This is a genomic window from Enterococcus sp. DIV1206 (assembly GCF_051712485.1).
In the GTDB taxonomy this organism is placed as follows: Bacteria; Bacillota; Bacilli; order Lactobacillales; family Enterococcaceae; genus Enterococcus; species Enterococcus faecalis.
Map to the genome: position 1 here is coordinate 1 of NZ_JBIOOZ010000001.1, position 57671 is coordinate 57671.

Genomic DNA, 57671 nt, shown 5'->3' on the forward strand with positions numbered 1-57671 from the left:
ATGCCCGACGTGGAAAGTTTTTGGCATAGCCTTGAAGAAGCCTATCAAGCGATTTTGTCGGCGCCAAGTTTTGATGCTTGGATTAAAACCACACGCCCTTTGAAATTAGACAACAATCAATTGTGGCTAGAAGTCCCTTCTGCAGTTCATCGTGATTACTGGGAAAAAAATCTTTCGGCAAAAATTGTCGAAACTGGATTTAAATTGACCGGTGCAGAAGTGATGCCCCATTTTGTTGTTGCCGATGAAAAAGACGCAGCACTGGCACAAGAACTCGAAGAACCTGCCGAAGAAGAAATTGTTTTTAGTGAACAAAGTAAAAAAGCGATGCTTAATCCTAAGTACACTTTCGACACCTTCGTTATTGGTAAAGGAAACCAAATGGCTCACGCTGCAGCGCTTGTTGTTGCGGAGGATCCGGGTTCGATTTACAATCCCCTTTTCTTCTATGGTGGTGTAGGGTTAGGGAAAACCCATTTGATGCATGCCATTGGTCATCAAATGTTAGTGAATCAACCAGATGCCAAAGTCAAATATGTTAGTAGCGAAACGTTTACGAATGAATTTATCAACTCAATTCAAACAAAGACATCCGAACAATTTCGGAAAGAATATCGCAATGTTGACTTATTATTAGTCGATGATATTCAATTTTTGGCGGAAAAAGAAGCAACATTGGAAGAATTTTTCCATACCTTTAACGATCTTTACAATGAAAATAAACAAATTGTTTTAACAAGTGATCGCCCGCCGAATGATATTCCAAAATTACCTGAACGATTAGTTTCTCGCTTTGCTTGGGGTTTGTCTGTCGATATCACTCCGCCTGATTTAGAAACACGGATTGCAATTTTGCGCAAAAAAGCAGATGCCGAGCGTTTAGAAATTCCGGATGATACACTAAGTTATATCGCTGGTCAAATTGATTCCAACATCCGTGAATTAGAGGGTGCTTTGGTCCGCGTTCAAGCCTTTGCAACTATTAATGGAGAAGATATTACCACTAGTTTAGCGGCGGACGCCTTGAAATCTCTAAAATCAGTTGGTAGTAAAAATCAATTGTCCATCTTACAAATTCAAGAAGAAGTATCCAAATATTATCATGTGCCTCTTAAAGATTTAAAAGGGAAAAAACGGGTGAAAACAATTGTAGTTCCTCGTCAAATCTCAATGTATCTTGCTAGAGAAATGACCGACAATTCCTTGCCAAAAATTGGTGCCGAATTTGGCGGCAAAGATCATACAACGGTAATTCATGCGCACGAAAAGATTCAGCAATTATTGGAAAAAGATCCAGCGATTCAAAAAGAAGTCAGTGAAATTAAAAATTTATTGAACTCTTAGGATGTGGAAAACTAAACAAAAAAGAATAAAGTTATCCACAACTTATACACAAGTGGATAACTTAGTAAAATCAATGCTCTTTTGACTTTTCCACAGAATCAACATGCCCTATTACTTTTATTATTTATTTATATATAATATACAAAACAGTGGCGTACAAAATTAGAACGTATTGAAAATACTTAAAAAGGAGTTTACATTATGAAATTAACGGTCAAACGAAGTGTCTTTTTACAAGAATTACAAACTGTTCAACGAGCAATTTCTTCTAAAACAACGATTCCAATCTTAACGGGTGTTAAAATTGTGTTATCAGAAGATGGCTTATCACTTACTGGGAGTAACGCGGATATTTCAATTGAAAGTTTTTTAAGTAAAGATGATGAAAAAGCTCAAATGACGATTGAACGCACAGGTAGCATCGTTTTACAATCTCGTTTCTTTGGCGAAATTATTCGTAAATTACCAGAAGATATGTTCACAATGGAAGTTCTAGATAACAATCAAGTTGCAATTACTTCAGGAAAAGCTGATTTTACGGTCAATGGATTAGATGCTGACAATTATCCGCACTTACCAGTAATTGATACTCAAAACCAAATGAAATTACCTGTTCATTTATTGACAAAAATTATTAGTGAAACAGGTTTTGCTGTCTCGATGCACGAAAGTCGTCCAATTTTAACTGGGGTTCACTTTATTTTAGAAAATCAAAAATTACTTGCCGTTGCGACAGATTCACATCGTTTAAGTCAACGTGTGATCCCGACAGAACAAGCAGTAGAAGACTTTAACATTGTAATTCCAGGAAAAAGTTTAACTGAACTTTCTCGTTCATTAACCAATGAAGAAGAAATGGTTGAAATCAGCATTATGGAAAATCAAGTGCTATTTAAAACAGAAACAATGTACTTCTATTCTCGTTTGTTAGAAGGAAATTATCCTGATACCAACCGTTTAATTCCAACTAGCCATAACACGCAAATTGAATTTTATGTACCAGAACTGCTTTCAGCAATCGAACGTGCCTCTTTACTTTCTCATGAAGGACGTAACAATATTGTTCGCCTTTCAATTTCACCAGATTCTGTTGTTTTATATGGAAATTCACCTGAAATTGGAAAAGTCGAAGAAGCGTTAAACTATGAAAATGTTTCTGGTGAAGCGTTGGATATTTCTTTCAACCCAGATTATATGAAAGATGCATTGCGAGCGTTTGGCGATATGAATATTACCGTGAAATTCCTTTCTCCAATTCGTCCGTTTACATTGGAGCCAACCGAAACAGAACTAGATTTCATTCAACTAATTACACCGGTTCGTACAAATTAATCATGTTTAAAAAAGACCTTCGGAAAATCACTATGATCGCCGAAGGTTCTTTTTTGTCGTCTGTTTAAAGCCGATAAACGCTGCTAGATAAGCTTTTTAAAACTAGAATAGCTTTTACGCTAATATGATTGTGAATATTTGAACTATCGTTTGACGAATAAATTCTGCCTTTTTTTTTCGTGGATAAAGAAAAAAGCCCTTTAATTTTTCGTTTAAGGGCTGTTCATTTTTTTATGAATATTTCCTAGTGAAAGAAGTTTACGTTGCTTAAAACGACGCTCAGACCTCTACAAGCTACTTTTCTTCATTGCGCGCCCTCTTCGTTTGTCTTTGAGTTACCCCTAATTGTTTTTTAGTTAAACGCTACTCGTCATTTCTGCCAAATCAGGCCCCTTTTTTCTCAAGAAAATATCAATTTCCGTTTTAAAATGCTTTTTAAGAGTTTTTTTATCCTAATAATATTTTCGGTCATTTAGAATTAAAATTGCTTAGAATGAAAATTAGACAGATAAATTTGTTTTCTCTTATGAAAAAGGGTATAATATATATGAGAACGTATTAGAAAAAAGAGGGATGCACATTGAAAAAAACGTTTGTTTTAGCAACTGAGTATATAACGCTTGGTCAGTTTCTTAAAGAAATCAACGTCATTGGTAGTGGCGGCCAAGCCAAATGGTATTTGGCAGACAATAGCGTGTTTGTTGATGGCGAGTTGGAAAATCGTCGCGGACGGAAACTTTATGCGGGCATGATGATTGAGATACCTGAAGAAGGTACTTTTTTTATGGTGAAAAACGGAAACGAGTCCGACGATGCGGCTGAATGAGCTGACACTTCAGCATTATCGTAATTATGAAACAGTCAGTTTAGATTTTCCAAAAACGTTAAATCTTTTTTTAGGCGAAAACGCCCAAGGAAAAACCAACTTGTTAGAAAGCATTTATGTTCTAGCAATGACACGAAGTCATCGAACCAGCAATGAAAAAGAATTAATTGGCTGGGAACAAGCAGCAGCTAAAATTAGCGGTGTGGTTGAAAAAAAGACAGGCACCGTGCCGTTGGAAATTTTAATTTCCAACAAAGGACGTAAAACCAAGGTTAATCACATTGAGCAAAAAAGGCTCAGTGCGTACATTGGGCAACTGAATGTTATTTTATTTGCCCCAGAAGATTTATCTTTGGTGAAAGGCTCACCTCAAGTCCGCCGGAAATTTATTGACATGGAACTCGGACAAGTGAGTCCTATTTATCTTTATGATCTTGTCCAATATCAGTCTGTTTTAAAGCAACGGAACCAATACCTAAAACAACTAGCTGAAAAGAAACAAACAGATACTGTTTATCTGGATATTTTGACAGAACAGCTAGCTGAATTTGGCGGGAAAGTTCTATACGCTCGGTTAGGTTTTCTTAAAAAATTAGAACACTGGGCAAACTTACTCCATCAAAAAATTAGTCATGGACGCGAAACGCTCACCATTGACTACGCATCAAGCATCCCAATTGACAACACGGATCTTTCCTTAGAAGCACTTCAAAATCAATTGCTCCAACAATTAATGAACAATCGTAAGCGTGAATTGTTTAAAGCGAATACTTTTTTAGGCCCTCATCGTGACGATTTGCTGTTTATTGTCAATGGTCAAAATGTTCAAACGTATGGCTCACAAGGCCAACAGCGAACGACAGCTTTAAGTATTAAATTGGCAGAGATTGATTTGATGCATTCAGAAACAGGAGAATATCCTGTGTTATTACTAGATGATGTCATGAGTGAATTAGATAATGAACGTCAAATTCACTTGTTAGAAACGATTGAAGGCAAAGTTCAAACGTTCTTAACGACAACTAGTTTAGATCACATAAAAGACAAGCTAACAGTTGAACCAGATATTTTTTATGTTCAACAAGGCAAGATAGAAAGGAATTCAGCGACATGACAGAAGAAGAAAAAAACATGAGAGAACGTGCGCAAGAATATGACGCTAGTCAGATTCAAGTTTTGGAGGGCTTAGAAGCTGTCCGGAAACGTCCTGGTATGTACATAGGTTCTACTAGTGGCGAAGGGTTACACCACTTAGTATGGGAAATCGTTGACAACTCTATCGACGAAGCCTTAGCAGGATTTGCTAAATCAATTCAAGTAATTATCGAACCAGACGATAGTATTACTGTTATCGATGATGGTCGTGGAATTCCAGTCGGGATTCAAGCCAAAACTGGTCGCCCAGCTGTGGAAACAGTGTTTACAGTGCTACATGCCGGCGGGAAATTTGGCGGTGGCGGCTATAAAGTATCAGGTGGCTTGCACGGTGTTGGTTCCTCTGTTGTTAATGCTTTATCGACCAGTTTAGATGTTCGTGTTTATAAAGATGGCAAAGTGTATTACCAAGAATATCGTCGTGGTGCGGTTGTTGATGACCTAAAAGTTATCGAAGAAACGGATCGTCACGGAACCACTGTTCACTTTATTCCAGATCCTGAAATTTTTACAGAAACAACCGTTTATGATTTTGATAAATTAGCAACACGGGTTCGTGAATTAGCCTTTTTAAATCGAGGCTTACACATTTCAATTGAAGACCGTCGTGAAGGACAAGAAGATAAAAAAGAGTATCACTATGAAGGCGGGATTAAGAGTTATGTTGAGCATTTAAATGCCAATAAAGACGTTATTTTCCCAGAGCCAATCTTCATTGAAGGAGAGCAACAAGATATTACAGTGGAAGTGTCAATGCAGTATACAGATGGCTACCACTCAAATATTTTAAGTTTTGCCAACAATATTCATACTTATGAAGGCGGAACGCATGAATCTGGTTTTAAAACTTCTTTAACACGTGTGATTAATGACTATGCACGTAAACAAAAATTGATGAAAGAAAACGATGAAAAATTAACTGGGGAAGATGTTCGTGAAGGTTTAACCGCAGTGGTTTCCATCAAACATCCCGATCCTCAATTTGAAGGACAAACGAAAACGAAATTAGGGAACTCAGAAGTACGGACCGTTACGGATCGTTTATTCTCAGAATACTTTACAAAATTCTTGATGGAAAATCCAACAGTCGGTAAACAAATTGTCGAAAAAGGTATGTTGGCCTCAAAAGCTCGTTTAGCCGCTAAAAGAGCCCGTGAAGTCACCCGTCGTAAAGGCGCGTTAGAAATTAGCAACTTGCCAGGGAAGCTGGCTGATTGCTCAAGTAAAGATCCGGAAAAATGCGAATTATTTATCGTCGAAGGAGACTCGGCCGGCGGTTCAGCAAAACAAGGACGTAGCCGTGAATTCCAAGCCATTTTACCAATTCGTGGGAAAATCTTGAATGTTGAGAAAGCCAGCATGGATAAAATTTTAGCCAATGAAGAAATTCGGTCATTATTTACAGCTATGGGAACAGGCTTCGGCGAAGATTTCGATGTTTCTAAAGCACGTTATCACAAACTAGTGATTATGACCGATGCCGATGTCGATGGTGCGCATATTCGAACGTTGTTATTAACCTTGTTCTATCGCTTCATGCGGCCAATTGTTGAAGCTGGTTATGTGTATATTGCCCAACCACCACTATATGGTGTGAAACAAGGGAAAAACATCACCTACGTTCAACCGGGCAAACATGCTGAAGAGGAACTAGCAAAAGTGTTAGAAGAATTACCTGCTTCACCAAAACCAAGTGTTCAACGTTACAAAGGGTTGGGTGAAATGGATGATCACCAACTTTGGGAAACAACAATGGACCCAGAAAAACGATTAATGGCGCGAGTGAGTGTCGATGATGCCATTGAAGCTGACCAAATTTTTGAAATGCTAATGGGCGATCGTGTGGAACCACGTCGTGCGTTTATCGAAGAAAATGCCCATTACGTGAAAAACTTGGATATTTAATGTGTCGCAACGTTGTAAGAGACGCTAGAACATATATTTAGAGGGGAAAAAATTCATGAGTGAAGAAATTAAAGAAAACATTCAAGACGTCAATCTGACCAGCGAAATGAAAGAATCTTTCATTGACTACGCAATGAGTGTTATCGTAGCCCGCGCGTTACCTGACGTTCGTGACGGTTTAAAACCTGTTCATCGCCGAATCTTATATGGAATGAACGAATTAGGGGTAACCCCTGATAAACCACACAAAAAATCAGCCCGGATTGTTGGGGATGTTATGGGTAAATATCACCCCCATGGGGACAGTGCGATTTACGAATCAATGGTGCGGATGGCACAACCTTTTAGTTATCGGGCTATGTTAGTTGACGGCCACGGAAACTTCGGTTCCGTCGATGGTGACGGCGCTGCCGCTATGCGTTATACCGAAGCACGTATGAGTAAAATTGCTTTAGAAATGCTACGAGATATTAACAAAAATACAGTCGATTTCCAAGGAAACTATGATGATTCAGAACAAGAACCAGTAGTTTTACCTGCTCGTTTTCCAAACTTACTAGTTAACGGAACAACGGGGATTGCGGTGGGGATGGCAACAAATATTCCACCACACAATTTAAGTGAAGTGATTGATGCAACAAGTTTATTGATGGACAATCCTGATGTAACGACGAATGAATTGATGGAAGTGTTACCTGGACCAGATTTTCCAACAGGCGGTTTAGTGATGGGGAAATCAGGGATTCGCCGAGCATATGAAACAGGGAAAGGTTCGATTACTGTTCGTGCAAAAGTTGAATTGACTGAAATGCCGAATGGAAAAGAACGTATTTTAGTAACTGAATTGCCTTATATGGTGAATAAAGCCAAATTAATCGAACGAATTTCTGAATTACACAGAGATAAACGAATTGAAGGAATTACTGATTTGCGGGATGAATCTTCTCGTGAAGGCATGCGGATTGTCATCGATGTTCGTCGAGATGTGAGTGCCTCTGTTGTGTTAAACAACTTGTACAAAATGACTGCCTTACAAACATCTTTTGGTTTTAACATGTTAGCCATCGAAAAAGGCGTACCGAAAATTTTAAGCTTGAAACGTATTTTAGAAAACTACGTCGAGCACCAAAAAGAAGTCATTACTCGCCGGACGATTTTTGACAAAAACAAAGCAGAAGCACGGGCGCATATTTTAGAAGGTCTACGAATTGCCTTAGATCATATCGATGAAATCATTGCCATTATCCGTGGGTCACAATCAGATGACGAAGCAAAAGCAACGTTAATTGAACGCTTTGAATTTTCAGATCGTCAAGCGCAAGCGATTTTAGATATGCGTTTACGCCGTTTAACAGGCTTAGAACGCGACAAAATTGAAAATGAATATCAAGAGCTATTGAAATTCATTGCGGACTTAGAGGACATTTTAGCCCGCCCAGAGCGCGTCATTGAAATCATTAAAACAGAGTTAAATGACGTTCGCACAAAATTTGGTGATGCACGACGCACAGAATTATTAGTAGGTGAAGTCCTAAGTCTTGAAGATGAAGATTTAATCGAAGAAGAAGAAGTCGTGATTACGTTAACCAATAACGGCTACATTAAGCGGATGGCAAACTCCGAATTCCGGGCGCAACGCCGCGGCGGACGTGGTGTCCAAGGGATGGGCGTTCACGATGATGATTTCGTGAAAAACCTAGTTTCTTGTTCAACACACGACACGTTATTATTCTTTACGAACACTGGGAAAGTTTACCGAGCAAAAGGTTACGAAATCCCTGAATACGGTAGAACAGCAAAAGGAATTCCAGTGATTAACTTACTGGGAATTGATTCTGCAGAAAAAATTCAAGCGATTATTTCTGTTGAGGGCAAAGCGGAAGCAGGTAAATACTTGTTCTTCACAACCTTAAAAGGAACCGTCAAACGGACAGCCGTAACAGCCTTTTCTAATATCCGTAGTAATGGATTAATCGCCATTAGCTTAAAAGAAGATGATGAGTTAGTTAACGTGGTAACGACTAATGGCAATCAGAAGATGATTATCGGAACACATGCAGGATACTCTGTCACATTTGATGAAAATACTGTACGTGATATGGGCCGGACAGCATCAGGCGTTCGGGGAATCCGTCTCCGCGAAAATGATTATGTGGTCGGTGCAGCGATTCTGGATGAAAACAAAGAAGTCCTAGTCATTACTGAAAATGGTTATGGTAAGCGTACAAAAGCTTCTGAATATCCAGTTAAAGGACGTGGCGGTAAAGGGATTAAGACAGCAAATATCACTGAGAAAAATGGTCCATTAGCTGGTTTAACCACGGTCAATGGGGATGAAGATATCTTATTGATTACGAACAAAGGCGTCATTATCCGCTTTAACGTTGATTCTGTTTCTCAAACAGGACGCGCAACATTAGGGGTTCGTTTAATGAGAATGGAAGATGGTGCCAAAGTGGTAACGATGGCTGTTGTAGAACCAGAAGAAGTGGAAGAAGAAATCGTTGAAGTTGTAGAAACAACAGAAAACGAAACAACATCAGAAACAGAAGAATAACATAAAAAAGTTTCGCCAACTGGCGAAACTTTTTTATTGGGGCTTTTCAAAACTATTTCTTGCTTTTGTCCATCAATTAGCATATAATTAGAGATTGTGAACTACCTTTTTAGGTATGTTCTCCTTGCTCTTAGCCAACTAAGAGCCTTGAAGTCCATAGGGAGGTGAAAATCAATGAGTCAAGATACGAAGTACGAAATCATGTACATTATTCGTCCGAACATTGATGAAGAAGCAAAAACTGCTTTAGTAGAACGTTTCGACACAATCTTAAAAGATAACGGAGCAGAAGTTATCGAATCTAAAGATTGGGAAAAACGCCGCTTAGCATATGAAATGAACGGATTCCGTGAAGGCATCTATCATATCGTTAACGTTACTTCTCCATCAACAGCTGGCGCAATCAACGAGTTTGATCGTTTAGCAAAAATCAATGACGATATTATCCGTCATATGATCGTGAAGGTAGAAGCATAATTTGTTTCACATGAAACATTTATTGACGAAAGGAGATGTTTTGAATGATTAATAACGTTGTATTAGTCGGAAGATTGACAAAAGATCCTGACTTACGTTACACCGCTAGTGGTTCAGCTGTTGCGACCTTTACACTTGCTGTAAACCGTAACTTTACGAATCAAAATGGTGACCGTGAAGCAGACTTTATCAACTGTGTGATTTGGCGTAAACCCGCAGAAACAATGGCTAATTATGCCCGTAAAGGTACATTATTAGGTGTTGTCGGAAGAATTCAAACTCGTAACTACGAGAACCAACAAGGTCAACGTGTCTACGTAACTGAAGTGGTTTGTGAAAACTTCCAATTGTTAGAATCTCGTTCTGCTTCAGAACAAAGAGGAACTGGCGGCGGTAGCTTTAATAACAACGAAAATGGTTATCAATCACAAAATCGTAGCTTTGGTAATAACAATGCCGGTTCTGGATTTAATAACAACAACAATAGTTTCAATCCATCATCTTCTCAGTCGCAAAACAATAACGGTATGCCTGATTTCGATAAAGATTCTGATCCATTTGGTGGCTCAGGTTCATCTATCGACATTTCAGATGATGATTTACCATTCTAAACGAATTTGATAGGAGGGAACAAGAATGGCACAACAAAGAAGAGGCGGACGTAAACGTCGGAAAGTCGACTATATCGCAGCAAACCACATCGAATACATCGACTATAAAGATACTGAATTGTTAAAACGATTCATTTCAGAACGTGGCAAAATTTTACCACGTCGTGTTACAGGTACTGGCGCTAAAAACCAACGTAAATTAACGATTGCTATTAAACGCGCACGTATCATGGGATTATTACCATTCGTTAGTGACGAACAATAATTTTATGACAATTTCCAGAACCAAAGAGCTTGCTCTTTGGTTCTTTTTTATCTTGACTAGTGTTTCACGTGAAACATAACAAGGTTCGCAGAATGAAGTGTTTTGTGATAAAATAAAGGATGAAATAACTAGTGAATCACCAGAGCAATATGCTCGTTGGAACAAGTCGCCTCAAAGGTCTGCAGAAAGATTGGAGGCAAAAAAATGCAAAAGAAGAGAATTCAAAAAAACGGTTTCTTAATTGTTGTGGGTCTTCTCTTAGTAGAATTTCTCCTCTATTTCTTACTAACAAATAAATGGCTGCTATTGGCGGTAATTATCGCATTAGATATCTTTCTCTTAGTGGTTATTCGGCTGTTGATTAGAGATGTAGAAATTACAAACGTAGAAAAGATTCAAGAAGCAAGTTCCATTGCTGAACAATCGTTGGATTATGTTGTAAATGAAGTACCTGTGGGAATTATTACGTATAACGGGGAAACACGCGCGGTAGAATGGCTTAATCCTTATGCTGCTTCTATTTTTAATAAAGACAATCAGCTAACGTTAACCGCTAGCCAAGTTACGTCCTATTTAGAATTAGCAGAACGAAACCAAGATATTTTTACGATTGACGAAAATACCTATCGCTTTAGCGTCAATAAAGAACAACATACAATTACTTTTGAAGATATCACTAAAGAAAGTAATTTGTATCAAGAAAAAGTCGAAATGCAAACGGCTATTGGCATTGTGTCTGTCGATAATTATGATGATGTCACCGATACAATGGATGAGAAAGAAATTTCTTATTTGAATAGTTTCATTACGACGATGGTTTCTGATTGGATGGACCAATACAAAGTTTTTTATAAGCGAATCAATGCAGAACGTTATTTTTTCATTGCCCAATGGGAAGATATTCAAAAAATGATGGACGAAAAATTTTCTATTTTGGATACGATCCGTAAGGAATCAGCTAACCATGAAGTAGCCATTACGTTAAGTATGGGGATTGCTTATGGGGGGCCAACATTAGATCAAACCGGGACCACGGCTCAAACGAACCTAGATACAGCTTTAGTTCGTGGTGGTGATCAAGTGGTTGTAAAAGAAGCCAAAGATGAAGCGAAGCCGTTATTTTTTGGTGGAAAAACGGCAGTAACGACGAAACGTTCCCAAGTACGTTCTCGCGCAATGAGCATGGCAATTAAGGGAATTATTGCGGAATCTGCTGACATCTATATTATGGGCCATCGTTATCCAGATATGGATGCGTTAGGTTCAGCATTTGGTGTTGCTCGTTTAGCTTCGTTTAATAATCGAAAAGCGTGGATTGTTTTAGACGACAATGAAATCATTCCCGATGTCAAAAGAGTGTTAGAGGCGATTAAAGAGTACCCAGAATTAGAAGAGCGCATTATTAGTCCTAAAGAGGCCATGAAGCGCAAGAAAGAAAGTAGCTTATTAGTTATGGTAGATTACCATAAACCGTCTCTATCGATCTCACAAGAGCTCTATGAGCGTTTTGATAAAGTAGTAATCATTGATCACCATCGACGAGGAGACGAATTTCCAGCAAAACCCTTGCTTTCTTATATTGAATCTTCTGCCTCTTCTGCTTCAGAATTAGTCACAGAATTGATCGAATACCAAAGTAATAGCGCAAATAAACTGCAGGCCTTTGAAGCAACCATGATGTTGGCGGGAATTGTGGTTGATACGAAAAGTTTCAATACACGAACGACGGCGCGAACATTTGATGTGGCTAGTTATTTACGAACTTGTGGAGCAGACTCATCTTTAGTACAATATCTATTAAGTTCTGATCTTACAAGCTATCTGGAAATGAACAACTTAATCTCTAAAAGCGAATATGTCACAAAAGATACCGTCGTTGTTGCCGGGAGTGAAGACAAAGAATATGATAGTGTCACAGCTGCCAAAACAGCGGACACATTACTTTCTATGGCAGGGATTAATGCAGCATTTGTCATTACCAAGCGGACGGATCAACAGATTGGCATTAGTGCTCGGAGTAATGGTTCAATTAATGTCCAAATTATTATGGAAAATTTAGGTGGTGGCGGTCACTTTACTAATGCGGCAGTACAATTATCAAACGTAACAGTAGCAGAAGTAAAAGAGCAACTACTTGATGTAATTCGTCAAAATATTAATGAAATGTATGAACAGGAGTGAAGGAAATGAAAGTCATTTTTTTACAAGACGTTAAAGGAAAAGGAAAAAAAGGGGACGTAAAAGAAGTGCCAACTGGTTACGCCCAAAACTTTTTAATTAAAAATGGTTATGCGAAAGAAGCCAATAAAGGGAGCATGAGTGCGTTAGCGGGTCAAAAGAAAGCCCAAGAAAAACATGAAGCAGAAGTTTTAGCACAAGCAAAAGAAATGCAAGCCTTTTTAGAAGATGAAAAGACTGTTGTAGAGATCAAGGCAAAAGCTGGAGAAGATAGCCGTTTATTTGGCTCAATTCCTTCAAAACAAATTGCAGAAGCCTTAAACAAACAATACAATGTAAAATTGGATAAACGCAAAATCGAATTAGCCAACCCAATTCGTTCTCTAGGTTACACTAACGTACCAGTCAAACTACATCATGAAGTTACAGCGAAAATTAAGGTTCATGTCGTAGCGGAATAATACAATCGATAAAAAAGAAGCCGATTTCTCCGGCTTCTTTTTTATGCAAAATAAATTACTCAAATTATTTTTTATAATATTTAAAAATCAAATACACAACAATTTAAATTAACGAAAGTATTATATTTTTATTAATTGCATATTTTTAAAAATTGGAAAGTGAACTAAAAGTAGAGAAATCAGCAGAGAAAAAATGTACTTTTTTTAATGAAATTGTGTTAAAATGGATAGACTAAATGAACCAGAAAGTAAGACATCGTGGGAGAGAACAAAATGAATGAATTATTGCAAGATAGGGTACCGCCACAAAATATTGAAGCGGAACAAGCCGTTTTAGGTTCTATTTTCTTAGATGCAGATGTGCTAATAGAAGCGATGGAATATGTGGAACCTAAAGATTTCTATCGTCGTAGTCATCAGTTGATTTTCCAAACGATGATGACCTTAAGCGACCGAAATGAAGCGATTGATGTGGTAACAATCAAAGATCGCCTAGAACAAGAGAATTTGTTAGAAGATGTTGGCGGACTAAGTTATCTGTCAGATTTAGCTTTAGCTGTACCGACAGCTGCCAATGTCATTTATTATGCAAAAATTGTTGAACAAAAATCGTTGCTGCGCAACTTAATCCAAACCGCTACAGAGATTGTAACTAAAGGCTTTGAGCAAGGTGAAGATGTTGAATCTATTTTGGATGATGCAGAACGAAGCATTTTAGAAGTCTCCGAAAAGCGGAATCGTAGTGGCTTTTTATCAATTTCAGATGTTCTAAATACAACTATTGCGAATATTGACCAATTATACCAAAATGATGAAGAGATTACTGGTTTACCTACAGGCTATCAAGCATTGGATAAAATGACTGCTGGCTTGCAAGCGGAAGAGCTAATCATTCTAGCGGCCCGTCCAGCGGTAGGGAAAACCGCTTTTGCATTAAATATTGCCCAAAATGTCGGCACCAAAACAGATAAAGCTGTCGCTATTTTTAGTTTAGAAATGGGGGCAGAGTCATTAGTGAACCGGATGCTTTGTGCAGAAGGATCCATTGAGGCCAGCCATTTAAGAACAGGGCAATTATCTGAAGAAGAATGGCAAAACTTAATTATTGCGATGGGTAGTTTGTCCCGTGCGAATATCTATATTGATGACACACCAGGGATTAAAATTACCGAAATTCGTGCGAAATGTCGTAAATTAGCACAAGAAAAAGGCAACTTAGGTCTAATTTTGATCGACTACCTACAATTGATTGAAGGAACTGGAAAAGAGAACCGCCAACAGGAGGTTTCTGATATTTCACGTCAATTAAAAAAATTAGCGAAAGAATTAAAAGTCCCGGTTATCGCTTTGTCACAGCTTTCTCGTGGCGTGGAACAACGTCAAGATAAACGTCCTGTGTTAAGTGATATTCGTGAATCAGGTTCCATTGAGCAAGATGCCGATATCGTTGCCTTTCTTTATCGTGATGATTACTACGATCGTGGTGAAGGAGAAGACGGCGATCATGAGCCACCAGAAGTTGACAATGTTGTAGAAGTCATCATTGAGAAAAACCGTAGTGGTGCGCGTGGAACGGTCGAATTACTTTTCATTAAAGAATATAATAAATTTTCTTCGCTTTCGCCGAGGACAGAATTTTAAAAAACGAACTCATTTTTTGAGTTCGTTTTTTTGCTTATTAAGGGATTAAAATCAGAGAGTAAAACACGAACAATATTTGTATATTTTATTATTTTACAAAAACATAACTAAAAATGTTCGTATTTTTGACAGAAACGCTTTTGATTGTGAAAGAATATTCGATTTTTACCCTTGAAAGGGACTGGTTTTACTGGTACAATGATTCAGGACAAAAAAATTATGAACGAGGTGTTCGAATGTCATCAGTAGTAGTTGTTGGAACGCAATGGGGCGACGAAGGTAAAGGAAAAATTACAGACTTTCTAAGTGAAAACGCAGAAGTGATCGCTCGTTACCAAGGCGGAGATAACGCCGGACATACCATTAAATTCGACGGCGTAACGTATAAATTACATTTAATTCCTTCAGGGATTTTCTATAAAGAAAAAATTAGTGTAATTGGTAACGGCGTAGTTGTGAATCCAAAATCTTTAGTAAAAGAATTAGCTTATTTAAAAGAAAATAATGTTGCCACTGATAATTTACGTATTTCAGATCGTGCCCATGTCATCTTGCCGTATCATATTAAATTGGATCAATTGCAAGAAGATGCGAAAGGTGAAAACAAGATTGGGACAACGATTAAAGGAATTGGCCCAGCCTACATGGATAAAGCAGCACGGGTGGGAATCCGTATCGCTGATTTATTGGATAAAGAAATTTTTGCGGAACGTTTGCAAATCAACTTAGAAGAAAAAAATCGTCAATTCGTTAAAATGTTTGATAGCGAAGCCATTGAATTTGATGATATTTTTGAAGAATACTATGAATACGGACAACAAATTAAACAATATGTTACAGATACTTCGGTTATTTTAAACGATGCATTAGATGCTGGAAAACGGGTTTTATTTGAAGGGGCACAAGGTGTCATGTTGGATATCGATCAAGGAACCTATCCATTTGTTACTTCCTCTAATCCAGTAGCTGGTGGCGTAACTATCGGTAGTGGCGTTGGTCCATCAAAAATTAATAAAGTGGTTGGTGTCTGCAAAGCGTACACTTCACGTGTCGGTGACGGCCCATTCCCAACAGAATTATTTGATGAAACAGGAGAAACCATTCGTCGTGTCGGTAAAGAATACGGAACAACAACAGGACGTCCGCGTCGTGTCGGTTGGTTTGATTCAGTAGTTATGCGTCATTCAAAACGTGTATCAGGGATTACGAACTTGTCATTAAACTCGATTGACGTGTTAAGTGGTTTAGAAACGGTGAAAATTTGTACAGCTTATGAACTTGATGGTGAATTAATTTATCATTATCCAGCAAGCTTGAAAGAATTAAGCCGCTGTAAACCAGTTTATGAAGAATTACCAGGTTGGTCTGAAGATATCACTGGTTGCAAAACTTTAGCTGATTTACCAGCTAATGCTCGTAACTATGTGCATCGGATTTCAGAATTAGTTGGTGTGCGCATTTCAACATTCTCTGTAGGTCCAGACCGTAACCAAACGAACGTTTTAGAAAGCGTTTGGGCACAAATTTAAGCAGATTTTTAAGGGAACGTAAAGGATGGCTTATGCCAGTTCAGCCTTTACGTTCTTTTTTAATTTTATATAAAAATGAAAAACTATGGTAAAATAAAAGAAAACATGAAGGGGGCAATTGTCCGTGAATTATCAATTAGTGACAGATTCTTGTTGTGACTTGCCGTATACATACTTAAAAGAAAACCAAGTACCTTTTATTAGCATGAATATTCAAATTGACGGGAAAGAATATCGCGATGATTTAGGTGAAACGTTTGATTATCAGAACTTCTTAACGGCTATTAAAAATGGAAGTATGCCCACTACCTCTCAAGTTAATGTAGGACGCTACAATGAATTTTTCCGTCCTTTTGTGGAGCAAGGGTTACCGGTGATTTATTTAGCTTTTTCATCTGGGTTAAGTGGCTCTTATCAAAGTGCGTTGCAATCAGTAGAGATGTTAAAAGAAGAATATGATAATGTAGAAATTCATATTATTGACACAAAAGCAGCTAGCTTAGGTCAAGGGATGTTAGTCCGAGAAGCCATTCGATTACAAACAGATGGTCATTCATTAGGAGAAGTTGTTGCCTATCTTGAAGAGCAAAAAATGAAACTTCACTCGTGGGTAACGGTAGATGATTTAAAACATTTAGAACGTGGCGGACGGATTTCTAAAACAGCGGCTGCACTTGGTGGCTTAATGAACATTAAACCAATTATTCGCGTGGATGCGGCAGGCAAACTAGCATCCGTTGGTAAAACTCGTGGACGAAACAAGTCCTTGCAAAAGATTGCGCAAGAAACGATTCAAGGCATTGTAGAGCCAATGAAACAAACACTATTGATTGCATATGCAGGAACGAAAGATGACGCGGAAAAAGTCAAAGAATTAATTGAAAAAGAAATAGAAGTTAATGAGATACTGATTTATCCTCTAGGACCCACCATTACTAGTCATACCGGAATAGGTTGTATTGCTGTGTTTTCTTTTGGTGAAAAAAGAAAATAAAAAATAGAGAAGTCATTTTTTAATGACTTCTCTATTTTTTTAATAATCTGAACTGAATAAAACGTCCATTTGTTTTTGAATTTCTGGGTTTTCCAAGAATTCATCATAGGTTGTTTCTGCCCGATCAATAACCCCTTTATCAGAAACAGCAATAATTCGGTTCGCTAATGTTTGGATAAATTGGTGGTCATGTGAAGCAAAAAGAATTGAACCAGTGAAAGCCATCAACCCATCATTTAACGCAGTAATTGATTCTAAGTCTAAGTGGTTCGTTGGATCATCTAAAACTAAGACATTGGCTTTGGAAAGCATTAATTTTGAAAGCATGACACGCACTTTTTCGCCTCCGGAAAGAACATTGACTGGTTTTAGTACCTCTTCACCAGAGAATAACATCCGACCTAAGAAACTACGTAAGAACGTATTGTCATCTTCTTCTTTACCAGCAAATTGACGTAACCAATCTAAAATGGTTAATGGCTCTTCAAAGTCTTTGCTGTTGTCTTTTGGTAAATAAGCTTGGCTAGTTGTAACGCCCCAACGAACAGAACCTGTATCGGGAGTAATTTCGCCCATAATCACTTTGAATAACGTAGTCGTTGTAATATCTGAGTCAGCGATGAATGCCACTTTATCATCTTTTGTTAAGTTGAACGAGATATTATCTAAGATTTTTTTGCCATCAATCGTTACAGAGACATTTTCAACTTGTAATAAGTCATTGCCGATTTCACGTTCTGGTGTAAAACCAACGAATGGATAACGACGAGAGGAAGGTTGAATGTCATCTAAGGTAATTTTATCTAACATTTTTTTACGAGACGTTGCTTGTTTTGATTTTGAGGCATTGGCGCTAAAACGAGCGATAAAGTCTTGTAATTCTTTGATTTGTTCTTCTTTTTTGGCATTAGATTGTGCTTGCAATTTTGTCGCTAGTTGGCTTGATTCCAACCAGAAATCATAGTTACCCACGTAAAGTTTGATTTTACTAAAGTCTAAATCTGCCATGTGAGTGCAGACTTTGTTTAGGAAATGACGGTCATGGGAAACCACGATAACGGTATTTTCAAAGTTGATTAAAAATTCTTCTAACCAATTGATTGAGCGGGTGTCTAAACCATTTGTCGGCTCGTCTAATAGTAAGACATCTGGTTTACCAAAAAGAGATTGAGCTAATAATACTTTGACTTTTTGACCAGCTGTTAATTCGCTCATTTTTTGATCATGTAATTCTTCTGGAATGTTTAGCCCTTGGAGTAAAACAGCTGCTTCAGGTTCTGCTTCCCAACCGTCAAGTTCAGCAAATTCGCCTTCTAGTTCTGCGGCACGAATCCCATCTTCATCTGAAAAATCTTCTTTCATATAGATAGCATCTTTTTCTTTCATTACTTCGTAAAGACGTTTATGTCCCATAATTACAGTTTCTAAAACAGTGTAGTCTTCGTAGTCAAAGTGATTTTGTTTCAGCGTTGCTAGTCGCTCATTAGGACCCATTGAAACCACGCCAGTTGTCGGTTGAATCTCACCTGATAAAATTTTAAGAAACGTTGATTTTCCTGCACCGTTTGCGCCGATTAAGCCGTAACAGTTGCCAGGAGTAAATTTAATATTCACTTCTTCAAAAAGTTTACGATCTGGAAATTGTAAACTTACATCATTAACAGTAATCAATTGTTTTCCTCGCTTTTAATATATTCTTGAACCTCTCTGCATTATATCGGCTACAGAACCTTTTTTCAAGGAGTTTCAATCTTTTTACAGAAACGAATAAAAAGGTGGGTTTTTTATAGAAAAAAGGCGCTTTTTTAAAATGTTTCATGTGAAACAGAATTTTTTTTCATGAAAGGGTTTTTAGTGTATTTTTTTAATGATACACTGTATCATGTAAATTAATTAGTGTATCGATTAAAGGAGCCATCAAAAATGAAGCGGATTGAAAAAATCTATCAATATGTTAAAGAGCAAACGAAGAATTTAACGCCAATGACCTTAACAAGTGATGCGGGAGTCACGACACAAGAAATTTCAGAACGTTTAAACATTCAGCGGACCAATGCTAGTAAAGATTTGAATCAACTGGTTCGTGAAGGGCGCTTGAAAAAATTATCTGGTCGACCAGTAAAATATGTCGCGCAGGTGGCGTTTCAGCATCGACCATTAACCAAGCCAGTTAAAAGTTATCGGGAAAAATCAATGGATCACTCCACAAAAACTTTTATCGAACCATTGGTTGAACCAGTAGTCACGACCAGCAAAACCCCAGAAGTTGAAGATATTTTCAAAAAAATTATCGGTTCAGCTGGAAGCATGAAAACGCCGGTTGAACAAGCCAAAGCAGCGATTTTATATCCGCCAAAAGGCTTGAATTGTTTAATTACTGGACCAACAGGTTCTGGGAAAACTTATTTTGCTCATGCCATGTTTCAATTTGCGAAGCTGAACCAAATTGTGGCCAAAGAAAAAGAGTTTGTGGTATTTAACTGTGCAGACTATGCGCATAATCCAGAACTTTTGATGTCGCATTTATTTGGGTATGTAGAAGGGGCCTTCACAGGCGCTACGAAAGCGAAAGAAGGGATTATTGATGAAGCAGATGGCAGCATTCTGTTTTTAGATGAAGTACATCGGTTACCACCCGAAGGACAAGAAATGATTTTTTATTTTATGGATCACGGCGTGTACGCGCGTTTAGGTGAAACAGTGAAATCACATCATGCGGATGTTCGGATTATTTGTGCTACGACGGAGAATCCTACTTCTTCTTTATTGAATACTTTTGTGCGACGCATTCCGATTATCATTCAATTACCGAACTTTAGTGACCGTCCTGCGAAAGAAAAAATTGACCTCCTAAAAGTGATGGTTTCAATGGAAGCAGCGCGGATTCAACGGCGAATCTCTTTGTCAGAAGATGTGGTCAAAGCGTTAATCGGAAGTGTTTCTTATGGAAATGTCGGTCAGCTAAAATCGAATGTGCAACTTGTGACTGCGCGAGGGTTCCTTAATCAGATGGAACAAGAGGAATTAATGATTACGATGGACGAATTAACGGACAATATTAAAGAAGGCATTATGCAACTTGCCAGTAATCGAGAAGTATTGTCGGAGTTATCGAAATATCTGGAACCGCAATTAGTGGTATCACCAAATGAATCTTTAGTAGCTATTCAGTCAGATGCCTATGAATTGCCTTACAATCTATATGAGATTATTGGAGATAAAGCGGCTCTCTTAAAAGCAGATGGCTTGGACCAAGAACTAATTAATAATTTTATTACAACGGATATCAATGTTCATTTAAAATCTTTCTACAAAGATTATGGATTCACCTTTGATACAGAAAATAAATTGGCCGAAATTGTGGACCAACGAATTATTGATGTCACTAAGAAAATTTATAATTTTGCAGCGAAGCGGTTATCGTATTCGTTTCAACCCAACTTTATTTATGCAATGAGTTTACACATTAGTTCTTTCTTGAAACGCATCCAATTAGGCAAAGATCCTAAGCATCCTTTAAATGAAAGTATTCGAAATATGGTTTTAGATTATCCAACAGAGTTTGAAACAGCGAAAGAAATTAAAAATATTATTGAAAGTAGTTATCAGATGGAGATTCCTGAATCTGAAAGTTACTATTTAGCTGTTTTGCTCATTTCTTTAAGAGAAAATCCTGAGGCTGGCCGGATTGGCATTGTCGTGGCTGCGCACGGAAATAGTACCGCTAGCAGTATGGTACAAGTGGTTTCTCAATTGTTAAATGTTGATAATTTGAAGGCTGTGGATATGCCGTTAGATATGCCACCGAAAGAAGCTTTGCGTAAAATCGTTGAAGCAGTTGGTGAAGTGAATGAAGAAAATGGCGTACTATTATTGGTGGACATGGGTTCATTAAGTACGTTTTCAGAAGAAATTGTACGCCAGACAGGCATTGATGTGCGGACAGTAGACATGGTGACCACGCCAATTGTGCTTGAAGCGGCCCGCAAAACCGCATTAATTGATACGCAATTGGAAACACTTCACGAGTCTTTAAAAAACTTTCATGGCTATGCCGATATTCGCCAAAGTGAAACGAAACAAATCATTGAAAATTGGAAAACAAGAGCAATTATTGCTATCTGCGCTTCTGGAGAAGGAACTGCGCGCCGAATGAAAGAGCTTATTGAGGAAGCTGTCTTGCCACAAATAGACTGGCATTTAGAAGTGATTCCTTTGTCCATTGTAAATATGAAAGAAGTCTTGCCTAAAATTCAAGAAGACTATGAAATTATTGCGACAACTGGGATTACCAATCCCAAAATTGGAGTTCCTTATATTTCCATGGAAAATTTCTTTTCCGGTGAAGCAGAAAAAATTATTCAGCAATTACTAGCAGAGCGGAAAGAAGAAGTAATGAATAAGCCGTTGGACGAAGCGGCAGCAAAAGAAATTTGTCTCAAATATATGGAGCAAAGTTTCACTTTCATTAATGGAAAAAAAATCATTGATCTGTTGTGGTCATTCGCTAAAAATATCCAAACCCAATTAGCGATGCCAGAAGAGTACACATTTTATATCAATTTGATTATGCACACATCGGGCATGTTGGAGCGTATTTTACGGAATGATACACTGACGGTTTCAGAAAAGGAACTTGGTCGATTGGTTCAAGAACCAATTTATCCAGTGATTGTGGCCTCAATTGAGACTATGGAAGAAGCTCTTAATATGGATATTCCAGCAGAAGAAGTTTATTTTATCGCACAGTTAGTCAAAAATGCCCAGTGTATCGAAGATAAAATCACCGAAATTGACACACTAGATTAATACAGAAAAAACGATACACTATTTATTAGTGTATCGTTTTTTAATTTTCTTAAAAAAACCTATAATTTTCTAGGTTTCAAACCGATACACTAAAGTTGGCACGAAACTTGCTTATAATAAGGTGTCCCTTTTTACCTAAAATTTTTAAGTAAAAAGACAAAGGTCCTAACCTTTAAAAATGAATTTAAAGGAGCATTCCCGATGGTAATGGATATTCGTTTAGCTCGAATTGATGATCGATTAATTCATGGCCAAGTAGCAACTGTTTGGGCAAAATTGACGAACATTAATCGCATTTTAGTGGTTAGTGATTCCGTTGCTCATGACAATTTGAGAAAAGCCTTGTTAGTTCAAGCTGCTCCACCTGGTGTCAAAGTAAATGTCATCACTGTTCAAAAAATGATTGATGTTTACCCTGATCCTCGTTTTGATTCGTTTCGAGCCATGTTGTTATTCACTAATCCTTTGGACGTGAAACGAGTGGTCGAAGGCGGTGTACAACTAACTTCTGTGAATATTGGCGGAATGAGTTTCAGCACAGGCAAGCGAATGATTACGAATGCAGTCGCAGTGGATGCCAACGATTTAAAAGCATTTCTGTTTTTAAATGAACAAGGTATTGAATTGGAAATTCGAAAAGTCGCAGCAGACAGCCAAGTGAATTTGATGGATTTACTGAAAAAAGAGCGTAGCAAAGAAAATAACGCCAGCTGACGTTCATTTTTACAGACGAAAGACATTGAAAGGATGTGGTGGCCTAGGACCAACATCATTGCTTCATGAACTGTATTGATAAAGGCAAGTGCTGATGTTGAAAAAAATCAAGAACTATTGAAATTTTTTCATTTATTTTTGTCAGAATCTGATTTATCTGATTTTTTTCAAAAAGTGAAAGCGTTTAGCAGTACAACCATGAAAAAAAACATCAATTATACAGGAGGTATAAAAATGGTAGGAATTATCCTAGCAAGTCACGGTGAATTTGCTGAAGGGATCTTGCAATCTGGTGCAATGATCTTTGGCGAACAAGAAAATGTAAAAGCAGTTACGTTAATGCCTAGCGAAGGTCCCGATGATGTAAAAGCAAAAATGCAAGAAGCCATTGCATCGTTTGACAATCAAGACGAAGTACTATTTTTAGTTGACCTATGGGGAGGAACACCATTTAACCAAGCGAACTCATTGTTAGAAGATCATAAAGACAAATGGGCAATCGTTGCAGGTATGAACTTACCAATGGTTATTGAAGCATATGCTTCTCGTTTCTCTATGGAATCAGCACAAGAAATTGCGACACACATTCTTGAAACAGCAAAAGATGGTGTCAAAGTTAAACCAGAAGAGTTACAACCAGCAGAAGCACCAAAAGCTGCTACGACAGAAGATGCACAGCCAAAAGGTTCGTTACCACCAGGTACAGTTGTTGGCGATGGCAAAATTAAATTTGTGCTAGCACGTATTGATTCACGTTTATTACATGGTCAAGTAGCAACAGCTTGGACAAAAGCAACACAACCAAACAGAATTATTGTTGTTTCTGATGCCGTTGCAAAAGATGACTTACGTAAGAAATTAATCGAACAAGCAGCTCCTCCAGGAGTAAAAGCCAATGTTATTCCAATCAGTAAAATGATTGAAGTAGCGAAAGATCCACGTTTTGGCAATACAAAAGCATTATTATTATTTGAAAATCCTGAAGACGTCTTAAAAGTGGTTGAAGGCGGCGTAGAAATCCCAGAAGTAAACGTTGGTTCAATGGCTCACTCTGTTGGAAAAGTCGTTGTAAGCAAAGTATTATCAATGGGTCAAGAAGACGTTGATACGTTTGATGAATTAAAAGCCAAAGGCATCAAATTTGATGTGCGTAAAGTGCCAAATGATTCAAAAGCGAATATGGACGAAATTTTGAAAAAAGCAAAAAATGAGTTAGCAAACGCGTAACTCGCCAAATACAAATCAAAATAGGAGGCTTATCATGTCTGTTATATCAATTATTTTAGTTTTACTCGTTGCCTTTCTAGCTGGTATGGAAGGGATTTTGGATGAGTTCCAATTCCACCAACCGTTAGTAGCATGTACATTAATCGGATTAGTTACTGGTAATTTAGAAGCCGGAATTGTTTTAGGTGGTACTTTACAAATGATCGCGTTAGGTTGGGCGAACATCGGGGCTGCCGTTGCACCGGATGCCGCTTTAGCATCTGTTGCCTCAGCAATTATTTTAGTTTTAGGTGGCCAAGGTGTTAAAGGTGTTCCTTCAGCGATTGCCATCGCAGTTCCTTTAGCGGTTGCAGGTTTGTTCTTAACAATGATCGTTCGGACAGTTGCGGTTCCAATCGTTCACATGATGGATGCGGCTGCTGAAAAAGGCAACATTAAACAAGTTGAAATGTTACACATTTTCGCTGTATGTTTACAAGGTATTCGTATTGCGATTCCAGCAGGTGCTTTACTATTCATTCCTGCTGACACTGTTCGTAATTTCTTAGAATCAATGCCAGCTTGGTTAACTGATGGTATGGCTATCGGTGGTGGTATGGTCGTTGCCGTAGGTTATGCATTAGTAATCAACATGATGGCAACAAAAGAAGTATGGCCATTCTTCATTATCGGTTTCGTAGTCGCAGCGATTTCTCAATTAACATTAATCGCATTAGGTGCTTTAGGTGTCGCTTTAGCTCTTATTTACTTGAACTTATCTAAAATGGGCGGTTCTTCTAACTCAAATGGCGGAGGCAACTCTGGCGACCCATTAGGCGATATTTTAAACGACTACTAATTCTGAAGGAGGAGCAAAGAAAATGGCAGAAAAAATTCAATTAACTAAAAAAGATCGTTTAGCTGTAGCTTGGCGTTCAACATTTATCCAAGGTTCTTGGAACTATGAACGTATGCAAAACGGCGGCTGGGCATTCTCAATGATTCCAGCAATCAAAAAATTATATAAAACGAAAGAAGAACGTTCAGCGGCGTTAAAACGTCACTTAGAATTCTTTAATACACACCCATACATTGCCTCACCAATCCTTGGTGTAACATTAGCTTTGGAAGAAGAACGTGCCAATGGCGCACCAGTTGATGACGTAGCGATTCAAGGGGTTAAAGTTGGGATGATGGGTCCTTTAGCCGGTGTCGGTGACCCAGTTTTCTGGTTTACTGTTCGTCCAATGTTAGGAGCTTTAGGTGCTTCCTTAGCAATGGGTGGTAATATCTTAGGCCCAATCTTATTCTTCGTTGCTTGGAACTTAATTCGTTGGTCATTCATGTGGTATACACAAGAGTTTGGTTACAAAGCAGGTTCTAAAATTACTGATGACCTTTCAGGTGGTTTACTACAAGATATTACAAAAGGTGCTTCTATTTTAGGGATGTTCGTACTGGCCGCATTAGTTCAACGTTGGGTATCGATTAAGTTCTTACCAATTGTCTCACAAGTTAAGTTAGACAAAGGTGCTTATATCGAGTGGGATAAACTTCCTGCTGGCGGTGAAGGAATGCATAAAGCCTTTGAACAAGTGAACCAAGGCTTGGCGCTTTCACCAACGAAAGTTACTACTTTACAAGATAACTTAGATCAATTGATTCCAGGTCTAGCACCATTACTACTTACATTCTTATGTATGTGGTTATTGAAGAAAAAAGTTAGCCCAATCGTTATCATTCTTGGTTTATTCGTAGTCGGCGTAGTCGGCCACTTAATCGGCTTATTATAAGAATGACGAGGTAAGTTTATTACTTCTAATCAAAAAAAGCGGAAGAGAAGTCGAGAAACTTTTCTTCCGCTTTTTTAAACAAAGATGTAATTTTGTTTGTTTCGATCAGGAAAGAAACGTATAATAAAGAGGAATTAGTCGAATGAAATGGAGCAGATAACATGGTACAATCATTAAACACAAAAGTTGATTTAGTTATAGATGCGACGGCATTTACAGGATTAACAGATTATGGACAAATTATGATAGGTGACCGCGGGTTTGAATTTTACCATGCCAAAGATCCACGTAAGTTTATCCAAATTCCGTGGGAAGAAGTCGATTACGTGTTGGCTTCAGTAATGTTCAAAGGAAAATGGATTCCTCGTTATGCGATTCAAACCAAGAAAAATGGGACGTATACGTTTGCTTCAAAAGAGCCGAAGCGAGTGTTACGAGCTATTCGTGAATATGTTGACCCAGATCATATGGTCCAATCTTTGAGTTTCTTTGATGTCATAAAAAGAGGGATTCTCTCGATTGGGAAAAAGAAAAAATAATTTATAACTGTTACTTTTTTATAAACTAGATGAAAAAGTAACGGTTTTTTTGCGGGAAAACGAGGGACTTATTTATACAAAAAAGGCACAATTGTGCACCAAAAAAGAGACAATCAAGTGATACGTTGTTTTTAATGGAGTTATCATTGAAATGGTTTTCAGAAAGCACGATGAAAATATTTGACACCTTGTAAAATAGTAGTAACATAATAAGTGTAATAAATTATTTTATAGAGGAGTGAGTGTCATGGAACAACGACAACATCATGGAATGGACTGGGGTTCATTAGTATTAGGAATTCTATTTGTTCTGACTGCATTAATTTCTTTCCAAAATCCTGCCGGTAATTTAATTGCCATTGTGATGGTTTTTGCGATTTTTGCTATTATTAAAGGGATTTTCGAAATTTTTGTACGTAATCGTATGAAAGAATTGCTAGGCTACAAAGCTTATGCACCAATCATCTTAGGGATTATTGATATCCTAATTGGTGTTTACTTATTGTTTAACTTAAATATTGGTGTCGCTGTGTTACCATTTGTTTTTGCAATTTGGTTTTTATTCGACTCAATTTTCGGCTTATTTACTTTAGATTTTGCTAAACGAGTAAGCACAGGTTACTTCTGGTTCACATTAATTGTTGACGTTTTAGGGATTATCTTAGGTGTAATGTTATTATTTAATCCATTGTCTTCAGCACTAACTTTAAGCTTCTTAGTTGGCTTCTACTTTATGATGTTTGGTATTAGTAATATTGTATATGCTTTTAGATAAAAGAAGTAAAAAAACAGGTTTTCCGAAAAGGAAAACCTGTTTTTTTAATAACGACGGTGGCAGTTGCCATTATTTCCCGAAATTGTTCGAACAAGCCACACGATAATCGCTACGGGAACTAAAATTTTTACTGCTAGCCACAATAAGCTTCCCACGATACCGACAACGGCACTAAAGAGTGAACCGACAACTAAAAATAAAAGGACCACTAAAAGAATATTTATAAACATTGGTCGTTGATTATTCATACGTACTACCTCCAAATTTTTCCTGTTTTCTATATACAGAGTATAGCAAGAACGCGCAACAAGTACCTCCATCGGAAGGCTGATTTTTTTCTCTGGCGAATGATGGAGCCGCTGTTGGTTATTTTGGACTTTCTTATTGAAATAATCAGAATATTCTGGTGTATAATTATAAAAAAGGATTTAAAGTGAGGGATTGGATGTCGACTGAAGGATTAATCGCTTTGTTAGAAAAGAAACGAAATGATTTAAGTAAAATTGAAAATCAAGTACTGGATTATATTTTGACGCATATGACGGAAATTAGTTCACAAACCATTTATGAGGTGTCGCAGGCGTTGTTTGTCTCAACAGCCACTATTTCTCGAACAGCAAAACACTTAGGTTATCGAGGCTTCCAAGAATTAAAATACGCGATCGTCCAATCGGTGCAGAGCGAGAGCACAGAAAGCGATAGTCGTAGTTTTCAAGCCATTACACAACAGTTGATCGCCAATGTGCAAGACAGTTTTCAACAAATGGATGAAGCCAAAGTCGCGGAAATGCTTAAAATGATTGAGCGTGCGAATACGATTGAAGTGTTCGGTGTTGGTGGCAGTTTTCCTATTTGTACTGATTTTGCACGAAAGCTAACATTTTTAGGAAAAAAAGCCTATGCACGATCTGATTGGGATGAACAAGCGGCAGCAGTTAAGAATCTGGATGGACAGGATTTAGCCATTTTTGTCAGTTATACAGGAGAAACTAAGGGGATTTTAGCGTATGCACGTGTAGCGCAGGAACAGCAAGTGCCGATGATTAGTTTGATTTCGACTAAAGGAAGCACCTTGGAAAAATTGTCGACGACGACGTTATTTGCCAAAGGGACGACACGTTATCATCAGCGCGTGGATTTAAGTTCAAGAATTGCTGTCATTTGTTTGTTCGATACGGTTTTATTAATGTACGCAGAGGCAAAGCAACCGCGGTAATTTTATGCAACACCATACTAAATGATGTAAGGGGATACAGAAAAAGTGTAGCCTCTTTTTTCTTTGTTTTGGGCTAGTTATAATGAGGGCAATGAATGTAAACGCAATCATTTTTAGTTTTGTAAAGAATGAATGGAGGAGTTAAGAAATGGCAGTAAAGAAAAAGAAAGCGACTTTCTGGGAGTTTTTCCAAGGATTAGGTAAAACGTTTATGTTGCCAGTGGCTTTATTAGCTTTTATGGGGATTTTGTTGGGATTAGGAAGTTCTTTTTCCAGTGAATCCATGATTGAAACGATCCCGTTTTTAGGAAAGCCCGCAGTGAAAATTATTTTCCAATTTATGTCGACAATTGGTGGTTTTGCGTTTGCCTATTTACCTGTCATGTTTGCAATGGCCATTCCGTTGGGGTTAGTTCGGAAAGAAAAAGGAATTGCTGCGTTTTCAGGTTTCGTAGGCTATACGGTGATGAATTTAGCGATTAATTTCTACTTAGTGCAGACGAATCGCCTCGTGGATCCTGAGCAGTTGCGGGAAGCCGGCCAAGGAATGGTTTTTGGGATTCAAACGATTGAAATGGGCGTTCTTGGTGGAATTATCGCTGGGCTTATTGTCTATAAGTTGCATAATCGATTTTACACGGTGCAACTACCAGATAGTTTTGCCTTCTTTTCTGGCGCACGGTTTGTACCAATTATTACTTCATTAGTGATGGCCTTCGTGGGCTTAGTAATTCCGTTAGTTTGGCCACTTTTCGCGCTAATGATTATGGCGATTGGCCAACTTATCCAACGTTCTGGTATTTTTGGGCCTTTTCTGTTTGGGTCAGGGGAACGTCTACTGTTGCCGTTTGGGTTGCATCATATTTTGGTTTCCATGATTCGTTTTACTGAAGCAGGGGGTTCAGCGGTGGTGGCTGGCAAAGAAGTGTTTGGTGCGTTAAATATTTTCTATGCAGAATTGCAAAATAATTTACCGATTTCACCAAGCGCAACAGCTTTCTTGTCACAAGGGAAAATGCCGACCTTTATTTTTGGCTTACCAGCGGCGGCACTTGCGATGTATCATACTGCAGCTCCGGCGAATCGACATAAGATTAAAGGCTTACTCCTTTCGGGTGTAATTGCTACGGCTATCACTGGCATTACAGAACCAATTGAATTTTTATTCTTATTTATTAGTCCATTATTATGGCTGTTTCATGTCATTATGACTGGTCTAGGTTTCATGGTAATGGCTTTATTGGGTGTTGTGATTGGAAACACTGATGGCGGGCTACTGGACTTTGTTATTTTTGGCTTGTTACAAGGAACTTATACAAAATGGTGGTGGGTTCTCATTGTCGGCGCTATCTGGTTTGTTATTTATTATTTCGTCTTTAAAACAGTCATTGTAACCTTTGATTTAAAAACACCTGGACGAGACAAGGTCTTAGATGAGACTGAATATACCGATCAAGAAGTTCAATATAAGAAAACGGGTGGCTATGATGCGCCTGGGATTTTAGCGGCTTTGGGTGGGCAAGAGAATATTCAAGCTATTGATAATTGCATTACGCGTTTACGTTTAGTGTTAGCAGATGCTAATAAAGTAGATGATGACAAATTAAAGCAATTAGGGGCTTTAGGCGTTGTACATTTAGATGCGCAGAATGTACAAGTGATTATCGGAACCAAAGTGACAACGGTCCGTAATCAATTAGAGATGATTTTAGGTTAGAAAAAAGACAGAAGGTGAAGAGTGTGTCGTTTGATAAAGCAATTGATCGACGAGGAACGTATTGTACACAGTGGGATTTTGTAGAAGACCGATTTGGGGAAGCGGACTTGCTTCCCTTCACTATTTCCGATACGGATTTTGCTGTGCCAGAGGCAGTTCTGGCAACATTACAGGAGCGTTTGAACCATCCAGTATTTGGCTACACGAGGTGGAACCATCCGCAATTAAAAGAAGCAATTCAAACGTGGTACCAGACAAGATTCCAGACGAAGATTGAAGAACACTGGATTATGTATACCCCGACCGTTATCTACGGGATTTCTGCTTTGATTCAATTATTAACTAACGAAGGGGAGGGCATTATTTTACAAACACCTGCCTATGATGCATTTTTTAAAGTTATTCAGGAAAATAAGCGGCAAGTAGTGGCAAATGAATTGCTTTATCAAGAGAAGCGCTACAGCATTGATTTTATTGATTTAGAAAAAAAACTAGCGCAACCAGAAAATCGCTGTTTGCTTTTATGTTCCCCGCATAATCCAACAGGACGTGTTTGGGAGCAATGGGAATTAGAGCGAATGGTTTCATTGTGCCAACAGTATGATGTGTTTTTACTTTCTGATGAAATTCATATGGATATCGTTAATAAAGGCCAAGTTCATCGACCAATTACGCAATTTGATTATAAAAAATCTGCCATTATTACCAGTGGCACGAAAACCTTTAATTTTCCAGGGCTGATTTTTGCTTACGCCCTAATTCCAGATAACGAATTACGTGACGCTTTTCAGCTCAAATTAAAAAACGCCGATGGTCTATCATCAACAAGTATTTTGGGAATGCTAGCAACCATGACGGCCTATCAAAAATGTGGTACTTGGGTTGACGAGTTGAATGATTATTTAGCGGAGAACCAACGTTACGTGAAAGATTTTTTACAGACATATTTGCCAAAAATTAAAGTGACGGAGCTGGAGGCAACTTACTTAATGTGGTTGGATGTATCAGCGGCAGTTCCAGATGTGGCCCGCTTACAAGAGGCTTTAGTTTCTGTGGGGAAAGTCGCTATTATGGACGGCTCGATATATGGTGGTAATGGGCAACGATTTTTACGGTTAAATATTGGCTGTTCGCAAGCAAAACTACACGAGGGACTTGAAAGGATGCGCCAAGGTTTTGAAGCTGTTTTACAAAAGGATGGCACAGCATCAGCGCTTGGGAATAATTGAGAAAAGATAGCATTCCGAAAATGGTTGCAGTACAATGGAAAAATAGAAACAAATAAAATAACAAAAAGTAACAACTTGTCATTTACTGGGGGAAAAGAAATGAAAACAATTAAAACAAAGCAAGCACCACAAGCAATTGGGCCATATTCACAAGCAAAAATTGTGAATGGTTTATTGATTACTTCTGGTCAGATTCCACTGGATCCTGAAACAGGCAAGGTGGTTGGGACAACGATTAAAGAACAAACCAATCAAGTACTGAAAAATATTCAAGGGATTTTAACAGAAGCTGGTAGTGATTTTGCTCATGTAGTCAAAACGACATGCTATTTACAAAATATGGCGGATTTCACGGCATTCAATGAAGTCTATGCTGAGTATTTTAGTGCGGAATATCCTGCACGCACAACGATTGAAATCTCTAAATTACCGATGGATGTGTTGGTGGAGATTGAGATTATCGCAGAAGTAGTGGCGTAAAAAATACAGTTAAAAGAGTGAGAAAAAAATCTAAGACGATTTTTTTCTCACTCTTTTTTTTCAATAAAACAATACGATTCAGCCAAAATGTCTAGCCGTGCTGGAAAATTTTCAGCAAATAGGCTACCATGGAAGAAAATCGATAAAACGAAAGTTAAATGAATAGAAAAGAGATATGAAAGAGGCTATAAGATGAAAAAAAATATTAGCCAACTAACGCAGTGGTTGAAAGAACACAGTTTATTATTGAAACTAATTTTTCTTGGTTCTGTATTAGTTTTCGTGGCTAACCAAGTGACACATATCGCTCAAGGCATGACCTGGGCGGATATTTTTTCCACGATGGAACAACAAAGTACGGGGCGTTTAATTGGTATGGTCTTGGCAGGACTATTAGGGGTTATTCCGATGCTCCTTTATGACTATGTAGTCGTTAAATTATTGGAAAAAGAAGGTAAGCCACCAATGAAACGAATGGATTGGTTAACTTCGGCTTGGGTCACCAATACCATTAATAACTTAGCGGGTTTTGGCGGCGTGGTTGGTGCAACGCTACGGATTAATTTTTACGGAAAAGATGTACCACGGGGCAAGGTTGTAGCAACGGTCTCAAAAGTTGCTCTGTTCTTGATTTCAGGGTTATCTATTTTATCTTTTGTGGCGTTTGTTGATTTATTTTTTATTCGAACCCAAAATGTTTTTCGTGAATATTGGGTTTGGTTATTATTGGGCAGCCTGATTGCGCCAGCGCTCTGGTTTTTCACGTATTTAAAACGGCGAACATTGTTTAAAACATTTTTTCCAAAAGCGGTGCTCCTATTATTCGGCGCTTCATTAGGTCAATGGCTAGGTGGGATGTTTGCTTTCTTAATGATAGGTCGTTTGATGCAGGTACCAGTTTCGATGGTTTCTGTTTATCCAATGTTTGTTATCGCTACGTTAATCGGGATGTTAACCATGGTTCCTGGTGGTATGGGAACGTTTGATGTCTTAATGATTTTGGGCTTATCACAATTAGGGATTGATCGATCACAAGCGGTCGTCTGGTTGTTGTATTATCGTTTGTTTTATTATGTGACGCCTTTTATGACAGGAGTTATTTTGTTCTTGCAACAAGCAGGCATGAAAGTTAATCAATTTTTTGATAATTTACCTCGGTTATTTTCACAAAAAGTGGCGCATTTTATTTTGGTGGCGGCGTTATATTTTGCAGGAATTATGATGGTTCTATTGTCGACTGTGACGAATTTGTCGAATGTCAGTCGTTTATTCCAAGTGTTACTTCCCTTTTCTTTTAATTTTTTAGATCAAACATTGAATTTATTTGTAGGATTCTTGTTATTAGGTTTAGCTCGAGGCATTTCTATGAAAGTGAAAAAAGCTTATTGGCCTACAATTATTTTACTAGGATTTTGTATTGTAAATACGGTGGCACGAACGACTTCGTGGCAGTTGATTGCTGTTTATGCTGTTATTTTATTGGCGGTTATTTTGGCTCGTAAAGAATTTTATCGTGAAAAGTTTGTTTATTCATGGGGCGCTTTAACGGTAGATAGTATTTTGTTTGGCTGCTTGTTTATCGGTTATGCGGTTGCTGGCTATTACGCCGCACGACCAGCTGGTGGCAATCAAGTTATCAATCACTTTTTGTTGTTTCCGTCAGATGATGTTTGGTTTAACGGATTGATTGGATTAAGTATTTCCTTGATTGGTTTATTCTTTTTGTATCAATATTTAGCCGAAACAACTGTTACTTTAGGTGAGGGGTTTGAGGAAGCGCGGTTGACACGCTTTTTGGAAAAATTTGGTGGCAACGAAGGCAGTCAATTTTTGTATTTAAAGGATTATGGTCATTTTTATTACCAAGAAGAAGGCGAAGATCAAGTACTTTTTGGGTTTCAAATGAAGTTTAATAAATGCTTTGTCTTGGCGGATCCAATTGGGCAACGAGAGAAATGGACAGCGGCGACACTGGCGTTTATGGATCAAGCTGATTTGTTAGGCTATCAATTAGTTTTTTATCGTATTTCGGAAGAATATGTTATGAATCTTCACGATTGCGGCTTTGAATTTATGAAAGTTGGGGAAGAAGGCTTGATTCAATTTGATGAGCCGTCAACAGTGAATCAAACAGCCTGGACGGAAACAGTGACTGAAAAAATAGCAGCGGAAGCAGCGGATTTTCAGTTTGAATTTTATCCCGAAACGATTAGTGATGCCTTATATCAAGAGTTAGAACGAGTTTCTGCGGACTGGTCACGGAATCAAAAAGAGCGCTACTTTATTGGTGGACGGTTGGATCCCGAGTACTTGAAATGCAGTAGCGTGGGCTTGGTGAGACAGAAACAAACGGTCATTGGTTTTATTACGGGAAAAGAAATGGAAAAAGGCAAAAGTATTTCGTATGATTTGTTACGTATTCGTTCAGAAGCACCTGCTTTTACTAGAGAATATTTGTTCACTCATTTTATTGAAACCTATCAACAGCAGGGCTATCAATTAATTGATATTGGGATGGCGCCGTTGGCTAACGTAGGGGAGAGCAAGTACTCTTTCTTAAAAGAACGCTTTGTTAATATTTTTTACAAGTATAGTTATCAAATTTATGCGTTTCAAGATACACGCAAGCGCAAAGAACAATATGTCACTAGTTGGCAACCACGTTATTTTGCTTATCCTAAGCGGACCAGTGTCCTCTTTGCTTTTGTGCAACTTTCCTTGTTGATTACGAAAGGAAGACATCAAAGTGTTTCGCTTGTGGAAGAAGCAATGACTGAAATTTAACTCTAATATAAATAAAAAAGTTAGACTTTGGTCTAACTTTTTTATTTATCACAAATTATTAATCAAAGAATATATTTTTTTATTAAAGAATGGTTGACATTAAGTTTGCTTATTATTAGAATTTAATTAGAGTGGCGGTTGTTTATCTTTTAATATGGAATCTCGTTATGTCGATATTTAACGTAAAATTTTGAGATTAGTAAGGCCGATAAACAGAAAGAACATAATTTTATAAGACCAGAAGTTAAGTATTCAAGTGAATAATTTGGCTAAGTATGTAATTGAATATTGTTTAGAACACTATCATAATGGCCTGTAATGTAAAAATGTCGAGCTGTTTTATTCAAATTCATGGACTAGGATTAACTAAATCAAAATTAGAATTAATCAAGATGTTTTACAATGATTATAAATAATTAGCCATTTTGGTAGAAAATGCCTCACTAGGAATGCGATTGGAAGCAGCAGGTGCATTTAATTATTTTAGTTTTACATAACGAATCAGAATATAACTATTTTGCTATAAACTTAGATGAGGTAGGTGAGCCAATTGAAAACGAAGAAGTGGAACTGGTCGATACTTGCATTTTTTATACCGTACCTTGTTTCAAATATTTTTTTATTTTTTACTCTTACAGAAAAAGATAATAAGCTATTAAAAATGATTGAAGAGTCGTCAAAACTATTAAATATTTCAAACGGAGAATTTAATTTTTTTATGATAGTTATTGTTATAATCGCTAATTTGTGTATCTTTTTTGTTACGTTCATAATTTTGAAAATTGTTTTACTTATTTTTGGGTTTAAAAAAAATTATAATCAAGATATATTTATAAGTCTGCTATTGTCAGTAAGCGTAGTTAATCTTCTTGTTCTTTTTATATCTGAAATAGTAACAATTGATAGATTACCGTTATCAATTAGTACTTCTTCTATTGAAGTGATAATCTTTTTATTGCTATTTTACAGTAATACCAAAGATGTAAAAGCAACTAAATTGTTGTTTTTTGGTAAATTATGGTTGCTTTTATTTAATATAGTGTCATTAGTAGTTTAAATGGAAATCATAGGAATTACATAAAAAAATCAAATTAATGTTTGTCTTGTTGGATAAAATTAGCAATTTGAAATTAAAAGGTTGAGGAAGCATAGATATTTCATAGAATAAACGAATATCTATTTTAACTGCCTAAATCATTTATAATAAAAAAATCTGAGACAGAATGAATCCCATTCTGTCTCAGATTTTGTTTTTCACAACTCATCAGACCTTATTGATAAAGAGTCATTTTAATAATAACCCTTAGTTTTTTGTGAAAGCTTTTTTATTTGTCTTCTTTTTTACGGTTTCGTCTAGCAGGAATCAAGGTTACGTAGGCAACGAAACCACCAGTACATAGAACGAATAACACGATGCCAGGAATCAATCCTTCTGGTAAATAAGAGAACTGAATAGTATGGGTTCCAGCGCTGACAGGAACGCTTAGAAAGGCATCTTTAAAGGCTTTTGGGGTAACTTTTTTGCCATCAATTTTGACACGCCAACCTTTGTCATAAGGAATTGTAGTGACGAGTACTTGATCTTTGTCGGCGGTAAAGGTACCTGAAGCAGAGCGTTTGCCAGTTGTTAAATCAACGCCTTTTTCTTGCACGGCGGAAATGGCTTTTTCAAATGCATTGGTATTTAAGCCAACTACTTGCGGCTGAACAAAACTTACTGCTTTGGTTCCATAAAAACTTACTTTGAAGTTAACGGTTGTATCTTTGGGATAGTAACCTAAGTTATAATATTGGCCAGTAATGCCAATTTGTGATTGCTGACTCGAGCCGTTCACGGTGACCGTCGCAGTGGAACTTTCCAATTGAGCAAAATCTGTTGGGAATAAACTCAAATAAGCTTGCGTATTGGCGGGCACATTGACTGTATAAGAAATCTCTTTGGCTACGTTATGTTGTTTCTCCGTAAAAGTTACGCCAGCTGTATTTTGCGTAATTGTCACGTTATTTTGAAGCGTCATCGTTGGTTGATAAAAGGTAAAATACCGTTCATTAGTATTGGCTAAAGCATTTAGTAAATTTGTTTGACTACCTAAATTATCATTGAGAGGTTGCCGAACATTGTAAATCTCTTTGTCTGCTAAAAATCCTAACGGCAAAGCATTTTCGTTACGATAAAGCTGATATTTACCAGCAGCTGCTTGTCGCTCAAAGCCGAATTTCATTGGATTGTTTTCAGCAATATTGTATTTAATGCCCATCAAAGCATCCATTAACAAGGTATTATTTTGGTAACGAATATTTAAATTCGTGCCTCGTGAGCGGAAACCTAAGGCGTTTAGGTATGTTGAAGAATGTCGGTTCCGCACGGAAGAAAACATGCTAATGCCACTGTAGCCATAGTTAATGCCGTCATTGGCAGAAACACCATTTAGATTTTCCAAGCGGTAAAAGGTATCATTTTCTTTTTTTGTTTGATCGACTAGATTTTTTAAGTCAGGATAAGGTTCAGAATACAAACTACGTGATGCGTAGTTCCAATCATCTAAAATACCAGTGACCATCGCCCGTGTATTAATGATTGCTTCACCAGAAACGAGCAGCAATAACAAAATCACTAAGTATTGCATAGGCGCTTTTTTCAATTGATAAAAAGCAATCCCGAAAAAGTATAATAGCAAAAAAGTTGCCGTTAATACGAAAGAGGTTAAAGTCACATACGTATAACTAGTAGCACCTTTTGTGCCCATTGCAAGAGCAAAAATTGCTAAAAGAATCAAAATCAAGCCGCTTAAGACGCCGAGATCATCCTTTTCAAATTTCTCCCAACCATAACCAGCAAGCAAAATAACTAGGAATGAAAAGAGGAAACTATAGCGAAAAAGAAACATGTTCGGCGCATGCATGCCGTGCCAGAATAAATTTAAGGGCGTGATGTAAAAGCTAGCAATCAATAGGACAAACAAACTGCCAAAAAGTAGTTTGTTTTTCAATGGAACTTCTTTCGTAACGAAATAGAAGAGACAAAAAATCAAAGGCAACAACCCAATGTAAATAAAAGGAATGGACCCATATTTGGTTGTATCGTAAACGCCAATCATATTTTTCATAATAATATCTAAAAAGGCAGTCGCTTCTGTTTTAAAGGTTGTAATTTCAGAAAGAGTTTCACCATTGGTTCGTAAATCTAAGACAGCAGGTAAGACCATAATCATGGATGCTCCACCAGCTAAAAGAGAAGTAGTAAAATACGCAACGATTCGAGATTTATATCGTTGCCAGTCTGTAAACGTTCGTGCAAAATAGTACAGGAAGGAAAACAACCCAATCATAAAGCCAAAATAATAATTGGTAATGAAAAGCAAGAAATAACTGACAAACAATAATGTCGGTTTTCGTTGGTCCATTAAACGATGAATTCCTAAAATTACGAGTGGCAGATAAATAAAGGCATCCAGCCACATAATTAATTCTGAATGGGCCACAATGAAGGACATTAGCGCATAAGACACACTTAAAGTCACATGGGACCATTTAGGAATCTTAAAGGTTTGTTTTGCCAAGAACCAAAAACTCAAGCCAGCACTCCCAATTTTCAACAACGTTAGGAAATAGAGCGCATCAGGCATGTTTTGATTGTTAAAGAAAAAGACGAGCGGCGTAAATAAGCCACCAAGATAATAGGAAATTAAGGACAAGTAGTTTAGTCCCAAAGAAGCATTCCACGTATAGAAAAGACTTTGTTTTCCATGAAGGACATTGTTAAAGCTTGCGTGAAAGTTTGAAAATTGAGAAAAGGCATCGCTAGCTAAAACACTGCGACTACTTCCTGGATAAATCCCAATACTCAAATAGATAATTGCCATAATTAAAAATGGAATGAAGAAACTGGCTAACATATAAGGCCAGTTGTTTTTTAAAAACTGCCTACTTTTATTTTTCATAAATAACCTCACCTGATTTTTCGAAAGTACCTATAGTTTATCATACTCTTTATTTGATGTACCAATAGAAGAAAAACTTTAAAATTTTATTAGGATCCTAAGGGTGGAGTGAAGAAGAATTAGTAGTAAGAGATTAACATTCAAATGCTAAATCACCAGATTAAAACAACGAATATTCTCCGAAAAATTGCTGAAAACACCCTGTGGATAACTTTGTGCATAACTCTGTTGAAAACCACAAAAAAGCTTTTTATCTCGGTTTATCCACAAGGATAAGTTTTCGAGTTGCTAAAAAAAATAGACGCAAGTTCAGAAGGCCTGCTTGCTAAAAGTAAAGGAATCCCTAAAGTTGAAAGAAGATGAAAACGTTATTAAAACAACGTTTTCATCTTCTTTTTTCTAGAATTTACAAAGATTTAATGTCGAACAAATAAGCACTGTGGAAAAGTTTTTTGGAAAAAATAGGAAATTTCATCCACAAAGTTTTCTGTGGAGAATTTAAAAAATGCTTGTCAAGCTTTTTTTGAAAAAATGTGGATAACTTTTTAAAGACACGCTTTTTTCCATTTGCGAATTTGCGTTCGGAAACTAGTAAAAGGGGCAACGCTATTAATGTGAATCCATTTCCAAAGAGGCCATTGTGCTTTGGTAGTCGCCCAAGCCCGTTGTTGAGGTAAAAATAATTCGTCTTCGGAAAGCGAGTCAATCCAATGAAGTAATTTTTCTAAGATGTCTTGCAACGCAATCAGCTGACTTTCTAAACTCATTTGTCCATAGGTTTGATAAAATGATTGATAGAGAGCGCCCAGTTGATTCCATTTATAACCTTCAGCTGGCGTTTGAACGGTCAGACCACGTTGTTCTTGTTCTTCCCAAGAAAGCAGCAAGTTGAGCCAGCCTAATTGATAGGCTAAGTTCTCTGAAGGTGTTTTAGCTACTGTTTCAATTCGGTGATCTTTAAGTGTTTCAGGAATTTCTGCAAATTCAGCTAAATATTTTTGTGAAGCTATTTGAATGGCCTCAATCAAGGCTTCTTTTGATTCATAGGTTCGCATTCTTCGGCTAACGTCCTTTCTTGGTAGGATCTGCTTGTTTTTCTTGAGTAATTTGAGTGACTAAACCAAAAGGATCTTTCACAATCGCATAAAATGTTGCAAATTCATTTTCAATTGGTTCTTGGATAATACAGGATTCGGGATGGCGCGTGAGTTTTTCAAAAATTGTTTTGGCAGAGTGACGGCTATTGACGGTTAAGCTGAGGGTCAATTGTTCTGTGGGCGTGGTATTCATTCCTGCAAACAAAGGATTATCAGCTAGTTGTAATTGAAAAGTGTCCATTTGTAAAATCGAGTGAGAAAGCCAGTGTTCTTCGCCAGCGGGAATGGTCAAAGAAGGATTTAAACGCTCTTTAAATTCTTGATTAGTAATTTTAAAAAGAATATCACCAGCAAAGGCTTCTTGGTAAAACGTCAAGGCTTCCGTTGCTCGTCCGTTTAAGACCATAAAAAGGGCAAATTGTGTGTTTTTCATTGTTTGAACCTCCTAAGATTGATAAGATAAGCATAACAATAAAAGGTGTCAAAAAGTGACACCGATGGAGGGGAAAATGAAAAAATCAGAACGTTTAAATCAGGAACTTTTTTTCTTGAGAACCCATCCTCAGTTTAATTTAAATCAGTTAATGAAAACTTTTGGGATTTCTAAAAGCACAGCTTTGCGGGATATTGAAGCTTTGGAAAATTTAGGCGTGCCGCTATATGTGGAGAATGGTCGTTATGGTGGCTATCGAGTTTTAAACAAACCGTTGTTGCCGCCGATTTATTTTAACGAAAATGAAGTGTTAGCGATCTTTTTTTCGTTACAATTACTGAAATTAGTCGCAGAGTCACCGTTTGGTCATTCCTATCAGCAAATTCAGCAAAAATTATTGCATTCTTTAGATGAACCAACCCAATTTAAAATCAGTCAAATGAGTAAGGTCGTCTATTACGAAGGAATTGAACAAGTAGAAGCACCAGGCAATTTAGATCAGCTGTTTCATTGTATTTTGGCGCAACAAGTAATTCAGTTTAACTATACCAGATATGAAGCAACAACGAAAAAAATCTTACCAACCCGGTTAACTATTTTAGAAGGGTATTGGTATTGTTCAGGCTATGATGTGACTAAAAAGGCTTGGCGTACTTACCGCTGTGATTTTATGGAGGCTATTCAGCAGTTAAACCAAACACTGGATTTTACGACTGAAGAACTGAAAGAATCGTATCGCCATCAACAAACGACAGCACGTACGATTCCATTTAAAGCAATCATTACAGAAAAAGGTAAAGAATTTTTTTATAAACATCGCTTTGACAATATTCAGTTGGAAGAAACGCCCACGCAGTGTTTTTTAGTTGGACAGATTCATCCAACAGAAACACAATTTTTAGCCAACTATTTTATGGGCTTTGGTGAAGAAGTGACAATTTTAGAGCCAGTCCAAGTGAAACAAGCATATGTAGAAAGTATAATGAGGATTCAAAAAAAATATCAAGAATAGATTGTGGAACTGTGAACAATCTCATGTGTAAAAATGCACATTGGAGAAGAGAAAGAAAAACCCTTGATCTTTAAATCAAGGGTTTTTCTTTCTAAGAACGTGCTTGCCCATTTCCATAAATAACATATTTTGTCGAAGTAAGCTCTGCTAAGCCCATAGGTCCACGGGCATGTAGTTTTTGCGTACTAATGCCGATTTCGGCGCCAAATCCAAATTCAAAACCGTCCGTGAAACGAGTTGAAGCATTCGCATAAACAGCGGCTGCATCCACTTGTTGTAAAAATTGTTGTGTGGCAAAGTAATTATCACTAATAATACTTTCAGAATGTTTTGTATTGTAGCGATTAATATGCTGGATGGCTTCGTCCAAAGAATCAACGACTTTCACTGCTAAGATAAAGTCGAGAAATTCCGTTTCCCAATCTTGTTCAGTCGCTGGAATGGCTTCTTCAAAAATTGCTAACGCACGTTCATCTGCCCGAAGTTCCACGTGAAACTCCTTCAAGGCTTTTTCAATTGTTGGTAAAAAGGCTTCAGCCACCTCTTGATGAATTAATAACGTTTCGGCGGCGTTACAGACAGAAGGACGTTGACATTTAGCATTGACAATAATTTCAGTTGCCATTGTTAACTGGGCGTCTTTATCCACGTAAATATGACAATTGCCTGTGCCCGTTTCAATAACAGGAACAGTGGCTGTTGTCAAAACAGTTTTGATTAAGTTGGCGCCGCCACGTGGAATGAGGACGTCCAAGTAGTCATTTAAGCGCATAAGTTGTTGGGCTGTTTCTCTAGAAGTATCATCAACAAATTGAATGAGATGGGGAGAAACGGCTTCTTGGATTAGCGCTTCTTGTAAAATTGTCACCAATATCTGATTGGAGTGAAACGCTTCTTTTCCGCCTCGAAGAATAACAGCATTTCCTGATTTGAAACAAAGGCTAGCGGCATCTGTTGTCACGTTTGGCCGCGATTCATAAATGATTCCAATAACACCTAAAGGCACGCGTTGTTGCCCAATTAACAGCCCCGCTTCATTGCGCCTCATTTTATCTACTTCCCCAATTGGATCGGGTAAAGTAGCGATTTGGCGTATGCCCTCGGCCATCGCTGTGATCCGTTCTTCTGTTAAACGTAAGCGGTCTTGCATTGTTTCAGAAATTCCGTGGGTAGCGGCTTGCTCTAAATCTAATGCGTTTGCTTGTAAAATGCGGGGTGCATTGGCTTCAATGGCTGCGGCCATTTTGTTTAACAAAGTATTTTTTTGACGAGTATCCATCAAGCCTAGCGTATAAGAGGCTTCTTTAGCTTGTTGTCCTAGTTGCTTTAAATCAGTCACTTTCATGCCCTCCTTTAATAAATAACGTACCGATATCTTTTCCTTCTAAAATTTCAAAAATGATTTTTGGCTGCTTTCCGTTTGCTAAAATCATCGCCTGTTGATTAGCTAACACACGTTCAGCAGCTTTTAATTTACTAGACATCCCACCAGTGCCAAAGCGGCTTCCCTTACCACCGGCTAATTGGAACAAGTCTTCATTAATTTCATTGATTTCAGAAAATAACGTGGCTTCTTTGTTGACAGTAGGGTTGTCTGAAAAGAAACCATCAATATCTGATAACATAACTAACAAGTCAGCTTGAACAATTTGGCAGACAATGGCAGACAATTGATCGTTATCCCCGAACTTGGTTAAGTGATCCAATTCTTCAATTGCGACAGTATCATTTTCATTGACGATAGGAATAATATTCATTTTTAACAGTTGTTCAAAAGTATTGGTAACATTATTGCGACTTTCAGGATATTCAATAACATCACGAGTTAATAAAACTTGTGCCATTTGTTGGCTATAGGTTGAAAACCGCTGATTATAAATGTTCATTAATTCTGCTTGGCCGACTGCAGCGACTGCCTGTTGTTCGGGAATTGTCGTTGGGCGTACAGATAGATTTAATTTATTCAGTCCGACACCAATTGCGCCAGAAGAAACTAAAATAATTTCTTTGCCTTGGTTGCTTAAATCACTCAAAGTAAAGGCTAATTGATCAATTGCTTTTAAGTTAATATTGCCATTGGGATAAATCAGAGAACTGGTTCCGACTTTGATCACAATTCGTTTGGCCTGTTGGAGTTTGTTTCTCATAAGTGCCTCGTTTCTTTTTACAGTAAAATTTGACACTCATTATAACAAAATCAGCGGCTACTAGAAAGTGCTAAATAATGAATAGTAAAGAAAGTTTAATGAAAGTGTGAACTTTTTGAGGGAATCTTGGGACTTTTTGGGATTTGGTCTGTTTATTTTAAGAGAAGATGATAGACTAAAAGAAGGAAAATAAACAAAAATTCTCCTCTTTTTTGCGTAGTCTAGATTAACTGGGCTTTTAGAAATGAGAAACTTACTAAAAACAACCAGAGTATCAGAGATTATGGTAAAATAGGAGTAGTTTAGACAGTAGGGGAGAATGAATATGAAACAACGTGGTTTTGAGATTATTTCTAAGTATCAAGAAGAGGGCTTGAGTGTCCCACAACGAGCAACAAAAGGTGCCGCGGGGTATGATTTTCAAGCAGCCGAAACGGTCGTTGTACCAAGTCTTTGGAAGTTACAACAAGCTGGAGAAAATCCCAAACCAATTTTAGTTAAAACAGGAATTAAGGCGTATATGCCTGATTCTGAATATTTAGAATTGGTGAGTCGTTCTTCGAACCCGCTAAAACGGTTCCTACTTTTAGCGAATGGTGTCGGAGTCATTGACAGTGATTATTATAATAACGAGAATAACGAAGGACATATCATGTTCCAATTTTTAAACTTTGGATATGAAGATGTTGTCATTGAAAAAGGTGAACGAATTGGCCAAGGGATTTTTAAGCCGTTTTTATTAGCGGATGATGACCAAGTCGAGGCAGAAAGAACGGGCGGTTTTGGTTCGTCTGGACAAAAATAAAGCCCATTTTTTCAGTAGGCAACGTTATTCAAACCATTTAATAAATGTTAAAATAAACAACAGATAAGGAGATTCTACATGGCAAAAAAAGCAAAAGTTCAATTTGAATGTCAAAGCTGTGGGTATGTGTCTCCAAAATATCTCGGCCGCTGTCCTAATTGTGGACAATGGAATTCGATGGTGGAAGAGGTTATTCAAGATACTTCTGATCGTCGTGCTAGAGTAAGTTTGACTGGTAAAAAGACACAACCACAACGGCTATCTGAAGTCGTACCTAAAAAAGAGCCTCGTGTAAAAACTGAATTAGTGGAGCTGAATCGGGTTTTAGGTGGTGGCGTTGTTCCAGGTTCGTTAGTTTTAATCGGTGGCGATCCCGGAATAGGTAAGTCAACATTGCTCTTACAAGTATCGCAACAATTAGCAGCCACAGGTGGCACGGTTTTATATGTTTCTGGTGAAGAAAGTGCTGAGCAAATTAAATTACGAGCGGAGCGTCTAGGCACCGTCAACGAGACATTTTACTTATACGCAGAAACAGATATGCACGAAATATCACGAGCTATTGAAAAATTAGAACCAGATTATGTCATTATTGACTCGATTCAAACAATGACGCAGCCAGATGTTACCAGCGTTGCTGGTAGTGTCAGTCAAGTCCGAGAAACAACTGCCGAATTATTGAAACTGGCAAAAACGAATGGGATTGCCATTTTTATTGTCGGACACGTAACGAAGGAAGGGTCTATCGCAGGGCCACGGATGTTGGAACATATGGTAGACACGGTTCTTTATTTTGAAGGAGATAAGCATCACACCTTTAGAATCTTACGGGCTGTCAAAAATCGGTTTGGCTCAACGAATGAGATTGGTATTTTTGAAATGCAGACACATGGATTGGTTGAAGTTATGAATCCTTCTCAGGTCTTTTTAGAAGAACGTTTAGAAGGAGCCACCGGATCTTCAATTGTGGTAGCAATGGAAGGTTCACGCCCCATTTTGGTGGAAATCCAAGCCTTAGTTACCCCAACGATGTTTGGCAATGCCAAGCGAACGACCACCGGGTTGGACTTTAATCGCGTTTCTTTAATCATGGCGGTTTTAGAAAAACGGGCAGGCCTTTTATTACAAAACCAAGATGCGTACCTAAAAGCGGCTGGTGGAGTCAAAATTAATGAACCAGCTATTGATTTAGCGTTAGCAATCAGTATTGCTTCTAGCTATAAAGAAAAAGGAACCTCATCTTCGGAATGTTTCATTGGTGAGATTGGTTTAACTGGTGAAATTCGCCGCGTGAATAGTATTGAACAACGAGTGCGTGAAGCGCAAAAACTAGGCTTTACAAAAGTCTATGTCCCTAAAAATAACCTTGGTGGCTGGGAAGCGCCTGAAGGTATTGAAATTATTGGCGTTTCAACAATTGGTGAAACGTTAAGAAAAGTTTTTAAATAATGAAAGTAGAAATAATCCGTTTAGGTTGTTGGTGGCGTATGATTTTTGTACGCCCCACAACACTAGACGTCTTTATTAAATAAACGAGGAGGATGGCTATATGCAAAAACGAATCATCACGTTGCTGATGATCATTGCTGGTGCAAGTTTAGGAATTTCTCTTTTCCCAATGGCTTGGGAAATGGCTAAGCAAGGCAATAACAGTTGGTTAAACAATAACTTTACGAACGGATTAATCGGTGCAATTATTTTCTTTATTTTATCTTTAGGGTTAGCAAAGTATATTGTTTCCGCTGTCAAAAAAATCGAAGCAGCTTTAAATGAAATGAGTTTAACCTATTTATTATTTGGAAGTATTGGTGCCATCATTGGTTTAACAATTGGCGTCATTATCTCCATTCCAATGTACAACTTACAAATTCCTGTCGTGAATAGTTTACTACCAATTCTAGTTATGATTATTCTGGGTTACTTAGGTTTCCGAATGGGAACAACACGGATTGAGGAGTGGAAAAAAGTTTTCACACCTCGCCAAAAGAAAGCAAATACGGAAGACACCGAAGGACAAATGTTGGAACGTAAAGTGGAAGACAACTTCCATAAATACAAAATTTTAGACACCAGTGTCATCATTGATGGCAGAATCTACGATATCGCTAAAACAGGCTTTTTAGAAGGTGTTTTGCTCATCCCTAACTTTGTTTTATATGAATTACAATACATTGCTGATTCTGGAGACAGTTTAAAACGGGTGAGAGGTCGTCGTGGCTTAGATATTTTAAATGCTTTACAAAAAGAAGAAGGTATCTCTGTTGAGATGTATGACGGAGATTTCGAGGATATCTCTGAAGTAGACAGTAAATTAATCAAATTAGCAAAATTATTAGATGGCGTGGTTGTGACCAATGACTACAACTTAAATAAAGTCTCTGAATTTCAAAATGTGCCTGTTTTAAACATTAATGCTTTAGCTAATGCTGTGAAACCAGTGGTGATTCCAGGTGAAACGATGAATGTGATGGTTGTAAAAGCCGGAACAGAGCGTCAACAAGGGGTCGCTTACTTAGATGATGGCACAATGGTTGTGGTAGAAGATGGCCAGCATTACATGAATGAGCAAATCGAAGTGGTCGTCACAAGTGCTTTACAAACCGCAGCTGGGCGTATGATTTTTGCCAAACCGGCGCATGCGGGTCGCGGAATTAATGATCGCAAGGATAACCATCCTAAAAACGATAAAAATTAAGCAAAGTGAGGACTTAGTATGATTCGAATCGGTCAAGGTTTTGATGTTCATCAATTAGTTCCGCAACGACCTTTAATTATTGGTGGGGTTACTCTTCCTTATGAAAAAGGTCTGTTAGGTCACTCAGATGCTGATGTTTTAACACATGCAATTATTGATGCAATCCTTGGTGCCGCTGGTCTGGGTGATATTGGACAACTGTTCCCCGAAACCGATCCGCAGTTCAAAAATGCGAATTCTGTAAACTTATTAAAAAAAGTAAATGAAAAAGTTGGGCGGTCGGGCTTTACTATTGGCAATATTGATTGTACAATTTTAGCGGAAGAGCCAAAGATGAGCCCATACTTGGCAGAGATGAAAAAGAATCTAGCCGCGAGTTGTCACTTAGCGGTCACACAAGTGAACATTAAGGCAACGACCATGGAAACGATGGGCTTTGTTGGTAAAAAAGAAGGAATCGGCGCAATTGCCGTTGCTTTATTGGAAAAATAACTGAAAACGACGTTAAACCGTCTGTTTTTAAAAAATGGAAAGAGGAATGAACATGACGAAAGTTCGTGTGCGTTACGCACCAAGTCCAACTGGACACTTGCACATTGGGAATGCAAGAACAGCATTATTTAACTACTTATTTGCCCGCCACAATGACGGAGAATTTATCATTCGTATCGAGGATACCGACCAAAAACGGAACATCGAAGACGGCGAGAAAAGTCAGTTGGAAAACTTAGCATGGTTAGGGATGGAATGGGATGAATCACCTGCTCATCCGGGAGAATATGGTCCATATCGTCAATCAGAACGTAAAGAAATTTACCAACCATTGATTGATCAATTATTAAGTAGCAATCGTGCGTATAAGTGTTATTGTACGCCAGAAGAATTAGAAGCAGAACGTGAAGCACAACAAGCTCGTGGGGAAATGCCTCACTACGCAGGCACTTGTGCGAATTTAACACCTTCTGAACAAGCAGCCAAAGAAGCGGCTGGTTTAGAACCAGTGATTCGTTTCCGTGTGCCACGTAACACAGAATACAAATTTGATGACATCGTAAAAGGTGAAATTACTTTTGAGTCAGATAACATTGGTGGCGATTTTGTCATCCAAAAACGCGATGGGATGCCAACGTATAACTTTGCCGTTGCAGTAGATGATCACTTAATGAAAATTTCTCACGTTTTACGTGGCGATGATCATATTGCGAACACACCAAAACAATTAATGATTTACGAAGCGTTTGAATGGACACCACCTGTCTTTGGCCATATGACCTTAATCATTAATTCAGAAACTGGCAAAAAATTGAGCAAACGTGATGAAACAATTTTACAATTTATTGAACAATACCGTGAATTAGGTTACTTACCAGAAGCCATGTTCAACTTTATTGCTTTACTAGGATGGTCTCCTGTTGGCGAAGAAGAAATCTTCTCACAAGAAGACTTGATTAAATTGTTTGATGAACAACGCTTAAGCAAGTCACCAGCGGCCTTTGATGCGAAAAAATTAGAATGGATTAACAATCAATACATGAAACAAATGGACTTAAGTGAACTAACAGATATGTGTATTCCTTATTTAGTCGCTGACGGTCGTGTTGAAGAAAATCCATCTCCTGAAAAAATCGAATGGTTAAAACAATTAGTTAGCTTGTATCAACCACAAATGAGTTATGCAGCTGAAATTGTGGAACTATCAAACTTGTTCTTTAATGAACATCCAGTTTTAGATGATGCTGCGAAAGAATTCTTGCAAGGAGAAACAGTGCCAACTGTGTTACAGGCGTTTAAAGAACAATTAGAAGCCTTGGACGTTTTCGATGTGCCAAGTATTAAAGCAGCGATTAAAGCCGTCCAAAAAGAAACCGGCGTTAAAGGAAAAAACTTGTTTATGCCAATTCGAATTGCTGTTTCTGGACAAATGCATGGTCCTGAATTAGGCGAAACCATCGAATTATTAGGCAAAGAAAAAGCATTAGATCATTTAAATAAAGTGTTATAAAAACACAAAGAATAGAAGAAGTAGACAATCAGATGGATTTCAGAGACGCTGTGGGTGGTGAGAACAGCGAGCATCTTTTGTCGAAATGCATCTATGAGTGGCTTTGGTGAAAAAAGTAACCGAAGACGTCGGCAGGCGTTAACTGTATCGAGGCAAGAGCTAGTTCTTGTGAAGAAAAGTGGAACCACGCATGGGCGTCTTTTAAGCAACGTTTTTTTGTTGCTTAAAAGACGTTTTTTATTTTTGTATAGTAGAAAGGAGTTCACCCTATGAGTTGGTTGAAACGTAGCGTCGCAGCTGTTAAAAGAAACGATCCTGCAGCGCGGACCACACTAGAAGTTCTTTTAACGTATCCTGGCTTGCACGCCCTGTTTTGGCATCGCTTGTCTCATTTCTTATATAGGCATCAGTTGTTTTTGTTGGCGAAGATTCATGCACAATTTTGGCGTTTCATAACGGGCGTAGAAATTCATCCCGGAGCCACAATTGGAGCGGGGGTTTTTATCGATCACGGCATGGGCATTGTGATTGGGGAAACCGCGGAAATAGAAGAAGATGTTGTTTTGTTTCACGGAGTGACGTTAGGTGGGACCGGTCGTGATACGGGTAAACGCCATCCAACAGTGAAAAAAGGAGCGATGATTTCGGCACGAGCTCAAATTTTAGGGCCAGTTGTGATTGGTGAACGTTCAAAAATTGGGGCGGGTGCTGTTGTTATTTCAGACATCCCAGCAGATGCTACAGCTGTGGGTGTTCCTGCGAAAGTCGTTCGTCTAAATGGAAGAAAGGTGGAAAAAGGGCATGATTAAAATTTATAATACATTGACCAGAGAAAAAGAAGTATTTACGCCAATTGAGGCGCATAAAGTTCGGATGTATGTCTGCGGACCAACCGTGTATAACTATATCCATATCGGTAATGCGCGCAGTGCGATCGCCTTTGATACAATTCGTCGTTATTTTGAATATCGTGGGTATGAAGTGAATTATGTCTCGAATTTTACAGATGTCGATGATAAAATTATCAAGGCAGCTAAAGAATTGAAAATTACTGCGCCGGAAGTGGCGGAGCGTTTTATCAAAGCCTTTGAAGAAGACACGCAAGCGTTGAATGTCCAGCCAGCAACGCTACATCCCCGGGTGATGGACCACATGCCTGATATCTTAACTTTTATCGACGTTTTAATTGAAAAAGGTTTTGCTTATGAGGTCGCAGGTGATGTGTATTATCGCACCCGTAAATTCCCTAATTATGGTAAATTAAGCCATCAATCGATTGATGAATTAGAAGTGGGGGCAAGTCAACGAACTGGCGTTGAACAACAATTAAAAGAAGACCCATTGGATTTTGCTCTTTGGAAAAGTGCCAAAGAAGATGAAATTTCTTGGGATTCTCCTTGGGGTAAAGGACGTCCCGGCTGGCATATTGAATGCTCTGTCATGGCGACAAAACACTTGGGAGAGACGATTGATATTCATGGCGGTGGACAAGATTTAGAATTTCCACATCATGAGAATGAAATTGCACAGAGCGAAGCCAAAACAGGCCATACCTTTGCCAATTACTGGATGCATAACGGCTATGTCACAATTGGTGAAGACGATGAAAAAATGAGCAAATCCCTAGGTAACTTCATTACTGTTCATGAAATGATTCAAAAAGTGGATCCGCAAATTTTACGTTTCTTTATGTCCACCACCCAGTACCGTCGCCCGATTCGTTATAGCGAAAGCACTCTAAAAGAGGCAGCAGCCAATTATCAAAAATTGAAAAATGCGTTTGAAAATTTACGTTTTAGACAAGCAGATGCGGTCGCAAGTTTGCCAGAGGATGAACACTATTTAGCTCAATTAAACGAATTAGAACAACGTTTTATTACGGAAATGGACGATGATTTCAATGCAGCTAACGGGATTACGGTCGTTTATGAATTAGCGAAGATGATGAATCAGTACAGTGAACAAGCGACAGTTTCGGAACCAGTTCTAGTGGCGATGGATAAGCTTTTCAGTGGCTGGTTAGCTATTTTTGGTTTATTCTTTAAAAACGAAGAATTAGTGGATGCACAAGTCGATGCGTTAATTGAAGAACGGAACCAAGCACGGAAAGACCGTGATTTTGCCCGAAGTGATGAAATCCGCGATTTATTAAAAGAACAAGGCATTGTTTTAGAAGATACTCCGCAAGGAACGAGATGGAGAAGAAGTGAATGAGAGATTACAAACAATTAAACGGTTTAGCTTTGGCCTATGTTGGCGATGCGATTTATGAAATTTACATTCGTGATTATTTAGTTTCCTTGGGACAAACGAAACCGAATGTTTTGCATCGCATGGCGACACACTACGTGTCAGCAAAAGCCCAAGCAAGCTTAATGCAAGCGATGTTAGCGGGAGAAATGCTAACGGAGGAAGAAGAAGTGATGTACAAACGCGGTCGGAATGCTAAAAGTCACACCTTTGCCAAAAATGCTGATGTGACGACCTATCGGGTAGCGACCGGTTTCGAATCCTTGATGGGGTATTTACATTTGACACAACAAAAAGAACGTTTAGAAGAATTAATTAACTGGTGTATCAAGAAAGTAGGTGAAACCAATGAAAAATGAAAAATCTCGTCCTTTTAAAAAAGGTAAGAAACGTCCAGAACGTTCAGATAAGCGTTCAAAAGAACGGAACCCACGACCAGCGACAGCAGGTGCTGATGGAACCTCAGAAGCGCTAGCAGATAACTTTGTCTTTGGTTTCCATGCCACTGTTGAGGCGTTGCAGCAAGGACGCGGGAATAAATTGTTTTTACAAGAAGATGCTCGTGGCGAGAAAATTGAGCAATTAAAACAAGCAGCGAAAGAGCAGGCTGTTCCAGTCAAATGGGTGCCTAAAGCAAAATTAGATACGATGAGTGATCACGGCGTGCATCAAGGCATGGTTTTAGCAATCACGGCGTATCAATATTTAACTTTAGAAGAATTATTGGAACAAACAAAAGAAAAGACAGCAACACCATTTTTCCTAATTTTAGACAGTCTAGAGGACCCATATAACTTTGGTTCAATTTTGCGAACAGCTGATGCGACAGGCGTGGACGGTATTATCATTCCGAAACATCGTGCAGTGGGAATTACACCAACCGTAACCAAAGCGTCAACAGGGGCCGTGGAACATATTCCAGTGGCTCGTGTAACGAATCTAGCGCAAAGTATTGCAACGCTAAAAGAGAATCAATTTTGGATTTTTGGTACAGATATGTCTGGGACGGATTATCGTCGCTGGAATACACAAGGCGCAATTGCCTTAATCATCGGAAATGAAGGTCGTGGCATGAGTCAAGGTCTTCATAAAGAAGTGGATGAATTATTAACGATTCCAATGACTGGACACGTTCAAAGCTTAAACGCTGGTGTGGCTGCAGGCTTGCTAATGTATGAAGTCTATCGTGGCCGCAACCCATTATAGAAGAAGGCGATTGTATGAAAAAACAATTGTTAATCGTTGATGGCTATAATATGATTGGTGCTTGGCCAGAATTGGTCCAGTTGAAAAAGCAAGAGCGTTTAGAGGATGCGCGTGAACTGCTTCTTAGTCGTCTGTCCAACTATGCCAAATATGAAGGGTTGGAAATCATTGTGGTCTTTGATGCCCAATTAGTCCCAGGCATTCAGCAAACGTACAAAAAGTACCTTTTGACCGTGGTTTTCACCAAAGAAGATGAAACAGCAGATAGTTATATTGAACGTCTAGCTGGTGAAAAAAATGATCGTTTAACGCAAGTAACAGTCGCAACGAGTGATTTGGCTGAACAATGGGTGGTCTTTTCACAAGGTGCATTGCGGACTTCGGCCAATGAACTTTACAAAGCTGTCCAGAAAACAGAAAAGACGATTGCCATTCATGCAACGGATATCCATTTCCAGCAATTTCGTCGAAATTCTCCATGGAACGTGGAGCAGTTATCAAAACTTTCTGAGAAGCTAGAAGAATTGTCTCAAAAAAAAGATTAAACAAATGTTCGCTTAAGTCATAAATTTCTAACATGCTATGCTCTCCTAAATCATTCGATACGTTTATCGAAAAGGAGGGCTTTTTATGTTAGAACAGATTCAACAAGCATTAGCAGGAGACCAAGAACAATTTCAAGCCTTATATGGGCAATATCAGCCAGTAATTTATAAGTGCATGAAAAAATACTATTTAAAAGATTATGATACTGAAGACTGGCTTCAAGAAGGACGAATTGTCTTCTTTCGGACGTTAGAACGATTTGATTCAGAAAAACAAGCATCATTAGGAAAGTTTTTTAAACGAAATTTTGAAAATCACGTACATAGCTTAATTCGCCATCAATGCGCCTATAAGCGGCGAACAGATACCTTGTCTATTTCTCTGGAACAACGATTAGAAAGCGCTGGTGAAGAGTTAGTGGACTATTTAGGGACAGCGGCTACCGACCCATTAGGTCAATTAATGATTCAAGAAAAATTGGCAGCTTTTCCGACACGTCTTTCCTCGTTGGAACAACAAATTTTAAATGCATACTTAAAAGGCTACACGTTAGAAGAAATCGCTAAAGTACGTGGGGGAACTTTTTCAGCTGTCCGAAGTGCCTATGATCGTGCCAAAGCAAAAATGAAATATACATTAGAAAATGAATAAAAATTCGACAAAACAGCTGGTTTGTCGAGCAAAAGTAGTTGCAAACAGACTTCTAGTATGATAAACTTGAAATTTTTTAAAAAAAGTGATATAATGTTTCTCGAGGTGAATGCAATGCCAACAACGTTATCGTCAATTAAGAAAGATTTGGAAGGCCGTATCGGCAGTGAAATTATGTTAGTTGCTCAGACTGGAAGAAAGCGCCAAACAGAACGTAAAGGAATCTTAACGGAGACTTATCCATCTGTTTTTGTTGTTGACTTGGATCCAGACGAGAACTCATTTGAACGTGTATCTTATAGCTATTCAGATGTTTTAACACGCACCGTTGAAATCGAATTCATCGGTCAAGCCGTATAATTTAGAAAGTCCGCTTAGGAGTGAAGGAAGAGCCCTTCGTTCCTAAGCTCTTTTTAATTTCAACCATCTGTTGTCAGAGAAAGAGCAATCTTCGGTGTACTTCTTCATGGACATATGATAGAATCTAAAAGATTAAAATGTTGGTAGACAAAAGATTAAGGAAGGTGAATCAGGGAACCGATGGAAATAATCGAACGAGCTCCTGCGAAAATTAATCTTGGGTTAGATGTTCTGCATAAACGTGTGGATGGCTATCATGAAGTTGAATCTATTTTTGCAAGTGTAGATTTAGCCGATCATTTAACTTTTGAAAATCTAGAAGAAGACATCATTCGTATTGAAACGGACAGCTCTTTTTTACCCGTGGATCGACGGAATCATGTCTATCAAGCAGTTGACTTATTAAAGCGTACCTATAATATTCATAAAGGAATTAAAATATATATTGAAAAACGTATCCCCGTGGCAGCTGGTTTAGCAGGGGGGAGCAGTGACTGTGCCGCAGCATTACGAGGCTTGAACAAACTGTGGAATCTGGGGTTGACGATGGACGAACTCTGTGAAATTGGCAGCCAAATTGGTATGGATGTTCCTTATTGTTTAAGGGGCGGAACAGCCTTTGCAAACGGACGTGGGGAGAAAATTGAAACATTACCGACCATGCCTCAATGTTGGATTGTGTTAGTTAAACCAAGAATTAGTGTATCCACTAGTACCGTTTTTAATGATTTAGCGGTAGATGAATTGCACCATCCAGATATTGCTGGACTAAGAATAGCCATCGAAAATGGTGATTATACTGGGATGACCCAAACGGTCGGCAATGCGTTGGAAAGTGTCACGATTGCCAGACATCCGATCGTGCAACAAATCAAGGATCGCATGCTGAAGTACGGCGCTGATGCAGCGTTGATGAGCGGCAGTGGACCGACAGTCTTTGCTTTATGTGAAAAGAAAACACGAGCACAACGGATTTATAATGGACTCAAAGGCTTTTGCGAAGAAGTTTATTTGGTTCGGACATTGAAATAAATAAAAACAACAGAGCGTGGAGCAAAAACCCAAAGTGATTTTTGTCCCACGCTCTGTTGTTTTTTTAAATTTATTCCTTGACGTCCCGTGATCCATTTGGTACATTATTCCTGGCAAATCGTAAATATTACGGTTTATAATAGGTAAATCGAAAAGAGGACAGAACATGACGAAAATCTACCGCCGTTTGATAATCGGCGTTACTTTAGCAATCAGTGCTTTTCTTTTAGCTAGTTGTGGGCAAACCACACAATCGCCAAAAGAGAAGAAAGAGCTCACGGTAATGACTACTTTTTATCCGATGTACGACTTCGCAAAACAAGTCGTTGGTGATGAGGGAGAGGTTGAGCTGTTGATTCCAGCTGGAACGGAACCACACGATTATGAACCAAGCGCAAAAGACTTAGCGAAAATTACTGATGCGGATGTCTTTGTTTATAATAGTAAAGAGCTAGAAACTTGGGTTCCGAATGTTATTGAAAACTTGGACACGAAAAAAGTTTCAATCGTGGAAGCCAGTCAATCCATTCAATTGATGCAAGGAACAGAAGAGGAAGAATCTGGCGAAGAAGGTCATGAAGGCCATAACCATTCCCACGAACTGGATCCGCATGTCTGGTTAGATCCCGTGTTAGCGCAAAAAGAAGTGACAGCGATTCGGGATGCGCTTATCAAAAAATATCCTGAGAAAAAAGCCGTATTTGAAAAAAATACCGCTGCTTATTTGGAAAAATTGACTGCGCTAGATAAGGAATACCAAGCTGCATTTGCAGGCGCTAAAAATCGGACCTTTGTGACGCAACATGCTGCATTTGGCTATTTGGCAAAACAATATGGTTTGACCCAAGAACCGATTGCTGGGATTTCTCCAGACCAAGAACCTTCGCCAAGTCGTTTAGCCGAATTAAAAAAATATATTAAAACAAACAATGTTTCTGTGATCTATTTTGAAGCATCGGCTTCTACAAAAGTAGCCAAAACATTGGCAGACGAGACAGGCGTCGAATTAGCTGTATTGAATCCTTTAGAGAGTTTAACTCAAAAAGAACAAGAAGCAGGCGAGAACTACGTGTCTGTCATGAAAGAAAACCTCGCTGCTTTACAAAAAAGCATTCATTAATCTGGCAACAGAAAGGAGCCAACTTATGCATTATATTGAAGTCGAAAATTTAACCTTCTATTATGATGATGAACCTGTTTTAGAAGATGTTTCTTATTATGTTGATCCAGGGGAATTCGTTATTTTAACAGGAGAAAATGGCGCTGCCAAGTCAACGCTGATAAAAAGTACCTTAGGGTTATTAAAACCAACAAGTGGCAAAATTACGGTCGCTAAAAAAAATAGTGCTGGTGAAAAAATCAGCATTGGCTACATTCCACAACAAGTCGCTTCTTTCAATGCGGGCTTTCCTAGCACCGTCATTGAATTAGTACGTTCAGGTCGCTTTCCCAGAAATCGTTGGTTCAAACCGTTGACGAAAAAAGATCATCTTCATGTGGAAAAAGCTTTGAAATCAGTGGACATGTGGGAAATGCGCCACAAACGAATTGGCGAGCTTTCTGGAGGGCAAAAGCAACGAATTAGTTTAGCACGAGTGTTTGCGACCGATCCAGATTTATTTATTTTGGATGAGCCAACAACAGGTATGGATGAACAATCGCGAAACGAATTTTATCAATTGTTGCAACACAGTGCGCATGAACATGGAAAAGCTATTTTGATGATTACGCATGATCATGAAGATATCAAAACCTATGTAGATCGTCAAATTCGTCTTGTCCGCAAAGAAGATTCGAAATGGCGTTGCTTCCATATGAGTGAAGAATCGTATACGTAAATTTTCCAATAAAACGTTATCTGGCTCGATAATAACGAAAGCCTAGGAACGGCTTAAAGAAATGTTGGAAAAATTTAAAAAATAAGCAGGAATTAAAAAATTAATTCGCTTAAACGTCGCTACAATGGTAGTGTTCATTTTAGCGGTAAGGAGTGAATCGTATGGCAGAAATGCTTTCTTATGCATTTATGCAAAAGGCCTTTTTAGCAGCACTGTTTATCTCAGTGATTGCCCCAATGCTCGGCGTCTTTCTAGTTATTCGCCGACAATCTTTAATGGCAGATACCCTTTCACATGTGTCATTAGCCGGTGTGGCACTAGGCTTCTTTTTTAATTGGAATCCTAATTTAATGACCTTAATTGTCGTGATTGTGGCTGCAATCATTCTAGAATATTTACGAATGATTTATAGCACCTATTCAGAAATTTCGATTGCTATTTTAATGTCAGGCGGTTTGGCTTTGGCGTTAGTTTTGATGAATTTAACAGGAGGCAATTCAGCTGCTAGTATTCAATCGTATTTATTTGGTTCCATCGTCACGATTACGTGGGATCAAGTGGTTATGTTGGCAATTTTATTCGTAGTTTTAGTTCTATTGTTTATGTTATTTAAACGTCCAATGTATGTTTTAACATTTGATGAAGATACTGCTCATGTTGATAGGCTACCTATTCATTGGATGTCGATGCTTTTTAATGTAATTACTGGCGTGGCGATTGCTGTGATGATTCCGATCGCGGGAGCCTTGTTAATTTCAGCAATTATGGTCTTACCAGCTGCAATAGGTATGCGAATTGGTAAAGGCTTCAACACGGTGATCATCATCAGTGTGTTTATGGGCTTGATTGGCATGCTAACAGGGTTGACTAGCTCGTATTATTTGGAAACACCACCGAGTGCAAGCATTACCCTAATTTTTATTGGTTTATTCTTATTAGTCAATATTTATCGCCGAGTGGTTGTCATGGTCCAACGAAAACAAAAAATGCAAAGAAACTAAGGAGAAAAACGAAAGTTTTTCTCCTTTATTTCTTTTTTTTAAAAGAAATGGCGAACTATTTTCAGTTATTTGAAAAAAATCCTCGAATTTTTCGGTTAAACCCCTTATAATAAGGAAC

General features: G+C 38.1%; 50 protein-coding genes and 1 other annotated feature. Of the genes, 43 read left to right on the top strand and 7 right to left on the bottom strand.

Features of this window, described 5'->3' with window-relative positions:
• The 14 genes from dnaA to IGK86_RS00070 all read left to right on the top strand — a co-directional run bounded on the left by dnaA (nt 1) and on the right by IGK86_RS00070 (nt 17275).
• A complete protein-coding gene (dnaA, locus tag IGK86_RS00005; RefSeq protein ID WP_010707915.1) occupies nt 1-1344 on the top strand; it encodes a chromosomal replication initiator protein DnaA in 1344 nt (447 codons plus the stop codon).
• A 201-nt stretch (nt 1345-1545) separates the two neighbouring features.
• On the top strand, nt 1546-2676 hold the full coding sequence (gene dnaN, locus IGK86_RS00010) for a DNA polymerase III subunit beta (protein ID WP_002356014.1): 1131 nt from the start codon (nt 1546-1548) through the stop codon (nt 2674-2676).
• Nucleotides 2677-3256: 580 nt separating this feature from the next.
• Nucleotides 3257-3502, top strand: coding sequence for a S4 domain-containing protein YaaA (yaaA, locus tag IGK86_RS00015; RefSeq protein ID WP_002356015.1), 246 nt, complete (start codon nt 3257-3259; stop codon nt 3500-3502).
• A complete protein-coding gene (recF, locus tag IGK86_RS00020; protein WP_002356016.1) occupies nt 3489-4616 on the top strand; it encodes a DNA replication/repair protein RecF in 1128 nt (375 codons plus the stop codon). The genes yaaA and recF overlap by 14 nt, the downstream gene beginning before the upstream one ends.
• The gene (gene gyrB / locus IGK86_RS00025; RefSeq protein WP_002359210.1) at nt 4613-6562 is read left to right on the top strand and encodes a DNA topoisomerase (ATP-hydrolyzing) subunit B; all 1950 of its coding nucleotides are present in this window, start codon (nt 4613-4615) and stop codon (nt 6560-6562) included. The genes recF and gyrB overlap by 4 nt, the downstream gene beginning before the upstream one ends.
• 55 nt (nt 6563-6617) lie before the next feature.
• Nucleotides 6618-9119: a DNA gyrase subunit A gene (gene gyrA / locus IGK86_RS00030; protein ID WP_002361457.1), complete on the top strand. Its 2502-nt coding sequence runs from the start codon at nt 6618-6620 to the stop codon at nt 9117-9119.
• Between the two features lie 174 nt (nt 9120-9293).
• Nucleotides 9294-9596, top strand: coding sequence for a 30S ribosomal protein S6 (gene rpsF, locus IGK86_RS00035; RefSeq protein WP_002356019.1), 303 nt, complete (start codon nt 9294-9296; stop codon nt 9594-9596).
• 44 nt (nt 9597-9640) lie between these two features.
• Nucleotides 9641-10207, top strand: coding sequence for a single-stranded DNA-binding protein (gene ssb / locus IGK86_RS00040; protein WP_002364599.1), 567 nt, complete (start codon nt 9641-9643; stop codon nt 10205-10207).
• A 25-nt stretch (nt 10208-10232) separates the two neighbouring features.
• Nucleotides 10233-10472: a 30S ribosomal protein S18 gene (gene rpsR, locus IGK86_RS00045; RefSeq protein WP_002356021.1), complete on the top strand. Its 240-nt coding sequence runs from the start codon at nt 10233-10235 to the stop codon at nt 10470-10472.
• Nucleotides 10473-10628: 156 nt separating this feature from the next.
• The gene (locus IGK86_RS00050; protein WP_002364597.1) at nt 10629-12653 is read left to right on the top strand and encodes a DHH family phosphoesterase; all 2025 of its coding nucleotides are present in this window, start codon (nt 10629-10631) and stop codon (nt 12651-12653) included.
• 5 nt (nt 12654-12658) lie between these two features.
• On the top strand, nt 12659-13111 hold the full coding sequence (gene rplI, locus IGK86_RS00055; protein ID WP_002356023.1) for a 50S ribosomal protein L9: 453 nt from the start codon (nt 12659-12661) through the stop codon (nt 13109-13111).
• Nucleotides 13112-13384: 273 nt separating this feature from the next.
• Nucleotides 13385-14752 (top strand): replicative DNA helicase, encoded by a 1368-nt coding sequence (gene dnaB, locus IGK86_RS00060; protein ID WP_002381331.1) that lies wholly within the window; start codon nt 13385-13387, stop codon nt 14750-14752.
• 236 nt (nt 14753-14988) lie between these two features.
• Nucleotides 14989-16281, top strand: coding sequence for an adenylosuccinate synthase (locus tag IGK86_RS00065; protein ID WP_002359213.1), 1293 nt, complete (start codon nt 14989-14991; stop codon nt 16279-16281).
• A gap of 124 nt (nt 16282-16405) precedes the next feature.
• Nucleotides 16406-17275: a DegV family protein gene (locus IGK86_RS00070; RefSeq protein ID WP_002359214.1), complete on the top strand. Its 870-nt coding sequence runs from the start codon at nt 16406-16408 to the stop codon at nt 17273-17275.
• 39 nt (nt 17276-17314) lie between these two features.
• Here IGK86_RS00070 and IGK86_RS00075 read toward each other — a convergent pair whose 3' ends face one another.
• The gene (locus IGK86_RS00075) at nt 17315-18946 is read right to left on the bottom strand and encodes an ABC-F family ATP-binding cassette domain-containing protein (protein ID WP_002359215.1); all 1632 of its coding nucleotides are present in this window, start codon (nt 18944-18946) and stop codon (nt 17315-17317) included.
• A gap of 252 nt (nt 18947-19198) precedes the next feature.
• On the opposite strand from IGK86_RS00075, the gene IGK86_RS00080 reads away from it, so the two are divergent.
• From IGK86_RS00080 to IGK86_RS00110, 7 genes are all read left to right on the top strand, one after another.
• Nucleotides 19199-22084, top strand: a complete 2886-nt coding sequence (locus IGK86_RS00080) for a sigma 54-interacting transcriptional regulator (RefSeq protein ID WP_002370598.1) — start codon at nt 19199-19201, stop codon at nt 22082-22084.
• A 201-nt stretch (nt 22085-22285) separates the two neighbouring features.
• Nucleotides 22286-22798, top strand: a complete 513-nt coding sequence (locus IGK86_RS00085) for a mannose/fructose/sorbose PTS transporter subunit IIB (protein ID WP_002385473.1) — start codon at nt 22286-22288, stop codon at nt 22796-22798.
• A gap of 234 nt (nt 22799-23032) precedes the next feature.
• Entirely contained in the window at nt 23033-24025 is a 993-nt protein-coding gene (locus IGK86_RS00090; protein WP_010775468.1) for a mannose/fructose/sorbose PTS transporter subunit IIA, read from the top strand.
• Nucleotides 24026-24059: 34 nt separating this feature from the next.
• Entirely contained in the window at nt 24060-24863 is an 804-nt protein-coding gene (locus IGK86_RS00095) for a PTS mannose/fructose/sorbose transporter subunit IIC (protein WP_002356031.1), read from the top strand.
• 22 nt (nt 24864-24885) lie between these two features.
• The gene (locus IGK86_RS00100; protein WP_002356032.1) at nt 24886-25797 is read left to right on the top strand and encodes a PTS system mannose/fructose/sorbose family transporter subunit IID; all 912 of its coding nucleotides are present in this window, start codon (nt 24886-24888) and stop codon (nt 25795-25797) included.
• 161 nt (nt 25798-25958) lie between these two features.
• The gene (locus IGK86_RS00105; protein ID WP_002356033.1) at nt 25959-26336 is read left to right on the top strand and encodes a DUF956 family protein; all 378 of its coding nucleotides are present in this window, start codon (nt 25959-25961) and stop codon (nt 26334-26336) included.
• Between the two features lie 247 nt (nt 26337-26583).
• Nucleotides 26584-27111: an HdeD family acid-resistance protein gene (locus tag IGK86_RS00110; protein ID WP_002356034.1), complete on the top strand. Its 528-nt coding sequence runs from the start codon at nt 26584-26586 to the stop codon at nt 27109-27111.
• A gap of 44 nt (nt 27112-27155) precedes the next feature.
• On the opposite strand, the gene IGK86_RS00115 is transcribed toward IGK86_RS00110, so the two are convergent.
• The gene (locus IGK86_RS00115; protein ID WP_002383512.1) at nt 27156-27359 is read right to left on the bottom strand and encodes a hypothetical protein; all 204 of its coding nucleotides are present in this window, start codon (nt 27357-27359) and stop codon (nt 27156-27158) included.
• 197 nt (nt 27360-27556) lie between these two features.
• Here IGK86_RS00115 and IGK86_RS00120 point away from each other — a divergent pair, with 197 nt between their 5' ends.
• From IGK86_RS00120 to mprF, 5 genes are all read left to right on the top strand, one after another.
• Entirely contained in the window at nt 27557-28327 is a 771-nt protein-coding gene (locus IGK86_RS00120; RefSeq protein WP_438741894.1) for a MurR/RpiR family transcriptional regulator, read from the top strand.
• 148 nt (nt 28328-28475) lie between these two features.
• A complete protein-coding gene (gene malX, locus IGK86_RS00125) occupies nt 28476-30044 on the top strand; it encodes a maltose/glucose-specific PTS transporter subunit IIBC (protein ID WP_010818093.1) in 1569 nt (522 codons plus the stop codon).
• Between the two features lie 14 nt (nt 30045-30058).
• The gene (locus IGK86_RS00130; protein ID WP_016616672.1) at nt 30059-31273 is read left to right on the top strand and encodes a MalY/PatB family protein; all 1215 of its coding nucleotides are present in this window, start codon (nt 30059-30061) and stop codon (nt 31271-31273) included.
• 99 nt (nt 31274-31372) lie between these two features.
• On the top strand, nt 31373-31753 hold the full coding sequence (locus IGK86_RS00135; RefSeq protein WP_002356039.1) for a RidA family protein: 381 nt from the start codon (nt 31373-31375) through the stop codon (nt 31751-31753).
• A 192-nt stretch (nt 31754-31945) separates the two neighbouring features.
• Entirely contained in the window at nt 31946-34537 is a 2592-nt protein-coding gene (mprF, locus tag IGK86_RS00140; RefSeq protein WP_002378676.1) for a bifunctional lysylphosphatidylglycerol flippase/synthetase MprF, read from the top strand.
• A gap of 1325 nt (nt 34538-35862) precedes the next feature.
• Here the strand turns inward: mprF and IGK86_RS00145 are convergent.
• From IGK86_RS00145 to IGK86_RS00155, 3 genes are all read right to left on the bottom strand, one after another.
• Nucleotides 35863-38478, bottom strand: a complete 2616-nt coding sequence (locus IGK86_RS00145) for a YfhO family protein (protein ID WP_002361467.1) — start codon at nt 38476-38478, stop codon at nt 35863-35865.
• 545 nt (nt 38479-39023) lie between these two features.
• Nucleotides 39024-39533, bottom strand: a complete 510-nt coding sequence (locus tag IGK86_RS00150; RefSeq protein WP_002378680.1) for a ClbS/DfsB family four-helix bundle protein — start codon at nt 39531-39533, stop codon at nt 39024-39026.
• A gap of 7 nt (nt 39534-39540) precedes the next feature.
• Nucleotides 39541-40008 (bottom strand): VOC family protein, encoded by a 468-nt coding sequence (locus IGK86_RS00155; RefSeq protein WP_002364587.1) that lies wholly within the window; start codon nt 40006-40008, stop codon nt 39541-39543.
• 64 nt (nt 40009-40072) lie between these two features.
• On the opposite strand from IGK86_RS00155, the gene IGK86_RS00160 reads away from it, so the two are divergent.
• Complete coding sequence (locus IGK86_RS00160; protein ID WP_438742601.1) at nt 40073-41020, top strand: helix-turn-helix transcriptional regulator; 948 nt, start codon at nt 40073-40075, stop codon at nt 41018-41020.
• 91 nt (nt 41021-41111) lie between these two features.
• On the opposite strand, the gene IGK86_RS00165 is transcribed toward IGK86_RS00160, so the two are convergent.
• Both IGK86_RS00165 and proB read right to left on the bottom strand, forming a co-directional pair.
• The gene (locus IGK86_RS00165; protein ID WP_016616674.1) at nt 41112-42365 is read right to left on the bottom strand and encodes a glutamate-5-semialdehyde dehydrogenase; all 1254 of its coding nucleotides are present in this window, start codon (nt 42363-42365) and stop codon (nt 41112-41114) included.
• Nucleotides 42352-43167 carry a glutamate 5-kinase gene (gene proB / locus IGK86_RS00170; protein WP_002389550.1) on the bottom strand — a complete coding sequence of 272 codons (816 nt, stop codon included), beginning with the start codon at nt 43165-43167 and terminating at the stop codon, nt 42352-42354. Before proB ends, IGK86_RS00165 begins: the two co-directional genes overlap by 14 nt.
• A gap of 319 nt (nt 43168-43486) precedes the next feature.
• Here proB and IGK86_RS00175 point away from each other — a divergent pair, with 319 nt between their 5' ends.
• The 16 genes from IGK86_RS00175 to IGK86_RS00250 all read left to right on the top strand — a co-directional run bounded on the left by IGK86_RS00175 (nt 43487) and on the right by IGK86_RS00250 (nt 57553).
• The gene (locus IGK86_RS00175; RefSeq protein WP_002361472.1) at nt 43487-43972 is read left to right on the top strand and encodes a dUTP diphosphatase; all 486 of its coding nucleotides are present in this window, start codon (nt 43487-43489) and stop codon (nt 43970-43972) included.
• A 78-nt stretch (nt 43973-44050) separates the two neighbouring features.
• Nucleotides 44051-45421, top strand: a complete 1371-nt coding sequence (radA, locus tag IGK86_RS00180) for a DNA repair protein RadA (RefSeq protein WP_002356050.1) — start codon at nt 44051-44053, stop codon at nt 45419-45421.
• 100 nt (nt 45422-45521) lie between these two features.
• A complete protein-coding gene (locus tag IGK86_RS00185; RefSeq protein ID WP_002368622.1) occupies nt 45522-46667 on the top strand; it encodes a PIN/TRAM domain-containing protein in 1146 nt (381 codons plus the stop codon).
• An 18-nt stretch (nt 46668-46685) separates the two neighbouring features.
• Entirely contained in the window at nt 46686-47159 is a 474-nt protein-coding gene (gene ispF, locus IGK86_RS00190) for a 2-C-methyl-D-erythritol 2,4-cyclodiphosphate synthase (RefSeq protein WP_002367570.1), read from the top strand.
• 52 nt (nt 47160-47211) lie between these two features.
• Nucleotides 47212-48669, top strand: coding sequence for a glutamate--tRNA ligase (gltX, locus tag IGK86_RS00195; protein ID WP_010707928.1), 1458 nt, complete (start codon nt 47212-47214; stop codon nt 48667-48669).
• Nucleotides 48668-48874 (top strand) — a binding site (T-box leader). (Overlaps the previous gene by 2 nt.)
• Nucleotides 48875-48938: 64 nt before the next feature.
• Nucleotides 48939-49478 carry a serine O-acetyltransferase EpsC gene (epsC, locus tag IGK86_RS00200; protein WP_002356054.1) on the top strand — a complete coding sequence of 180 codons (540 nt, stop codon included), beginning with the start codon at nt 48939-48941 and terminating at the stop codon, nt 49476-49478.
• Nucleotides 49471-50883 carry a cysteine--tRNA ligase gene (cysS, locus tag IGK86_RS00205; RefSeq protein WP_002413970.1) on the top strand — a complete coding sequence of 471 codons (1413 nt, stop codon included), beginning with the start codon at nt 49471-49473 and terminating at the stop codon, nt 50881-50883. Before epsC ends, cysS begins: the two co-directional genes overlap by 8 nt.
• Nucleotides 50880-51278 (top strand): Mini-ribonuclease 3, encoded by a 399-nt coding sequence (locus tag IGK86_RS00210; RefSeq protein ID WP_002356056.1) that lies wholly within the window; start codon nt 50880-50882, stop codon nt 51276-51278. The genes cysS and IGK86_RS00210 overlap by 4 nt, the downstream gene beginning before the upstream one ends.
• Nucleotides 51268-52125, top strand: a complete 858-nt coding sequence (gene rlmB, locus IGK86_RS00215) for a 23S rRNA (guanosine(2251)-2'-O)-methyltransferase RlmB (RefSeq protein WP_016616676.1) — start codon at nt 51268-51270, stop codon at nt 52123-52125. The genes IGK86_RS00210 and rlmB overlap by 11 nt, the downstream gene beginning before the upstream one ends.
• Nucleotides 52126-52139: 14 nt before the next feature.
• Complete coding sequence (locus IGK86_RS00220) at nt 52140-52670, top strand: NYN domain-containing protein (protein ID WP_002356058.1); 531 nt, start codon at nt 52140-52142, stop codon at nt 52668-52670.
• An 85-nt stretch (nt 52671-52755) separates the two neighbouring features.
• Nucleotides 52756-53322 carry a sigma-70 family RNA polymerase sigma factor gene (locus tag IGK86_RS00225; RefSeq protein ID WP_002356059.1) on the top strand — a complete coding sequence of 189 codons (567 nt, stop codon included), beginning with the start codon at nt 52756-52758 and terminating at the stop codon, nt 53320-53322.
• A 57-nt stretch (nt 53323-53379) separates the two neighbouring features.
• Nucleotides 53380-53682 (top strand): Veg family protein, encoded by a 303-nt coding sequence (locus tag IGK86_RS00230; RefSeq protein ID WP_002383497.1) that lies wholly within the window; start codon nt 53380-53382, stop codon nt 53680-53682.
• Between the two features lie 180 nt (nt 53683-53862).
• Nucleotides 53863-54714: a 4-(cytidine 5'-diphospho)-2-C-methyl-D-erythritol kinase gene (gene ispE, locus IGK86_RS00235; protein ID WP_002379846.1), complete on the top strand. Its 852-nt coding sequence runs from the start codon at nt 53863-53865 to the stop codon at nt 54712-54714.
• Between the two features lie 166 nt (nt 54715-54880).
• Entirely contained in the window at nt 54881-55834 is a 954-nt protein-coding gene (locus IGK86_RS00240) for a metal ABC transporter substrate-binding protein (protein WP_002367576.1), read from the top strand.
• A gap of 25 nt (nt 55835-55859) precedes the next feature.
• The gene (locus IGK86_RS00245) at nt 55860-56552 is read left to right on the top strand and encodes a metal ABC transporter ATP-binding protein (protein ID WP_002356064.1); all 693 of its coding nucleotides are present in this window, start codon (nt 55860-55862) and stop codon (nt 56550-56552) included.
• Between the two features lie 161 nt (nt 56553-56713).
• Nucleotides 56714-57553, top strand: a complete 840-nt coding sequence (locus tag IGK86_RS00250; RefSeq protein ID WP_016616677.1) for a metal ABC transporter permease — start codon at nt 56714-56716, stop codon at nt 57551-57553.
• The last annotated feature ends 118 nt before the right edge of the window (nt 57554-57671 follow it).

What these genes read in the sequence shown, in the direction of transcription:
- IGK86_RS00115 (WP_002383512.1), bottom strand. Translation starts at nt 27,359, where the DNA reads ATGAATAATCAACGACCAATGTTTATAAATATTCTTTTAGTGGTCCTT.
- dnaN (WP_002356014.1), top strand. Translation starts at nt 1,546, where the DNA reads ATGAAATTAACGGTCAAACGAAGTGTCTTTTTACAAGAATTACAAACT.
- IGK86_RS00085 (WP_002385473.1), top strand. Translation starts at nt 22,286, where the DNA reads ATGGTAATGGATATTCGTTTAGCTCGAATTGATGATCGATTAATTCAT.
- rpsR (WP_002356021.1), top strand. Translation starts at nt 10,233, where the DNA reads ATGGCACAACAAAGAAGAGGCGGACGTAAACGTCGGAAAGTCGACTAT.
- IGK86_RS00160 (WP_438742601.1), top strand. Translation starts at nt 40,073, where the DNA reads ATGGAGGGGAAAATGAAAAAATCAGAACGTTTAAATCAGGAACTTTTT.
- IGK86_RS00185 (WP_002368622.1), top strand. Translation starts at nt 45,522, where the DNA reads ATGCAAAAACGAATCATCACGTTGCTGATGATCATTGCTGGTGCAAGT.
- gltX (WP_010707928.1), top strand. Translation starts at nt 47,212, where the DNA reads ATGACGAAAGTTCGTGTGCGTTACGCACCAAGTCCAACTGGACACTTG.
- IGK86_RS00155 (WP_002364587.1), bottom strand. Translation starts at nt 40,008, where the DNA reads ATGAAAAACACACAATTTGCCCTTTTTATGGTCTTAAACGGACGAGCA.
- recF (WP_002356016.1), top strand. Translation starts at nt 3,489, where the DNA reads ATGCGGCTGAATGAGCTGACACTTCAGCATTATCGTAATTATGAAACA.
- gyrB (WP_002359210.1), top strand. Translation starts at nt 4,613, where the DNA reads ATGACAGAAGAAGAAAAAAACATGAGAGAACGTGCGCAAGAATATGAC.
- IGK86_RS00240 (WP_002367576.1), top strand. Translation starts at nt 54,881, where the DNA reads ATGACGAAAATCTACCGCCGTTTGATAATCGGCGTTACTTTAGCAATC.
- IGK86_RS00095 (WP_002356031.1), top strand. Translation starts at nt 24,060, where the DNA reads ATGTCTGTTATATCAATTATTTTAGTTTTACTCGTTGCCTTTCTAGCT.
- IGK86_RS00110 (WP_002356034.1), top strand. Translation starts at nt 26,584, where the DNA reads ATGGAACAACGACAACATCATGGAATGGACTGGGGTTCATTAGTATTA.
- mprF (WP_002378676.1), top strand. Translation starts at nt 31,946, where the DNA reads ATGAAAAAAAATATTAGCCAACTAACGCAGTGGTTGAAAGAACACAGT.
- IGK86_RS00080 (WP_002370598.1), top strand. Translation starts at nt 19,199, where the DNA reads ATGAAGCGGATTGAAAAAATCTATCAATATGTTAAAGAGCAAACGAAG.
- cysS (WP_002413970.1), top strand. Translation starts at nt 49,471, where the DNA reads ATGATTAAAATTTATAATACATTGACCAGAGAAAAAGAAGTATTTACG.
- malX (WP_010818093.1), top strand. Translation starts at nt 28,476, where the DNA reads ATGGCAGTAAAGAAAAAGAAAGCGACTTTCTGGGAGTTTTTCCAAGGA.
- rlmB (WP_016616676.1), top strand. Translation starts at nt 51,268, where the DNA reads ATGAAAAATGAAAAATCTCGTCCTTTTAAAAAAGGTAAGAAACGTCCA.
- ssb (WP_002364599.1), top strand. Translation starts at nt 9,641, where the DNA reads ATGATTAATAACGTTGTATTAGTCGGAAGATTGACAAAAGATCCTGAC.
- IGK86_RS00120 (WP_438741894.1), top strand. Translation starts at nt 27,557, where the DNA reads ATGTCGACTGAAGGATTAATCGCTTTGTTAGAAAAGAAACGAAATGAT.
- dnaB (WP_002381331.1), top strand. Translation starts at nt 13,385, where the DNA reads ATGAATGAATTATTGCAAGATAGGGTACCGCCACAAAATATTGAAGCG.
- proB (WP_002389550.1), bottom strand. Translation starts at nt 43,167, where the DNA reads ATGAGAAACAAACTCCAACAGGCCAAACGAATTGTGATCAAAGTCGGA.
- IGK86_RS00105 (WP_002356033.1), top strand. Translation starts at nt 25,959, where the DNA reads ATGGTACAATCATTAAACACAAAAGTTGATTTAGTTATAGATGCGACG.
- IGK86_RS00090 (WP_010775468.1), top strand. Translation starts at nt 23,033, where the DNA reads ATGGTAGGAATTATCCTAGCAAGTCACGGTGAATTTGCTGAAGGGATC.
- IGK86_RS00135 (WP_002356039.1), top strand. Translation starts at nt 31,373, where the DNA reads ATGAAAACAATTAAAACAAAGCAAGCACCACAAGCAATTGGGCCATAT.
- IGK86_RS00100 (WP_002356032.1), top strand. Translation starts at nt 24,886, where the DNA reads ATGGCAGAAAAAATTCAATTAACTAAAAAAGATCGTTTAGCTGTAGCT.
- IGK86_RS00150 (WP_002378680.1), bottom strand. Translation starts at nt 39,533, where the DNA reads ATGCGAACCTATGAATCAAAAGAAGCCTTGATTGAGGCCATTCAAATA.
- rplI (WP_002356023.1), top strand. Translation starts at nt 12,659, where the DNA reads ATGAAAGTCATTTTTTTACAAGACGTTAAAGGAAAAGGAAAAAAAGGG.
- gyrA (WP_002361457.1), top strand. Translation starts at nt 6,618, where the DNA reads ATGAGTGAAGAAATTAAAGAAAACATTCAAGACGTCAATCTGACCAGC.
- rpsF (WP_002356019.1), top strand. Translation starts at nt 9,294, where the DNA reads ATGAGTCAAGATACGAAGTACGAAATCATGTACATTATTCGTCCGAAC.
- IGK86_RS00175 (WP_002361472.1), top strand. Translation starts at nt 43,487, where the DNA reads ATGAATATGAAACAACGTGGTTTTGAGATTATTTCTAAGTATCAAGAA.
- IGK86_RS00210 (WP_002356056.1), top strand. Translation starts at nt 50,880, where the DNA reads ATGAGAGATTACAAACAATTAAACGGTTTAGCTTTGGCCTATGTTGGC.
- ispF (WP_002367570.1), top strand. Translation starts at nt 46,686, where the DNA reads ATGATTCGAATCGGTCAAGGTTTTGATGTTCATCAATTAGTTCCGCAA.
- IGK86_RS00220 (WP_002356058.1), top strand. Translation starts at nt 52,140, where the DNA reads ATGAAAAAACAATTGTTAATCGTTGATGGCTATAATATGATTGGTGCT.
- IGK86_RS00230 (WP_002383497.1), top strand. Translation starts at nt 53,380, where the DNA reads ATGATAAACTTGAAATTTTTTAAAAAAAGTGATATAATGTTTCTCGAG.
- IGK86_RS00165 (WP_016616674.1), bottom strand. Translation starts at nt 42,365, where the DNA reads ATGAAAGTGACTGATTTAAAGCAACTAGGACAACAAGCTAAAGAAGCC.
- ispE (WP_002379846.1), top strand. Translation starts at nt 53,863, where the DNA reads ATGGAAATAATCGAACGAGCTCCTGCGAAAATTAATCTTGGGTTAGAT.
- IGK86_RS00225 (WP_002356059.1), top strand. Translation starts at nt 52,756, where the DNA reads ATGTTAGAACAGATTCAACAAGCATTAGCAGGAGACCAAGAACAATTT.
- radA (WP_002356050.1), top strand. Translation starts at nt 44,051, where the DNA reads ATGGCAAAAAAAGCAAAAGTTCAATTTGAATGTCAAAGCTGTGGGTAT.
- IGK86_RS00245 (WP_002356064.1), top strand. Translation starts at nt 55,860, where the DNA reads ATGCATTATATTGAAGTCGAAAATTTAACCTTCTATTATGATGATGAA.
- IGK86_RS00250 (WP_016616677.1), top strand. Translation starts at nt 56,714, where the DNA reads ATGGCAGAAATGCTTTCTTATGCATTTATGCAAAAGGCCTTTTTAGCA.
- IGK86_RS00145 (WP_002361467.1), bottom strand. Translation starts at nt 38,478, where the DNA reads ATGAAAAATAAAAGTAGGCAGTTTTTAAAAAACAACTGGCCTTATATG.
- epsC (WP_002356054.1), top strand. Translation starts at nt 48,939, where the DNA reads ATGAGTTGGTTGAAACGTAGCGTCGCAGCTGTTAAAAGAAACGATCCT.
- IGK86_RS00065 (WP_002359213.1), top strand. Translation starts at nt 14,989, where the DNA reads ATGTCATCAGTAGTAGTTGTTGGAACGCAATGGGGCGACGAAGGTAAA.
- dnaA (WP_010707915.1), top strand. Translation starts at nt 1, where the DNA reads ATGCCCGACGTGGAAAGTTTTTGGCATAGCCTTGAAGAAGCCTATCAA.